Here is a 57,671-nt window from a genome sequence, read left to right on the forward strand (position 1 = left end):
GGCGCTCGCGGTAATAAAATCATATAATTCAGATAATTTTTCCATCATATCTCACAGCATACATCAAAATATCAGCAATAGAGTCTGACACAGGTAAAATGTGTGTGTTTGATTACAGGTGATATCAGGCTGTTACCGGTTATTTCCGGCGGGAAATTCAGGATTTTTCCTGCGGCTCACAGACCATATGCCCCGGTGATTCCGGATTCAGATCACGGGTGCCGAAGCGGCGGACAGAATAATCAGAGCGGATACAGTGATAAACCCGGCCTGATGCGGCAGAGGATACCGTAAAATCAATATTCCGCTTACCGGTAACGGACGGCGGATTTTCTTTAATATTGCTGATGGTGAGATCTGATATATCCCCCACCTGAAAATCGCGGTTAATCGCAGCCTGTGCATGCATTTTCAGGGAATCCGGCGTATAGAGAAGTCCTGTACCCGGTATCATCCGAAATCCGCCGGTACTACGATCGCACAATTGTGATAATCCCGCATCGCGATAAGGAATATAGTGATAATAGTTCTCATTACGATCACGGACGGATTTATCATGCTGAATACACCGCAACTCAGTCTGGCTGAAATCAATAATACCGTGCCGGTTGCCGGGGCAAAATCCGGTTTTCTGCGCAAGCTGTTTGCCTTTTCCGGCCCGGGTGCACTGGTGGCGGTGGGATATATGGATCCCGGAAACTGGATCACCTCGATTCAGGGCGGGGCGCTGTACAGTTATCTGCTGCTGTCGGTAATTTTGCTGTCCAGCCTGATTGCGATGCTGTTACAGGCAATGTGCGCAAAACTCGGGATCGTCACCGGCCAGGATCTGGCGCAGGCTACCCGGGCACGGGTCGGGCCGAAGCTGGCGGCGCTGTTGTGGATCACCACTGAACTGGCGATTATGGCGACCGAGATTGCGGAGGTGATCGGCAGTGCGGTGGCACTGAACCTGCTGTTCGGCATTCCGCTGATGGCCGGTGTGCTGCTGACAGTGCTGGATGTATTTCTGCTGCTGGTGCTGATGAAACTCGGTTTCCGCAAAATTGAAGCCTTTGTGTTTGTCCTGATCTTAACGATTTTCCTGATTTTTGCCTACGAGGTGATGCTGTCGGACCCGGACATGAGTGCAGTATTGCGCGGCTTTATTCCGTCGGAGAAAATCTTCACCGCCACACTGGCCGGGCAGGATTCCGCCCTGCTGATCGGGCTGGGGATTGTCGGGGCAACGGTGATGCCGCATAACCTCTATCTTCACTCTTCTATTGTGCAGAGCCGTCAGTATGACCGCCGCAGTGAGGCCGGGCTGCGCGAGGCGATCCGCTTTGCAACAATTGATTCCAATATCCAGCTCGGGTTTTCATTTATTATCAACTGTCTGCTGCTGGTGCTCGGTGCAGCGCTGTTTTTCGGTAACGATCCGTCTGACCTCGGACGTTTCACCCAGCTGTATGACGCGCTGCAGAATCCGGGTATCGTCGGCGGTATCGCCAGTGCCACGCTCTCCACACTGTTCGCGGTGGCGCTGCTCGCCTCCGGGCAGAACGCCACAATCACCGGTACACTGACCGGGCAGATTGTGATGGAAGGCTTTATTCATCTGCGGCTGCCGATGTGGCTGCGCCGGGTGATCACCCGTGGTCTGGCCGTGATCCCGGTGATTATCTGTATTTACCTGTGGGGGGATCGCGAGGATGTGGTGGAAAGTCTGCTGATTTATACCCAGGTGTTTCTGAGTATCGCCCTGCCGTTCTCCATGATCCCGCTGCTGCTGCTGACCTCGAGCAAAAAAATCATGGGGGTGTTTGTGAACTCGCAGCTGACGATCATACTCGGGACTGTTTCCACTGTAGCACTGGTGATCCTCAATTTACAGTTGATCCGGGAAGTGGCCGGGATGCTGTTCCGTGCCTGAATAATCCGGGTACGGTGCCGTACCCGGAAAATCCGTGATCAGCACTTCGGGGCGCTGTCCATTTTATTCAGCCGTGTCATGATGGCCTCCAGCACGCCGCCGCCGATCGCGCGGGCTTTGTCAGAAACCGAACGGAAGTCCGCCAGTGCACCGCGCGGGTCAACGTCAGCGATTTTAAACCCTTCCGGCACACACAGCCCTTCATTGAGCAGGCCGCGTACCATGCCGTCCATCGGCGAGAGAATTTCTGTGTCACCAATACGGGCAATCACATCCCCCTCGTGTACCAGGTCGCCGATATTCACATGGCGCGTCATCATGCCGCTGTGCGGTGCGCGTAACACGCGTTCGGTGGTTTTGCCGTTGATATTGCCCGGAATACCGGTATTCGGTGCCGCGCTGCCGTGGGTGATCACCCGTCCGAGGTGATGACCGCGCTGAGTTTCAATCACCGCATCACAGTCCACACCGGCCTCAAAGCCCGGTCCGAGGGCAATGGTGCAGGGAGCCATCTTGCGGTGGGTACCGGCAACATTGCGTTTGGCGATAATGGCATCCACCACCACATCCGGGTGCAGCGCCGGTAACAGTTCGCCGTTTTCGTCCGCCAGCACCGGGATAGCGCCTTCTTTCAGGTAGCGGTTTACTTCATCAATATCATGAGCATAACGGGCACAGACGCCTTCCACACAGCTTTCGCCGTCATAGAGCGCCTGGGCGAAAGAGACCGTACAGCGGATCACGGTCGGTTTGCAGACATCCAGCATCACCACTTCAAAACCGCTGTGATACAGGCGTAATGCCACGCCGGTTGCCAGGTCACCCGCGCCGCGGATCACCACACGTTTTGCTCTGCGGACTTCTGCCGGGTTCTGTTTCATTGCCCCGCCCGGGGCATCATTCATAACCTGCAGCAGCTCGGCCAGAATACTGACCGCGATTTCATGGGGCGTTTCCGCGCCGATATCATAGCCAACCGGCGCATGAAGCCGGGAGAGCTGTGCATCAGATACCCCGGATTCGCTTAATTGTTTAGTGAATGTCTGTACTTTACGGCGGCTGCCGAGTAATCCGAGGTATTTTAACGGTTTATCGATAAGGCAGTTGAGGGATTCCAGATCCTGACTGTTGGTGGCGATAATCACATAATCTTCCGGCTGCGGATCCAGCTGATTCACCGCATCGGTAAATGAAGGTACGTGCCACAGGCGGGTTGACGGCGGGAACAGATCCGGCTCAAGGCTGCCGGCATACACATCCGCCACATGAATATCGATATTCAGGAAAGCCGCCAGCTGTGCAATGGCACGGTTGACGTGACCACCGCCGAGCAGGATCAGACGCGGACGCACACCGTGTACCGCGATATACACCGACATCGCGCCGCCGCAGTCAGAGCCGACAGCATGCTGCCCGTTGCGGGCCATCCGGCCGTGGAACATGCGGGAACGCCCTTCGTGCAGCGCTTCCACCGCCTCTTCAATCACTTTGCGCTCCACCATACCACCGCCGATGGTACCGATAGTTTTTCCGTCCCCCAGCACCAGCATTTGTGCGCTGTGACGGGGAGTGCTGCCTGAACATTCAATAATTTCCGCCATGGCAAACGGGCAATTTTTCTCAACCAACTTCGCTGCTTCGGTAAAAATTTTCATAAACAGACCTCAATGGATATCCCTGCATTTATCATTGATATTATTGTCGCTGCAATATGTGTGTAATTGCGGGATCTTCCCTGACGGCACCGAACCATACTGCGTTCAGCGGTGTGCCGCGGAGCCAGTCTGCCAGTATATCCGGCGAAAAATTCTCATTTTGAGAAAAGCGGTTTATCAGCCAGATCCGTAATGCGTCCGGTGGTGCTGATTTCCACATCCCCTGCGGATGCCGGATCAGGCGGCTTATCGCCCCCAAATCCAGCGTATCACCGCTGTTTAAGCCGGTAACGGCAGAGAAATGTGACCACCGGTGAACATTGTCAGGCCCGACGGGAGCCCCCAGAAGCCGGCCATCCGTCACAGCAATAACACAATCACTGTAATCAGGTATGCAAGGTTCATGCTCAGCCGGCGCTTTTATGCCAAAACCGCGAGCTCCGTCAGCTTCGGCTAAAATAACATCAACGGCATTTTGTTCCGCCAGGGCGTTAATATCGGCGGAGGAAAAGCCGCGAACCTTGTTATTCAGCGGGTTCCAGCCGGTATAACAGGCAAATGAGCCTCTGTTTGTGACCGCATCAGGCAGGCGGACCGGGTGACAGGCGAGAATGACCGGGAACCCTTCGCGGGGCAGAAACATATGGGTGGTGGTGGTGATCATCACCTTTTTCCCTAATTGAGAAAAAGCCTGTGCCAGCCAGAACAGACAGCTGGTTTTGCCGCCTGCCCCGACAATACTGATCACCATTGCATGGCCGCCCGGATGTGTATCACATAACCGGCGCAGCGGTTCAGGTATAGTGGCGCAACTTCGGACAGGGATCTGTGTATTGAGGGCCGTTGTCATCGTCATTACCGAATCCTTTGAATATCAGTCACTTTCAATATTTATCAGCGGAGTTTATACCCATTATGCCGTCTCACCCGACCTCAGCCGATACCGCTTTATCTTATTTATCAGTCCGGGAGCCGCTTTGCCCGCAGGAAACGGACTGCATAATGACGGCGGCCGGGCTCTCCTCACGGATGGGTGAGTGGAAAATGATGCTGCCATGGGGCAGCGGCGGTGCCACTCTGCTGGATACCAGTCTGTCGAATGCACTGCGCTTTTGTCACCGGGTTCTGCTGGTGACCGGCTTTCGCGGCGCGGAACTGGCTGCGCGTTATCAGTCCGTAAAACGTATTCAGATTCTGCATAATCAGGACTATGAAACCGGGCTGCTCTCCTCGCAGCACCTGGCCGCACAGGCGGTGACCAGCGAATACTGTTTTCTTACCCACGGTGATGTACCGTTTCTCACCCCGGCTATCTGGCAGACCCTGTGGGCACAGCGCGGTGATGCCGCACTCCTTCCCTGTTACAAGCAAGTTCCGGGCCACCCCGTGCTGCTCTCCCGCGCATGTCTGCTCGCCGCACTATCACAACCGGCGGGCAATACCATGAAAAAACGGCTGCTGGCCGGTCCTCACACCTTCCTGAATATGCAGAGCGATGAGGTTATTACCGACATCGATACACCGGAGGCTTATCAGCAGCATTATCGCGGGTAATCCGGCTGTACACTATTACTTCCGTCTCATTAATAACATTAATTGTTAACGCGGTTTTCCCATTATCAATGTGATACATTTTTTCTTTTTTTGAGAATCTCATTCACATGTTAATCCCATGGTAATAAAGATCTTTTTTATTGATTCATATTCTCATTTAGCGCTGTGCGAGCTGTTTCACACTTTGACATTAAGATTAGATTTGTCTCACATTTTTTTTTTTCTCTGAATACGAAATCCGCAGCCTTAAACAATCCTGGCGTAATTGTTGCAACTGTGAGTGCATACAGTTGCATGTCCGGCACCACCGGCATGCCCCCTCATATTGCAGCAAGGAGAGTTTTATGGGAGATATAATGCGTCCCGTCCCGTTCGGCGAACTTCTGAACCGGATCTTTGAAGAATATAAGGCGAGCCGTTCCATTTTTGGTATCAATGAACGGCAGTTTTACCGCAGAGAACATCAGAATCCTCTGATGTCTGTCTTCGGTGAAACCTGCGAGACGCCGATCGGCCCGGCGGCCGGTCCCCATACTCAGCTTGCTCAGAATATTGTGGTTTCCTGGCTGACCGGCGGCCGTTTTATCGAGGTGAAAACCGTTCAGATCCTCGATGAACTTGAGCTCGAAAAGCCGTGTATCGATGCTCAGGACGAATGTTTCAACACCGAATGGTCCACCGAATTTACCCTGCCGAAAGCCCACGACGAATACCTCAAAGCCTGGTTTGCCCTTCATTTATTAGAAGCGATTTTTGACCCGCGCACCAAAGGCGAGGCGAAATCCTTCATCTTTAATATGAGTGTCGGTTATAACCTGGAAGGGATTAAACAACCGCGCATGCAGCAGTATATCCACGCCATGATGGATTCCTCACAGCTGCCGGTCTTCGCGAAATACCGCGAGGAGATGAAAGCCTTTATTTCCCGTCCGGGCTTCCTGAAAGAGCTGGGTCTGGAAGATCGCAAAGCCGATCTGCTGGCCATGACTGACCGCGTGCCGGGGGATTTATCCAAAGGTGTGACCCTCTCCACCATGCACGGCTGCCCGCCGGATGAGATTGAGGCTATCTGCCGCTACATGCTGGAAGAAAAGCACATCAATACCTATGTGAAGCTGAACCCGACACTGCTCGGCTTCCCGCGTGTCCGTGAAATCCTCGACACCTGCGGCTTTGATTACATCGGGCTGAGTGAGGAATCGTTCTCTCATGACCTGAAACTGGATCGCGCCCTGGAAATGTTACAGCGCCTGATGGATCTGGCGAAGGAAGTGGATCGCGGTTTCGGGGTCAAGCTGACCAACACCCTCGGCACCATCAATAACAAAGGGCGTCTGCCGGGCGGCGAGATGTATATGTCAGGCCGAGCCCTGTTCCCGCTCTCCATCAACGTTGCCGCGCTGCTCTCCCGTCATTTTGACGGCAAACTGCCGATTTCTTACTCCGGCGGTGCCAGTAAGTTCAATATCCGCGATATTTTTGAATCCGGTATCCGCCCTATCACCATGGCGACTGACCTGCTGAAACCGGGCGGTTATATGCGCCAGACCGAGTGCCTGCGTGAGCTGGATAAGTCCGATGCGTGGGGCATGACGCAGATTGATGTGGGTAAACTGAATGCGCTGGCAGAACGTGCCGTCAGCATGGAATATACCCAGAAACACTGGAAATCAGACCAGGAAATCGACGCCGGTGGCCCGCTGCCGCTGACCGACTGTTATGTCGCACCGTGTGTGACTGCCTGTGCCATCAAACAGGACATTCCTGAATATATCCGCCTGCTGGGCGAAGGCCGCTATGCGGATGCACTGGAACTGATTTACCAGCGTAACGCCCTGCCTGCCATCACCGGTCATATCTGTGATCACCAGTGCCAGTACAACTGTACCCGCCTGGATTACGAAAGTGCGCTGAATATCCGCGAACTGAAAAAAGTGGCGGTGGAAAAAGGCTGGAAAGAGTACAAAGCCCGCTGGCACAAACCGGCCGGTTCCGGTGATAAAAACCCGGTCGCGGTGATTGGTGCCGGCCCTGCCGGTCTGGCTGCCGGGTATTTCCTCGCCCGTGCCGGTCATCCGGTGACGGTATTTGAGAAAGAAGCCAATGCCGGTGGTGTGGTGGCGAATATCATCCCGCACTTCCGTATCCCGCGTGAAACTATTGAGCACGATATTCAGTTCGTCGCTGACCACGGCGTGAAATTTGAATACGGCTGTGACCCGCGTCTGACCGTCGATAAACTGCTGGAGCAGGGTTTCACCTATGTGCTGGTCGCGATAGGGACAGACAAAAACAGCGGCGTGAAACTCGCCGGTGACAACCGCAACGTCTATAAATCCCTGCCGTTCCTGCATGATTACAACAACAATGCGCCGCTGAAAATGGGCAAACATGTTGCCGTTATCGGTGCCGGTAACACCGCGATGGACTGCGCCCGTGCCGCCAAACGAATTGCCGGTGTGGAAGATGTGACGGTTATTTACCGCCGTTCTCAGGCAGAAATGCCAGCCTGGCCGGAAGAGTATGAAGAAGCGGTTGAAGATGATGTGAAATTCATGTTCCTGCACAATCCGGAGCAGTTCAATGCTGACGGCACCCTACTGGTCCGCACCATGAAACTGGGTGAGCCGGATGAGTCAGGCCGCCGCCGTCCGGTGGCGACAGAAGAGACTGTCACCCTGAAAATCGACAGCGTGATCACCGCTATCGGCGAACAGCAGGACTGCGAAGTGCTGTCACAAATCGGCGTGCCGATGGGTGAGGACGGCTGGCCGGCGGTGTACCGCAACAGCGGTGAAACCACCCGCGCCAATGTGTTCCTGATTGGTGATGTGCAGAGCGGCCCGTCCTCTATCGTGGCGGCTATCGGTGATGCGGGTCGTGCGACGGATGCCATTCTGGAGCGCGAAAATATCCTCTCTCACTACAGCGACAAATACTGGCTCAATGTGGATCCGCAGGATATCACTGACCGCAAAGGCGCTATCGCCGTGCAGATGGTGGACAGCAACGACCGCGAGGCGTTCGTGAAACAGGAAGCTCAGCGCTGCCTGGAATGTAATTACATCTGTGCGAAATGTGTCGATGTGTGCCCGAACCGCGCCAACATTTCAGTGGCGATTCCGGGCTTCCGTAACCGTTATCAGACCCTGCACCTGGATGCGATGTGTAACGAATGCGGCAACTGTGCCCAGTTCTGCCCGTGGCAGGGCAAGCCGTACAAAGACAAAGTCACTATCTTCAGCCTGCCGGAAGACTTCGAAAACAGCACCAACCCGGGCTTCCTGGCTGACGGCAGCACCTTTACTGTCCGCCTGGACGGCAAAGTCAGCAAATTACAGCTGGGTGCTGACGGGGAATTCAGTCAGGTTCCTCAGGAGCTGGAAGAGATGAGCCGCATCATGAGCCATGTCCATAAACACTATCGTTATCTGTTAGGCCGGGTGGAGAAATAATTATGCTGATTCTGAAAAATGCCACCATCACTGAGTTCGAACCGGCGGGGATCCGCGAAGGGGTCGATATCGCCATAGAGGGTGACAAAATTGCGGCTGTGGGTAACGGGCTTCATTCCCGTTACCCGGGCGCGGAAGTCAAAGAGATGAACGGCAAACTGGTGATGCCGGGGATCGTCTGTTCCCATAACCATTTCTATTCCGGCCTGTCACGCGGCATTATGGCGAATATCGCGCCGAGCCCTGATTTCATCTCCACCCTGAAAAACCTGTGGTGGCGGCTCGACCGCGCGCTGGATGAGGAATCCCTTTATTACAGCGGCCTTATCTGCTCTCTCGAAGCGATTAAGAGCGGCTGTACCTCGGTGATTGACCACCATGCCTCACCAAACTATATCGCCGGTTCCCTGAAAACCCTGCGCGACGGCTTCCTGAAAGCCGGTCTGCGCGGCATGACCTGCTACGAAACCACCGACCGCAACGGCGGCCTGAAAGAGCTGGAAGCCGGGGTGGAAGAGAATATCGCCTTTGCGGAGCTTATCGACAGCGAACGCAAAAGCGGTAAATCCCGCTATCTGGTGGAAGCGCACATCGGGGCACACGCGCCGTTCACCGTGGCGGATGAAGGTCTGAAAATGCTGCGCGAGGCGATTAAGAAAACCGGACGCGGCCTGCATATCCATGCGGCGGAAGACAGTTATGACGTCTCTTTCAGCCATGACAAATACGGCAAGGACCTGCTGATCCGCCTGGGTGAGTTTGATCTGATTGATGAAAAAACCCTGATCGCCCACGGCCTGTATCTTTCTTCCGCAGATATTGAGCTGCTGAATAAAAAAGATGGCTTCCTGGTCCACAACGCCCGCTCCAATATGAACAACCATGTCGGCTACAACCACCGCCTGGGTGACTACAACAACGTGGTACTCGGCACAGACGGTATCGGCTCCGATATGTTAGAAGAAATGAAGTTTGCCTTCTTCAAACACCGCGATGCAGGCGGCGCTATGTGGCCGGACAGCTTCACCCGCTTCCTGTGGAATGGTAACCGCTTACTGGCACGCAACTTCGGCAAACAATTCGGCCGCGTGGAAACCGGGTATCAGGCTGACCTGACCATTTGTGATTACACACCACCAACACCGTTTGTCGGGGATAACCTGCCGGGCCATCTGGCCTTCGGTTTAGGATCCAACAGTGTGAACAGCGTGATGGTGGATGGTGTGATGGTGTATGAAAACCGTCAGTTCCCGTTCGATATCGAACCGCTCTTTGCAGAAGCACGCAAAGCCGCGAAAAAGATGTGGGCCCGGATGGACGCACTGTAATAAAAAACCATGGCCTGCGGCACTGCCGCAGGCCGGAAGAGCAATGTAGGGGTAACCCATGATCGAACAATTTTTCCGCCCTGCCACCTTAACGCAGGCAACTGAGCTGAAACAACGCTTTCAGGAAAACGCTGTCTGGTTTGCAGGCGGCAGTAAACTGAATGCGGTACCGACCAAAACTGACCGCACTGTCGCTATCTCACTGTCACTGCTGCCGCTGAAGTCCATCGAGTGGCAGGACGGTATTCTGCGCATCGGCGCGGTTGTCACGCTGGAAACGCTGCGTGAAAGCCCGCTGATCCCGCGTGCGCTGTATGACGCGCTCGGTTTTGTCTATTCACGCCATATCCGTAACCAGGCCACCATCGGCGGGGAGATCGCCGCCTGTCAGCGCGAACATGCGCTGCTGCCGGTGCTGCTGGTACTGGATGCTCAGGTTCAGCTGGCCAGCAATGATGTGATCCCGCTGGAAAGCTATCTCGCCGCACCGGATGACCGCCTGATCACCCATCTGATTTTACAGGATCCGTTCCGCCGCTGTGCCACCCGTACTGTCCGCGAAACCGCTGACGGCTGGGCTGTGGTCACTGCCGCTGTCGCACTGACCGGTAATAATGAGCAGCGGATCGCCGTTGACGGTGTCGGTTGCGGTATCAGCCGTCTGCCGCAGGTTGAGGCGAAAAATCTCAGCGGGGAAGCGCTGGAGAAAGCCGTCAGTCAGGCCGTGAATCCGAAAGCGGATTTACTGGGCAGCGAAGAATATAAACGCTATATCACCGGAATTTTAGTTTCAGACCTGCTGACAGACTGCCGGCAAATGGGGGAGGAATAAGAAATGAACGTCCATTTTATACTTAACGGCACCCCGCATTCACCCGATTGCATTCCGGGCGAAAACGTCCGTAACATTCTGTTCAGCCTGGGTATGCACTCTGTGCGTAACAGTGATGACGGCTATGGCTTCGCAGGCTCTGACGCCATTTTGTTCAACGGCCGTATTGTCAACGCCTCACTGCTGATCGCCGCCCAGCTGGAAGGCGCAGTGATTGAAACCGCCGAATCTCTCGGCAAATGGAATGAACTGAGTGATGTTCAGCAGGCGATGGTGGATGTGGGTGTGATCCAGTCCGGTTATAACGACCCGGCGGCTGCCCTGATCCTGACTGATCTTATCAAACGTATTCCGGAGCCGGATCGCGACCAGATTGATGATGCCCTTTCCGGACTGTTCAGCCGTGACGCTGGTTATCAGCAATTCTATGAAGTCATTGATCTGCTGGTAAAACGCCGCAAAGATCCGCACTACAAAGCTGACAATGCACCGGCCTTCCGTGATGACCTGACCGTTGTCGGGAAAGTCACGCCGAAAACCGATGCTGCCGTAATGGTGCAGGCAAAACCGTGCTATGTGGAAGACCGCATTCCTGCCAATACCTGTGTCATTAAAATGCTGCGCAGCCCGCACGCTCACGCGCTGATCACCCGCCTGGATGTCAGTAAAGCGGAAGCCCTGCCGGGCGTGGTGCATGTTATCACCCACAAAAACTGTCCGGATGTGTATTACACCCCCGGCGGACAGAGTGCGCCGGAGCCGTCTCCGCTTGACCGCCGCATGTTCGGTAAAAAACTCCGTCACGTCGGTGACCGCGTGGCCGCTGTGGTGGCAGAAAACGAAGCTATCGCACTGAAAGCATTATCGTTAATCGAAGTCGAATATGACGTGCTGAAACCGGTTCTGTCTATCGATGAAGCCAAAGCTGACGGCGCACCGCTGGTGCATGATGAGCCGGTGATTTATGTTAACGGCGCGCCGGCCGACCTGGCAGAGCAGAATAAAAACGCGGCAGATCGCGGCGAGCATTTACAGATTAACTTCCCGATCGGCGCAAAACCGTGCAAAAACATTGCTGCGGGTGTTCACGGCCATATCGGGGATCTGGATAAAGGCTTTGCCGAAGCGGATACCGTTATCGAGCGCACCTATGAATCCCGCCAGGTTCAGCAGTGCCCGACCGAACCGCATATCTGCTACACCTACATGAACGGCGACCGTCTGGTGATCCACGCCTCCACTCAGGTACCGTGGCACTTACGCCGCCAGGTGGCGCGTATTCTCGGCCTGAAACAAAACAAAGTGCATGTGATTAAAGAGCGTGTCGGCGGCGGCTTTGGTTCCAAGCAGGATATCCTGCTGGAAGAAGTCTGCGCGTGGGCAACGTATGTCACCGGCCGTCCGGTCTCATTCCGCTACACCCGTGAAGAAGAGTTTATCGCGAACACCAGCCGCCATGTGGCAAAAGTGAAGATCAAACTGGGCGCGAAAAAAGACGGGAAAATCACCGCCATCAATATGGAATTCCTGGCGAACACCGGCCCTTACGGTAACCACTCACTGACGGTACCGAGTAACGGTCCGGCGCTGTCACTGCCGCTCTATCCGTGTGATAACGTCGATTTTCAGGTGACCACTTACTACTCCAACATCTGCCCGACCGGTGCATATCAGGGTTACGGGGCACCGAAAGGTAACTTCGCCCTGACCATGATCCTGGCCGAACTGGCGAAAGAACTGAATATCGACCTGCTGGATCTGATTGAAACCAACCGCGTGCATGAAGGTCAGGAACTGAAGATCCTCGGTGCTATCGGGGAAGGTAAAATGCCGACCTCGGTACCGACTGCCGCCAGCTGCGCCCTCGGCCCGATCCTGAAAAAAGGCCGCGAACTTATTAACTGGGATTCCCCGCGCAAACAGGACGGCGACTGGAAAACCGGACGCGGCGTGGCCATCATCATGCAGAAATCAGGGATCCCGGATATCGACCAGGCAAACTGTATGGTCAAACTGGAATCTGACGGCACCTTTATCGTCCACTCCGGTGGTGCGGATATCGGTACCGGCCTCGATACCGTGGTCAAAAAACTGACCGCCGAAGTGCTGTGCTGCTGCCCGGATGATGTCCATGTTATCTCAGGGGATACTGACCACGCGCTGTTCGACAAAGGAGCTTATGCCTCCTCCGGCACCTGCTTCTCCGGTAATGCGGCGAAAATGGCGGCAGAGAATCTGCGTAAAAAAATCCTGTTCCACGGTGCCGCGCAAATCGGCGAGCCGGTGGAGGATGTCACCCTGGCGGCACCGGGTGTGGTGCGCGGTAAGAAAGGCGAAATCACATTCGCGGATCTGGCGCATGCAGCCGAAGGCGGTACCGGGTTTGGTGTGCTGGTGGCAAACGCCAGTTATATCACACCGGACTTTGCCTTCCCGTACGGGGCAAACTTTGCCGAAGTGGCCGTGAACACCCGTACCGGTGAAATCCGCCTGGATAAATTCTACGCACTGCTCGACTGCGGTACGCCGGTGAACCCGGATCTGGCCTTAGGTCAGATTTACGGTGCCTCCATGCGTGCCATCGGCCACAGTATGTCAGAAGAGATCCGCTACGACGCCAAAGGTGTACCGCTGACCCGCGACCTGAAAACCTACGGCGCACCGAAGATCGGCGATATTCCGCGTGATTTCCGCGCGTTCCTGGTGCCGAGTGATGACCAGGTCGGCCCGTATGGTGCGAAATCCATCTCGGAAATCGCGGTTAACGGTGCAGCACCGGCTATCGCCACCGCAATTCATGATGCCTGCGGTGTCTGGCTGCGTGAATGGCACTTCACGCCGGAAAAAATTCTGCGCGGCCTGAGCAAAATATAATTAAATCAACCCTGCCCTCGCCGGTTCCGGTGAGGGCTTTTTGTAAGCAGAGGAGTCAGCTATGTCGTCTGAACATACCGTCAAAGCGGTACGCGGGAAGTTCCTGGATATCACCCGCGTAGTGACCTCGATGGACGATCTGCCCGATGCAGTCCGCCTGATTGATGACGGCCTGATGCTAATCCGGCGCGGAAAAATAGAGTGGTTCGGACAGTGGGAAGACGGGAAGCATCTGATCCCGGAAACCGTCCGTGTCCGTGATTACACCGGGAAACTGGTGGTGCCGGGCTTTATTGATACCCACGTTCACTATCCGCAGAGCGAGATGATCGGTGCTCACGGCGAGCAGTTACTCGAATGGCTCAACCGCCATGTGTTCCCGACCGAAAAGCTGTATCAGGATATTGATTACGCCCGTGAAATGTCAGCGTTTTTTATCAAACAACTGCTGCGTAACGGCACCACGACCGCACTGGTCTTCAGTACTGTTCACCCGGAATCGGTCAATGCCCTGTTTGATGCGGCAAGCCAGCTCAATATGCGCCTCATCACCGGTAAAGTGATGATGGACAGAAACGCGCCGGACTACCTCACCGACACACCGGAAAGCAGCTACGAAGAGTGTAAGGCACTGATCGAACGCTGGCATAAGAAAGGGCGTCTGCTCTATGCCATCACCCCGCGTTTTGCACCGACCTCCAGCCCGGAACAACTGGCGGTGTGTCAGCGGCTGCGCGAAGAGTATCCGGACACCTGGGTTCACACTCACCTTGATGAAAACAAAGCAGAAATTGAGTGGGTAAAAGAGCTCTATCCGGACAGTAAAAACTACCTGGATGTCTATCACCACTACGGACTGACCGGCGAACGCAGCGTATTTGCGCACTGTATCCACCTTGAGGAAGAAGAGTGGGACTGCCTGCACGATACCGGCTCGGCGGTGGCATTTTGTCCGACATCAAACCTTTATCTCGGCAGCGGCCTGTTTAATCTGAAAAAGGCGCTGGCGAAAAAAGTGAAAGTCGGGATTGGTACGGATGTCGGTGCCGGAACGACCTTCAATATGCTGCAGACACTGAGTGAAGCTTACAAAGTGATGCAGTTGCAGAAAACCTGTTTAACCGCCTTTGAAGCGTTTTATCTCGCCACTCTCGGCGGCGCGCATTCATTAGGACTGGATAACTGTATCGGTAACTTTGCCGCCGGCAAAGAAGCGGATTTTGTGGTACTTGAACCGACCGCGACCCCGCTCCAGCAGTTGCGTTATGACAACTCACGCACGCTGGCGGAGAAACTGTTTGTGATGATTGCGCTTGGTGATGACCGCACGATTTACCGGACTTACATCGATGGACGCCTGGTCTATGAACGGACCTGACGCACACCAATGCAGTGATTAAAACACATTTTCATTTCATTCTCGGGGTCTGCAATTATGTCTGATAATACAACACCGGATAACTCCGGGGCGGCAGCAAAAGGCGCACTGGACGCGTACTTTAAAATCTCCGCCCGCGGCAGCAGCGTCAAACGGGAGATTCTGGCGGGAGTCACCACCTTCCTCGCCATGGTCTATTCTGTCATCGTCGTCCCTTCCATGCTCGGCAAAGCCGGGTTCCCGCCGGGTGCCATCTTTGTCGCCACCTGTCTGGTCGCCAGTATCGGCTCCATCATGATGGGATTGTGGGCAAACCTGCCGATGGCTATCGGCTGTGCTATATCACTCACCGCCTTTACCGCATTCAGCCTGGTGCTCGGGCAGCAAATCAGTATTCCGGTTGCGCTCGGTGCGGTCTTTCTGATGGGTGTGATTTTTACCCTGATTTCCGTTACCGGGGTGCGAAACTGGATCCTGCGCAACCTGCCGATGGGGATAGCCCACGGCACCGGGATTGGTATCGGCCTGTTCCTGCTGCTGATTGCCGCCAACGGTGTCGGTCTGGTTATCAAGAACCCGCTGGAAGGTCTGCCGGTGGCAATGGGGGCATTTACCTCCTTCCCGGTCGCCATGTCACTGATCGGACTGGCGGTGATTGTCAGTCTGGAAAAAATGCACGTCCCGGGCGGGATCCTGCTGGTGATTATCGGGATTTCAGTTATCGGCCTGATTGTTGACCCGAACGTCACCTATCAGGGGCTGATCGCCATGCCGTCACTGAGTGGTGCGGACGGTAAATCTCTGATCTTCAGTATGGATATTATGGGTGCCCTGCAAACAGCGGTTCTGCCGAGTGTGCTGGCGCTGGTGATGACAGCGGTGTTTGATGCCACCGGCACCATCCGTGCCGTCGCCGGACAAGCCAACCTGCTGGACAAAGACAATCAGATTATCAACGGCGGCAAAGCGCTGACCGTGGACTCCGTCAGCTCCATTATCTCCGGTGCGGTGGGTGCTTCTCCGGCAGCGGTATATATTGAATCCGCTGCGGGGACAGCCGCAGGCGGTAAAACCGGGCTGACTGCCGTAACCGTCGGCGTGCTGTTCCTGCTGATCCTGTTCTTCTCACCACTCTCTTACCTGATCCCGGGGTATGCAACCGCACCAGCACTGATGTATGTCGGCCTGCTGATGCTGAGTAATGTGGCAAAACTGGATTTCGACGACTCTGTCGATGCCATGTCCGGGCTGGTGTGTGCGGTCTTTATCGTACTGACCTGTAATATCGTCACCGGTATTATGCTGGGTTATGTCACCCTGGTCATCGGCCGCCTGGTGGCAAAAGAGTGGCGTAAACTCAACACCGGCACAGTGATTATTGCGGTGGTGTTAGTCGCCTTCTATGCGGGCGGCTGGGCTATCTGATCAATAAACAAACGTGGTTTTATTCCTTACGGGGCACGCTGTGTGCCCCGTTCTGTTATCCGCCGCCCGGCGGTACACTGGTTTGTTATTCATACATCAGCCTTCCCTGTATATCCGCAATACCGATTGTGACAATACATCCTGCATTGAAATGAAGAAAATCGGACTCTATCCCGTCAGAAAAAATAACCCCGTTTTCCGGCATCTGTGATTCAAGCTGTAATGTCATCGTATTATCGACCGCCCCGAAAACCAGTGAGGTTCCGGATGTCCGCCTCGGGAAAGGCTCCCGCACACTGAACTGCAGCCGCTTTTCATCCCAGGCGATCCCGGCGCGCAGCGGATGTGAACTGCCGCCGGTCACGCCCAGCGCACCGGCCAGAACAGACTGTAACCAGCCCGTCGAACCGAGCCCTGTTGAGACAATCACCCCGGAGGAAGACTGCGCCTCCGCCTGCCCGCCGTGACTGAGAATATAGCGGGCCGATGTGTGACTTTTCGGCCCGATAAACAGATCATTGACCGCCAGCATTTTCTGTCCGTCATTGGTGACCGCCTGTGCAAAACTCAGGACTTTCGACGGCATATCCAGGTTCAGTGTCCGCATCACCACCGATGCCAGCTGCGGCAGTTCAAAAGGCAGCAGTATACCGTCCCAGCGTTCCGGATCCGGGTTAACCGCAATCACCGGCTGGCCGTTCAGGTATTTCAGGGTATTCGCCACCAGCCCGTCGCGGCCGATAATCACCACAATATCGCGGTCAGAAAACTGATACCCCGGCAGCAGCGTGCGATCCGGAATCTGTACCTGTCCCGCCTGCAGCAAAATACGTTTCGCCTCTGTCAGCTGCGCCTGGTAGCGATCATGCTCCGCGAGATAATCACTCACGGAGATGCCGTTATGCTCCAGATAAAACTTCGCCTGCGGCCAGGTATTGAAACGGGCGATCAGCTCCTGTAACCGGGTTTTCTGTGTGACCAGGACAAACCGTACCTCATCCCGGCGGCTCATGCTTTGCTCACTTTTTTCATCATCTGACTGAACATATCCGGCGCGATATTCAGCTCACTTATTTTTCCGGCATTCTGTGCCAGTGACTCAAAGGCCATCGCCATCAGCTGCTCCGGCGCCATCCGGCTCAGTGCCAGGGCTTTGAGATTCTCCACCGGCAGCTCACGGTACGCTTTCATTTTGGTTTCAATGGCATACGCATCCGCATCGGACTGAACGCGCTGATTATCGGCACTGAGAGAAACCAGTGTCTGACGCTGCTGCTCCTCACCAATCTCTGCCGCCAGCCGCTCCTGCGCCATTGCCGCCTGTTCACGCAACAGTGTGCGTTCGTTTTCCAGCCGGGATTCCTCTATCTGCTGCTCTTTTTTCTGCACAGAGAGATCGGTCTCCAGCTCAGCTTCTTTGATCGTGCGCTCCTGTTCAACGGAGGATTTACGCCGCGCATAAATCGCATCATCCGCCTCTTTCAGCAGGGATTCCCGGGCTTCCGCCTCAAGTGCGCGGGCCGTTTCAGGTGTCGGGGTAATCGCGGTGACAGAGAAATCCAGAATGGTGATCCCCAGAGCCTCAAGCGCCGCCTGCTGTGACAGACGTGACTGCACCAGTGCCACCAGCGACTGGCTGAGCAATAATGCACGGCGCAGCGGCGTGGACTGGATCTCCGCCTGGATAATGGTTTGTGCCGCGCGGACAATCCGGTCATTCAGTTTCATCGGGTCGTCGGTCGCGTAGGTTTTTCCGTCCCGGTTGAGTACAAAGTTAAGCACTCCGGCCGTTTTTTCCGGCGCACTGACCTGAAAGGAGAGTTGCCCCTGAACGCGGAGGCTCTGGAAATCCGCTGTCTGGAAATTGAAAATAAACGGGGTTTCCTGCGCACTTAAGGGTAGTGCGGCGATCGATGTGGTCGCACTGTTGTACCAGAAGCTCAGCCCTTGTCCCTGACTTTTGACATGACCGTTCACGGAACGGATAACAAATGTGGACGGGTCTGCTTTAAAGAATTTTAAATTAAACATAGTATCACCTCATTAGTGTCGTTATGACAATAACAAAATAGTGACTTATTGACACTATTGATGTCAAGCTGAATTAGTGTCTGAATGACATTTAATTTGCAATCCGGATTTCTCTCCTTACAATAGAATGACTTATCCCGATTTCAGGATGTGACGCAAATGGATGAACAAACTTACCTCGCCGGTTATCAGCGCCGTGATTTTTTGTCGCCCCTGGTGACTGTTGATGCTGTGCTTTTCACTTATCACAATGAAACCCTGCATGTGCTGCTGGCCGAACGTGCGGAACATCCGGAGAAAGGCAAATGGGGATTGCCCGGTGGTTTTGTGGATGAGGCACAGGATAAGACTCTGGAAGATACCGTACTGCGGAAACTGCGGGAAAAAACCGGTGTCACACCGCCGTACATTGAGCAGTTATGTACGGTCGGCAATGGTCAGCGGGACAAACGCGGCTGGTCAGTCACCGTCTGCTATACGGCACTGATTGCCATGCAGGCGTGTGAAAAGCAAATTAACACAGTGAATTCAGTCAGATGGATACCGCTGGATGAAGCAGAGAATATGATATTGGCGTTTGATCACCAGTTACTTATCCGTCAGGCCAGAGCGCGGCTGCGCCAGAAATCCCTCTATTCCGTCGTGCCGGGATTCGCCCTGCCGGAAACCTTTACCCTGCCGGAATTACAGCACGTTCATGAAATTCTGATTGGTCAGCCGATTCAGAAAAAATCATTCCGCCGCCGTCTCGAACAGGCCGATCTGCTGATTGATACCGGTGAAAAACGGGCTGAACGCGGTCGCCCGGCGGCACTGTACCGCCTGAAACCGGCGTCGGCTGATTACCGTTTTATCCGTAATCTGGAAACAGACGAAGAATAAAACCGTGTTCCGCCTGTATTACTTCCTGACGGCTTCTGCTATCGTCAGCAACACATCCGGGCTTTTGACGTTGGGATAAACGCCGCTGAACGGAATAACAATGTAACGTCCGTTTTTGACAGCTTCCAGGTGAGACAGCGCCGGATGATTTGCCAGCCAGGCTTTTTTCTTTTCTGCCGGTGACCAGACCGCATCGGCGAGAATAATATAGTCCGGCTGTTTATCCAGCAGTGTTTCCGGAGAGACGTGAATACCTGCCATCGGCATGTCGATAAACACATTTTCGCCCCCGGCCAGGGTGATAACTTCGGTCATAAACCCTTTCTTTCCCTGTGACATCAGGGTGTCACTCTGGCTGTCGAGGTAAAAAATCACCGGTTTCCGGGGCAGCGGCGGCAGGGATTTTACCTGCGCCAGCGTGGCATCGATACGGGCAACGGCGGCATCCGCCTCTTTTTCCCGCCCGAGGACCCGCCCCAGGCGCTGCAAATCAATTTTAATACTGTCAAATCCGCTGTATGCCTGACGTTCGCAGGAAAATGCCATCAGATAGCTGCCGATACCGGCACGTTGCAGATCATCCTGCCCGCCCATCGAAGCCATAAAGGCAGAGGAAAACCCGGCTACGACAAAATCTGCCCCGGAGGCGATCAGTTTTTCTGTCGCGGGGTATTTGGCCGAAAAAACCGGAATACCGTGATAGCGCCCTGATTTCAGTGCCTCCGCTGAATCATCAATATAACTCACGCCCAGCATCTGCGGCCCGGCATCCAGCGCCAGTACCATATCAGCGGCATGCTGATTCATGGCAATGATATGCTGCGGCGGCGCGGTTTTATCCCACAGCGGATCGCATTTATTTCCTGCCGCAGCCCCTGCAGACAGCAGCAACAGGATCACACTGACAGCATACCGGGTAATCTTCATTTTATTTATGATCCGCCAGCAACGACGGCACCACTCTTCCCTGCTCTATCTGTTCAGAAACAAACAGATGGATCTCTTCCGGCGTGGTCAGCCGGTACCATAAATTATCCGGATAGACCGTTACCAGCGGTCCCTGGTTGCAGGGATACTGACAGTGAGAGCGGGTCAGCAGCACGCCGTTTTCATTTTCAAACAGGTTCCGCACCACAAGCTGATGGCGCAGCTGCATCAGCAGGGATTTGGCTCCCCGGCAGACACAGCGCGGCCCCATACAGAAGAAAAGGTGATAGCGGTACGGCGGTGTTTTTTCCCAGTTCGGGTTGGATTCAGCTTTCGGCTCACGACTGTTTGACTGCTTTTCCAGTTCCGTCATCACGTCACCGGCCTGTTTGGCATCTGCCGCAGAATCCCCCCCCGGTAAGTACACACAAACTCCGGAACACCCGTAACTGCGGGTAATACTCTGCTATCTCCAGCTCCAGCGCCGACGTCAGAGACATCAGTTTTTCGCCGGATTGCGCCGGGTCTGTCAGCACCATCAGCAGGACACAGCGGGTCTCCGGTGTGACCGTTTCCTTCAGCTGATGCAATACCGCCCCGCTGCCCACACAGCAGGCGGTATCACCGGGAAAGCCCTTCTCACTGAGTGACAGCCAGAAATCCGCAGATAAGCACGCCTCATTCTGCAACGTGTTCAGATACAGTGTGACATTCTTTCCCATAGCTCAGTGTCCTCAGAAACGGTAGGTGTAGCGCAGTTCAGCGGTTAACGGACGACCGAGGTTGTCCACTTTTTCCAGGCCGTTGCTGGTCAGACCCGCCGGGTAATCGCGGTCAAACAGGTTTTCCACCAGCAGCGTGAGCTTATGCTGCTGCGCATGATCCACATACAGATATGCGCTGGCATCAAACACGGTGTAATGGCCGTAGGTATCATTGCCGGATTTCAGTTCACCCACATAGCGGGCAGCCAGTTCCGCACCCCACTGTTTCGCCGGGGCGTCATAACCAATGCGGCCGCGGGTAAAGAACTCCGGAATATCGTTGAGTGTCGCGCCGTTTTTGGTATCCAGCCAGTTACGGGTGATATCCCCGGAGACATACCAGGATTCATCAAAGTTCAGTTTGGTCGCCAGTACCACACCTTTGGTACGGATTTCACCATCACCGTTAACCCATTTATCGTATTTACCGACTTTCACTGTCGTGATCAGATCATTGATTTCACGGGCGTAGGCCGTTGCACCGAACTGCCATGCACCGCCGTTTTCCCACTTCGTCAGGTAGTCAAAACCGGCTTCGATGTTTTTACTGGTTTCCGCTTTCAGGTTGGCATCACCGATGGTTTGCTTACTTTCATCTTTGACATATAACTGCTCAGCGTTCGGCAGTTTAAATGCTGTTCCCACCTGGCCGCGTAAATTGAGCTTTTCATTCACCTCATATTTGGTGCTTGCCATCCAGACGGTTGCATCCTGGCCGCCTTCAAAGCGTTCATAACGCACGCCGAGACTTGGTTTCAGCTCCGGTAAGACAGGGATATCCGGCCGCACCTGTAAATACAGGGCATTGGCTTTCGCGGTATCCGTTTCGATCTTCATGACCTCATCTTTACCTTTGTACCACTGGTTATCTGTCCCGACGACAAACTCATTATCCCCGAACAGGTAAGATTTGATCTGTGCCTGAACGCCGTAGTCCCGGAATCCCCAGTAAGAATCATCATTCTGAATATCCACGGAGCCGTCCGCCAGATAGCGGCTGCGGTCATAACGGGTATTCCAGTCATTAAGATGTGCACGGATTGAGTAGCTGGTATCCTGCGTCAGGAAATGCTCAAAGGAAACTGTGGCCAGATGATGGTCACGTTTGTTCATTGCCTGGCGGTGATGGTTCGGGGAAACCATATCCAGGTCGGCCTGTGTGTACTGGTAGAATCCCTGCAATTGTGCGGTATCCGCAATAGTCTGGGTAACCTGGACACCAACAGATGTCACGTCATAGCCACGCTTTTTCTGACCGATCGTGCCGTTGTAATCACTGTCGCGATATGGCTGATAACCGTCAGATTTACTGCGGGTTACCCACGCCATCAGACCGGTTTTGCCGATATCGTTATCAAACGCTTTCTCGACGTAACCCTCTCCGTAACGGCCTTTATCCGTATCCGCGCCGACACTGAATTCACCGGACAGTACCTCTGAGGTCGGTTTTTTGGTGACAATATTAATCACACCGCTGATCGCCTGAGTACCGAAAGAGAGACTCTGCGCCCCCTGCAGCACTTCGATGCGGTCAATCGCAATCAGCGGCAGAGTATCGAGATAGATCCCGCCGAACAGGCGGTTGTTCAGACGGACGCCATCAATCAGAATTAAGGTGTCATCCGGGCGGCCGCCCATAAAGGAATATTTACCGTAGCCGTAAGCCCCTTGTCCCAGAGAGACATATAATCCCGGCACATATTGCTGTAATACCTGGTTTAAATCGGATGACGGCCCGGAACGCTGAATTTCCTCACGGGTAATAACCTGTAATTTATTCCCGTAGTCGGCCAGTTCATTAACGGTGGTGGATTCAATGGTGGAAGATCGGACAATAATCGTGTCGTCATTATTTCCCAGTGTTCCGGCCTGCGCACAGAACGATAACAGCACCATGGCGGATAACGGTGCCAATGCAAACTTAACTGATTTCATACCTTTCTCTTTTATTATTTTGTTGTGATACATGCCGTGAAGACAGAGTCGCTCTGACTCAGAAGCAGACAATATACTGAATGAATTCAATGGGTAAATATGAGAACAGTTCTTTTTCCCGCTTTGTGAATACGGACAGATTCAGCCCCTTTTTTCTTTAAATTCCTGTAGGCAGCTGTGTCTTTTTTGTTTCATTTGTTAATTATCATTAATGACAACTATCACCTTAAACTCATTTATTGTTATGTTATAACATAACAATAAATGCATGAAAACCGATCCGAGAATAAAAAACCGCAGCCCCTTATAAGAGAGACTGCGGTCTGAAAATAATTTAATTAATATTTTTCGAAGAATGACTGAATTTTCTGCGGATCAGTGGTCTGTGTCAGAGCCAGTTGCAGCAATACTCTGGCTTTTTGCGGGTTCAGTCTGCCGGAAGCCACAAAACCGTATACATCATCATCCACTTCCGCGTTACGTGTTGTATAGCCCGTTGGCACCCGGCTGGCGCGGACAACCACCACGCCCTCTTTGGCTGCGGCGGCTAATGCATCAAAAACGCCTTTATACATATTGCCGTTACCCACGCCGGCACTGACAATCCCGGCATTTCCCTCTTCCCGCAGGGCTTTTACCGGCGCATCTGAAGCATTGGCATAATTATAAACAATACCGACTTTCGGCAGTTCGCTGAGTTTACTGATATCAAACACCGCACCGGCCTGCCGTGGCAGCGCTGCCTGATAATAGGTCACTTTGCCGTTATGGATAAATCCGGTATCCCCGGCATTCACCGCTTCAAACGCCTGAACTTCCGTGGTATTCATTTTGACCACATCCCGCCCGCTAATCACCTTGTCATTCATCACCATCAGAACGCCGCGATCGGCCGCCGACTTATCCGTTGCCAAAACTACTGCATTATAGAGATTCAGCGGGCCGTCCGCGCCCAGTGCCGTGGACGGACGCATTGCCCCCACCAGCACAACCGGCTTATGGCACGATACTGTCAGGTCAAGAAAATACGCGGTCTCCTCCAGCGTATCGGTGCCGTGAGTGATGATAAATCCGTCCGTTTTATCACAGGTCCGGTTGATTTCTTTTGCCAGCGTCAGCCACACCTTGTCATTCATATCCTGTGAGCCGATATTCACAATCTGCTCACCACTGAGATCTGCCAGTGCTTTGACTTCCGGTACGGCATCAATCAGCGCATTGACGCCTACTTTTCCGGCCTGATAACCGGACGAAACCGACGATTCCCCGCCCCCGGCAATAGTGCCGCCGGTGGCCAGAACTGTCACAGAAGGAAGTGCAAACGCAGGGGTCATAAAGAGAGATATCAACGCGGACAGCAGAATCTTGTTGCGGTTTTTCATACCTGAATACTCCGTTGCTCAGTAGAATTATAAATAGCCAATTAATAAATATAGAACTAATTAGATATTTAAATTCTCCTTACAGAGAATATTCACAGCAAGATGCTGAAAATGAGATCAGAAGCGGTATTTTAAAACGGTGACTCAGAAGAAGCCATTCTGACCTGCCGGAAAGAAAACACGATGCAGGTCAGAAAGCGGAAGCAGAACAACAATCACATCAGACGGCGGCTCAGTGTCTCCGACGGTTTCTCATTAAACAGGCGCTGATAGTCAGTGGCGAACTGCCCCAGGTGCCAGAACCCCCACTGCATTGCTGCGTCTTTGACGGTAGTCTGTTTTGAATACGGGCTGACCAGCTCACGACGCACAGCATTCAGCCGGATGGTTTTCAGATAAGCATTCGGGCCAATACCCAGTACCTGCTGGAAGGCATTCTGCAGCGTGCGGCGGCTGACATACAGCTCATTACACAATTCCAGCACGGTCACCGGTTCGGTGGCATTTTCAAACAGATATTCACGGGCTTTAGAGACCAGTTTCAGGTAGTTCACACGGTTGGTGTAGTGCTCATCGGCCACGGTGCTGGCATCTTCCAGCAAGCCGAGGAATGCCGTCAGCAGGTTATGACTCAGGACACGGCTGACGGTACGGTTGCGTTCCTGCTCAATTTTGGAGTGCCAGAGGGCATGGCGGATATACTGCCAGATCGCCTCTTTTTTGAAGGGGTTCACCCCCACAGCCGGGTTTTCGCTGAGCAGATTCATCAGCCGCTCCGGGTTTTGCAGCACCACAGAGTGCTTTTTCAGGATATCGTGAGAGATCACCAGTCCCTGAATGTGATAGTCATCCGGCGTGCTCAGTTCAAATTCTTTTCCGCCCGGACGCACGGCTATTTTCTGCCGGCACAGCATCTGATTGCCGATATAGCCGGTATTCTGCTGCTCCCCCGGAATGCCGAACCAGAAGGCATTCGGCCAGACCATACAGGACTGGCGCAGAGACAGATTAGTGTATTCGTGGAATACCTGAAGCCCGTCAAACAGGGTTTCGGTCAGTTCCCCTTCAAACCGGCCCGGCGTCAGCTGATCATAAAGCTGCTGCCAGGCGGTAATAGCACACGCCTGATCATAGGCATCATGCGTATAACGCTGTGTAAAATTCTGCTCGATCACGATAGGGCTGAGATCGCGGTCATGCGGCACTTCATCATTAAGGTGATGTAAATCTGGTGTGATTTTTTTCATCATTATTTTTTCCCCAAAATGAACGGCCGCCATAAATGTTAACCAGCGACCAATTGCTGCCAGAAATCGGGATGAGGATTCGGTACGACCATGCTGTAAACCAGCGCACCTTTATCTGCGGCGACCTGTGATGCGGCTTTTTTGGCGGTTTCGACGTCTGCAACATCGCCGCTCATCACAAAGTAACATTTACCCCCGATACCATACGCCATATGAAGTCGTATTAACGTGACGCCGGCTGCTTTAACAGCAAAATCCGCCGCCTCAATGCAGGTTGCGACACTAAAGGTTTCCACTACCCCGACGGCTTCGCGGGCATTCACATCCGTCACACCACCGATAGCCGGGAGCACATCCGGGTGGATATTACTGAGCAGAAACTCATCCACTACCTGAGCACCGCCTTTTTCCACACCGCAGCGCATTGCCTGCTGTGCGGCGGCAACATCACCGCCGACCATCACCACATATTTGCCGGGACACACGGTTTTGCCCATCAGCAGGGTGACTTCCGCACTTTTGAGCATAAAATCGGTGACTTCCATCCCTTTGGCGATACTGGACAGTTCCACCATCGCAATTGCACTGTGCATAGTTATTCCTTCTCTATCGTGACAGCCGTGCTGTCAATATGGCGAACCACACCGCTGATACTGGCGTGAACCGGCGCACCCAGTGCTTTTTCCGGGACAGCGGCGATCAGCATGCCCGCCGTGACGTTATCCCCTTCGCTGACAACCGGTACCGCCGGGGCACCGATATGCTGACGTAACGGGATAATCACCTGCTGCGGCGCGTAGATCTCATCAGTCATCGGCGCTTTGTGCATGTATTCCGTCAGTTCCAGACGGCGGACAAGGCGTTTGACCGGCAGCATGCGGTGCTGAGCCATCGGATCTTCCGGGCGCAGTTCACCTTCGTAGCGGATCCCTTCTTCGCGCAGCTTCACTTTCAGCATCTGATTCAGGCGCATCGGTGAGATCTCCACCGGGCAGGACCAGGCTTCACAAATCGCACATTCCGAGCAGGTCAGTGCCGCAACAACGGCTGACGGTGCGGAGATCTGCTCATACCCCACCGCGCGGACAATCAGGTGCGGCGGCAGTTCGTGGCCGATCATATGACGCGGGCAGAGCTCGGTACACATGCCGCACTGTTCACATACGGTACGCGCCTGGTTGATCACCGTGCGCTCCGAACGGGTCCGGCGCTGAATTAAAATATGGTCATCCGGCAGGACTAATAAGCCGCCGGTGGTTTTGGTCACAGCATCATCAAGGGATGTCTGTAATTTGCCCATCATCGGCCCGCCGTTGATATACGCCGGGTTGCTGATGGTGGATCCGCCTGCCAGTGCCAGCACTTCACGCAGTGTGGTGCCGACCGGAACGGAAACGGTAACAGGATGATGAACCGCGCCGTTCACCGTCAGGACACGGTGTATCACGGCCTGTTCCTGTTCAACGGCATACGCGACATTGATCAGCGTCTGCACATTACTGACCACCACGCCGACAGACAGCGGCAGTGCCGCAGGCGGGACCCGGCGGCCGGTCGCCAGCCAGATGGTGATCACTTCATCACCGGCCGGATAAACATCCGGCAGGATATGCAGACGGACAGAATCCGGCACGCGGGCATTCAGGATATCAATGGCCGCCTGATGCTTGCCTTTGATGGCAATAATGCCCTCTTTCGCGCCGGTGGCCCGCATCGCATACAGCAAACCGCGGATCATCGCATCCGCCTCAAGGACAGCCAGCTGCTGATCCACCTGCAAAAGCGGCTCACATTCAGCCGCATTCACCAGATAGATTTCCGCCTGTGCCGCCAGTTTGACGTGGGTCGGGAACCCCGCCCCGCCCGCACCGACAACCCCTGCATCCTGCACACGCTGACGAATGATTTCGGGCCCGCACTCATGCAGACCCGGCATCAGATTACTCATCGCGGTTTCCCTCCTGTTTTACCCGGTAGCGGCTGCCGCGTTTGCGCAGTTTGCCCTGTTTAAACAGGTCTTCCAGCACATCACGGCTGTCCTCTATCAGGCAACTGAAATGCATGGCCGCTTCTCCGGCGGTCACGCCGTGGCGGTGTTTGGCTGCAGCGGCAAAGATCATCATAGCATCCGCATCCGGTGCAGCGGCAGAAACAGCTGCCGCCGGAGCCGGTTCAGATACCGGAACCGGTGCCGGAGACTGCGGTTTTACCTTCACCGGTACACCGCTGAAACCGGTGACCAGCCACTCGGTATCACCATCCGGACGGCCGATGACCTTATGGCCGATCACTTTACCGGTACGGTTTGCGGCCGCAATGCCCGCATCCACCGCCGCACGGCACGCCGCCAGATCGCCCTCAACAACAAGCGTCACCATCCCCGGGATCACCATTTCATAGTTAAGGATGCGGACATTGGCCGACTTCAGCATCGCATCCGCCGCATCAATGCCGGACACCAGGCCGTATACCTCAAGTAATCCCAGTGAATCGATCATGACCTTTCTCCTGTGTTAATGACTGAACTGACTATACCCTTATTCATTCAGACCGCAGGTTCGTTGGCTGCATCCTGAATGACATCGGGTATCCCCGGACTCAGGCGCGCTGAATCGGATTGCGCGCGATATCCAGAACGGCTTCGGTAAAGGCATCACATGCTGCTTTACATGCTGCCTGGCTGCCGGTCAGGAAGGCTGCTGAGTAGTTGGTTTCTGACGGAGGCGGCACGTAAGTGGCCAGTTGCACGTCAGCGGCTTTCAGTGCGGCATCGATCCCGAAGGTCGCTTCCAGCGGCGGTGCCACCAGATAGGCAATCGGATCACCGTGTCTGATTTTGTCACCGTCAGACAGGTAAGAACCGGTACGGGAAATCAGATGCGCCAGGAATGCGGTATCTTCTTTGTCGTTCGCCCACTGAAAAGCAGGGCCTGACTCAATCGTTGCCATCATGGAATCCAGACCCGCGCGGACTTCCGCCGGGTTCGGGCCACCGAGGATAATCATCACTTCACCGGAGGTAGGTGATGGTGAATTTGACGCCCCTGCATACAGGGAACGTCCGTAAACCACTTCCACCAGAGCTTGTTTGGTGGCTTCGTCAGCGGCAATGTAAGCAACATCATCGGAGTCTGCGGTGATAAGGCCGAGGCTGCGGATGTGTTTCGGTAATTTCAGTTCACGGCAGAAATCTTCGTGTGCATTAGCGATAAGACGCATCGCTGTCACGCTCGGCCGGATAAGATCTAATGCAGGCATATTCAGTTCCCCGTTAACGGTTCATGTTGATACCGGACGCTTTCTGCTCCAGCATGCGTTTGGCTAAATCGACGATAACAGCGGCGGCTTCCACCGGCGGTGTCCCTGCGCGGTGAATATTCGAGATACAGGTACGGTCTGCTTCCACTGTGCCCGCCACTGTCGGTGAGTACACCGCGTAGCAGGAGAGGCTTTCAGACTGACCCAGCCCCGGACGTTCGCCCACCAGCAGGATAACCACTTTCGCGCCGAGCACTTCACCGGCCTGGTCTTCAATTTTCACGCGGCCGTAACGGACGAAGAACGGCGTACCCACTTTCAGACCGGACTGCTCCAGACCTTTCATCAGCGGCGGCAGAATTTCGTCGTAGTTTGCGGTGATAGCATCGGTGGACAGACCATCAGAGATAATGACCTGCACATCCGGCGCCTGCACACACTTGGTTTTCAGCAGTTCGATGGATTCTTTATTCAAAATACGGCCCATATCCGGACGGGTCAGATACTGGTTTTTGTCTGTTATTTCAGACTGTAACTCCAGCAGGTTCTGTTTTTTCACCCATTCCGCCGGGACTTCTTTCAGTACGGTATCTTTGGAGCGCGAGTGGTCAGCCAGGAAGCGCAGCAGGCTCTGGGTGCGCGGACGCACACCGGCACGGCCGGAGCAGACACGGGAACCGGTGCTGTTACGCAGTTCCTGTAACACTTCTGCACGGTGCGGGTTCTGCACGCCGATCCACTGTTTTGCTTCCGGTGAACCGAGATCCCACTCAACGGACTCAACAGACGTATTACCCTGATTCAGCACAGCCTGCGTTGCCGCAGCAACCGCCTGTACGTTTTCGCCCGTGTGTCCCATCTGAGCCATCACGCTGCGTACGATGTCATTAATTTGTTTTTGATCCATGGTGATTTACCCCGAAAATCAGAAGAACAGTGACGGATCGCCGGCACGATTGGTAAGACGCCCGTTTTCCATCAGACCCATTTTTTCCAGCCAGGCTTCGAATTCCGGCGCAGGGCGCAGGCCGAGTAACTGACGGATAGTTGCGATGTCATGGAACGCAGTGGTCTGGTAGTTGAGCATGATGTCATCACCCAGCGGCATACCGATGATGAAGTTACAGCCCGCAGAGGCCAGCAGGATCATCAGGTTTTCGTTGAGGTTCTGATCCGCATCCGCATGGTTGGTGTAACAGCAGTCACAGCCCATGGAGATACCGCTCAGTTTGCCCATGAAGTGATCTTCAAGACCGGCGCGGATAATCTGGCGGTCGTTATAGAGATATTCAGGTCCGATAAAACCGACAACGGTGTTCACCATGAACGGATCATAGTGACGCGCCAGGCCGTAGTTACGGGCTTCCATAGTCACCTGGTCAGCACCGTAGTGAGCGCCCGCTGACAGTGCAGAGCCCTGTCCTGTTTCAAAGTACAGGCAGTTAGGACCGGCGATACGGTTGTACTGCGCACCGACGTGGCGGGCTTCGTCCAGCATTTCCAGCTCAACACCGAACTCACGCAGACCTTTTTCACTGCCGCAGATGCTCTGGAAAATCAGGCCGCCCGGCGCACCGCGTTTGATGGCTTCCATCTGTGTGGTGACGTGCGCCAGTACACAACCCTGAGTCGGGATATCGTATTTATCGATGATGCCGTAGACAGCATCCAGCACGCGGCTGAGGTTATCCACATCGTCCGTTACCGGGTTGACACCGATAACCGCATCACCGCAGCCGTAAGAGAGACCTTCATAAATCTGTGCCACGATACTCTGCACTTCGTCACGGGTATCGTTCGGCTGTAAACGGCCGCTGAAGTGGCCCGGCAGACCCATGGTGTTATTCGCACGTTTCACGACAGGAATTTTCTTCGCGCCGTAAATCAGGTCTGCGTTGGAGCAGATTTTTGCCACCCCGGCGATGACTTCTGAGGTCAGGCCTTTGCGCAGCAGATTGATGTTATCGAGAGAGGTCGTGTCGCTCAGGACATGCTCACGCAGCTCACCGATAGTCCAGTTTTTGACCCGGTTGTATTCGGTTTCATTGATATCGTCCTGGATCAGACGGGTTACGCAGTCTTCTTCATACGGAACGACAGGGTTGTTGCGGACATCCGCAATCGTCAGTTCAGACAGCACTTGTTTTGCTGCCACACGTTCCTGGGCGTTACTGGCCGCGACACCCGCCAGGATGTCCCCGGAGCGGAGTTCGTTAGCTTTCGCGAGAACGTCTTTCACGTCCCGGAACTGGTAGGTCTGACCAAACAGCGTGGTTTTCAATTTCATATTACGTTCCCTCAGGAAGGAAATGCGAGTGATTTAACAGTAACAGGGACGACAGAGCCGCTGAATAACGGCGTGCCGATGTCGATATAGTCGCCTGTGTGCGTGATAACTTCGTCGATAACAGCCAGTTCGCGGCCGTTCATCAGCGGACGCAGCAGCATGCCCAGTGCCTTACCGAAATCCTGTCCCGCGATCACCAGCAGCGGCATGGTGTTCGGGTATGTTTTGGTAAAGCGTTCCAGAGCATCGATACAGCTTTGTACCGAGGCGTAGTTAGTCGGCAGTGATTCCGGTAAGGCCAGCGCGTACAGATCCTGCTGCGGATTAAGATCCATCTGCGTCAGGGCGCGGCTCCAGGTATTCACCAGATCTTCATCATCCGCGCGGCCCAGCGCCGGATGTACCACCGGAATATTGCGGACCGGCAGCGTGATGCTGTCCAGCCAGATGGTGCTGCCGGACAGGGACAGCGTATGCGCACCGGCGCCGATCACCGTGGCACGGACAGTCTGTGCCGGAGTCTGCATCGGTAAAGCACTGAAATCCGCATTGCGGTGTATCGCCTGTGCCAGCAGCGGCCCGATATCACCGAAACGGAAATCATTACCGCTTTCCGGATTGCTGTAACACTCCCCGACACCGCCGGACAGTGTGACCGCATAAAAAGAACTTTCCGCAGGCAGGCCGTCCGTCATCAGCAGCTCACGCCCGAGCGGGGTGAGATTGCCGCTGATCACTTCATACAGCAGCTCACTCATGCGGTCGGCAATGGTATTCAGCTGTGCCGGTGTCAGGGACATCGGATCGGTCTGCTCACCAAAGCAGTCACGGGCGATAAGACGGCCCGGCGCGTGCACATAAGTGACGCGTCCGCTACTGTCTGTTTCGAACAGACGGCCACCGACGTTCAGGCAGGCGGAACTGATCACATGACCGGCTTCGAACAGCACGTAGTTTGCTGTGCCGCCGCCGATATCGATGTTCAGTACCCGCGCCATCTTCTGCTCAGAAAGTGTCTGGGCACCGGATCCGAAACCGGCAATCACCGATTCCAGATGTGGCCCGGCGGTGGCGACCACGAAATCCCCGAGTTTCTGGGATAACGCCACCACAGCCGGACGCGCATTGCGGGTTTTAGCGGTTTCACCGGTAATGATGATGGCACCGGAGTCAATCGTCGCCGGGTCCATCCCGGCGGCGGCGTACTGATCCAGCACCAGCGCCAGCAGCTCTTCCTCACGCAGGTGGCCGTCTTTATCCACCGGCGTGAACAGAACCGGGCTCTGCCAGATAATTTTGCGATCCACAAACTCATAACGCGGCACCTGTGACACCGCCGCGCGGTTTACCAGAGCGAGACGGGAGAAAATCACCTGTGTAGTGGTGGTGCCCACGTCAATACCGACACTTAAGAGTTCGAGGGTTTTCATGCTTATTTCTCCTCCGCGACGCTTTCAGCAGCAGCTTCAGCGGCCGCAGCGGCATCTTCCTGCTCAATATTTTTCGGCATCATCATGATGGCAACGAAAATCGCAGTGATACCGCCGATAATTTTCCCTGCAATCATCGGGAAGATCATCGGAGCCATGTTAGCGGCCACAAAGCCCAGGTGGTCACCCAGTGCGAAGGCAGCGGACACGGAGAACGCACAGTTGATGATTTTGCCACGGGTATCCATTTTCTTCATCATGCCGAACATCGGGATGTTGTTCGCGAGAGTCGCGATCATACCGCCTGCGGCCATGTTGTTGATTTTCAGCAGGCTGCCGATCTTCATAAAGGATTTTTCAAACCAGCGGGTCAGCAGCAGCACCATCGGGTACGCCCCTAACAGCACCGCAGAGATAGAACCGATAACTTCGATGGCGCGCATCACTTTGCCCGGCACATCACCTTCTGCCATGAAAATCGGATCCAGGCCCGGAATCAGGTTCCAGCCCACAGTGAACTGCGCCACAGCTGCGGCCAGGCCGATAGTAATGATGGCAACAAGGATTTTGGCGAAGATCTGGAAGCCGTTGATCATTTTCTCAGGAATGAATTTCAGACCGAGGCACACCAGCGCCGCCACGATGATCACCGGGATCATATTGACCAGCAGCATGGTCATGCTGAAATCCACGACCTGACCGTCAATTTCCACACCGGAAAATTTCGCCACCAGACCACCGGCAATACAGCCGACCGGAATGGTCACGATACCGGCCAGCACACCGAGTGCCAGGAAACGGCGATCTTTCTTCTCGATAATGCCCAGCGCAACAGGGATAGAGAACACCATGGTCGCACCCATCATGGATGCCAGCAGTACGCCGGAATATAACCACGCTGCCACATCACCGCCGGACAGCTCTTTTGCGAGGAAGAAGCCGCCCATATCGATGGCCAGAATACTGCCCGCAAACACTGACGGGTTCGCACCCAGCATTTCATAGACAGGAATAATCACCGGCCCGAGCAGCATGGCGATCACCGGTGCCAGCGCGGTCATACCGACCATTGCCAGACCCAGTGCACCCATTGCCATAAAGCCTTCTTCAAACTGTTCACCGGAACCGGCAATGCCTTTCCCGACTTTACCCAGGCCGATTTTACCGAGGATTGCCTCTGAGCCACCGAACTGGCTGAAGATACGATCCACGGCTGCTATCAGCATAAAACTCATCATGATGTACATGATGATTTCATTAATGCCCATACCCTTCTCCTTCCGTGCCTGTCGCGCAGGCTGTTCTTATTGATTGACTCAGGCTGACTCGTAAATCGCCGTTATCTGAGCCGCTGTGACCGCGCGCGGATTGGTTTTGATGCAGATATCCTGCAATGCCGCTTTGGCAAAACCATCGAAATCCTCACGTTTTCCGCCCAGGGATGGCAGCGTCTGCGCGAGTTCCACGTCACTGATCAGTTGTTCCACGGCCTCAATGGCCTCCATGTCGGTCATCGGCCGCTGAGTCAGCGCATGACCAATTTCGCTGTACGCCTGTTTGCAGACCAGGCGGTTAAAACGCATTACCTGCGGCAGCATGACGGCGTTCGCCTTGCCGTGCGGAATGTTGTATGCCGCGCCAATCTGATGCGCCATCGCATGGCACAGCCCCAGACCGGCATTGGAGAACGCCATCCCGGCCATATAAGAAGCCAGCATCATGTCCTCACGGGCTTTGATATCATGCCCCTGACCGACAGCGATCGGCAGCGCGTGGCTGATCATGGAGATCGCCCGCAGTGCCAGCGCCTGTGTCAGCGGCGTGACGTTGCTCGCCACATACGCTTCAATCGCATGTGTTAAGGCATCGATACCGGTCATTGCTGTCACATGCGGCGGAACACCGAGTGTCAGACAGGCATCAATAATGGCGAGATCAGGCAGTAACTGGCTGTGTGCCAGCACCAGTTTGATATGATTTTCCGCAGTAATAATCACGGAAACATTGGTCGCTTCAGAGCCGGTACCGGCAGTGGTCGGGATAGCGATAAACGGCAGACGCGGATTGAGCGCCGCACCCGGCATCATATCCGCCAGCGGCAGATCCGGATTGGCAGCCAGCACCGCCACGGCTTTCGCCGCATCCAGCACCGACCCGCCGCCGAGGGCGATAATGCCGTCGCACTGCACGCTCAGCAGATGCTCAACGGTACGGAACACATCTTTATCCATCGGCTCGCCCGGCGGGCACGGCCAGATTTCATATGCAATGCCGCTGCGGCTCAGATTACGCTCCAGCACATCGGTAAGACCGGCCTGTAACAGCATGCCGTCCACCATAATAAAAACGTGCTTAATTCCGCGCTCCGCAAGAACATCCCCGCTGCGGCCGACGGCGCCCGGGCCGATTAATGTGGTCGGCGGGACAGAAAACTCACGCACCTGACGGGCATTCACCAAATCAAGCGCCTGATAGATAGCGGACTGAACCCCAGCCGCGGGTAAACGATTATCCGGCATGACGGTTTTCTCCCTGAGATACACCGCAGACAGCAATCGCCAGCGGCGTCATAAAAATAGAATGCTGTGGCAGTACCACGGTAAGATGCGGGAAACGCGCCTGAAACAGCGGCTGCACACCGGGCTGCATACAGGAGCCGCCCGCCAGCCACAGTTCAGTCACATCCTCACCGCGAATATGATCGTCGACGATATCCGTCATTTTTTCGTATACCGGACGAATAACCGGCCAGATGCTTTCACCGCGCTCACGCTTCATCTGCTCGGCATCTTCCAGTTCAATGCGCTGGTTGCCCGCCAAGGTCAGGGAAATATGATGACCGCCGGTGGCTTCGTCGCCGGAGCGGGTCACTTCGCCCTTCTGCACAATCGCGATCCCGGTGGTACCGCCGCCGATATCCACAACAGCGGCTTTATCCAGCCCCATCATGTCAGCGACCGCAGACGGCTCATCCAGCACTCTGGCGACCACCAGACCGGCAGATTCCAGCACATTCACGGAGATACGCGGATCTGTTCCCGGCGGGAATGACGTTGTCGCCACCTCAAACCGGAAACCGAACTGTTTTTCCAGCGCATCCAGATGTTTATTAACGATTTTTACCGCACCGAAGAAATCCCAGACCACACCGTCGCGCACCACATCTGCCCAGTCCAGGCACACCGCGACCGGCTGACCTTCCGCATTCACCACCATGGACACCACATCACAGGTACCGAGATCGATCCCCAGCCACAACGGCGCATCTTTGTGATCACCCGCCTGCGGCTGATTACAGATTTCCGCTGCCCGCTGTAAGCGCGATGCCAGCCATTCCTGATTGCGTTGAACCATCGGTTCCTCCGGTTTAAAACATAACGTCAGGGTTAACGTGAGTAACTCACACTAACCGGGAAAAAAGCGGTGAAGCCCGCAGGCCCCACCGCAGCGGCTTACACGATGCGGAATGAATCCACCATGGTGCAGCGGCGCAGACGAACGAACGTCCGCGCACAGGTCACACCTTCACCGGTCGGTGTGGTGATCGTCATGGTTGTCCAGCCTTCGCCGCCCAGTCCCAGACCGGCAATACACGGTCCGTTTTTCACGAAAATACTGGTATCGATGGCATTCGCCATGCGGTTCAGGTTGCTGATGTTATTGGAGTGCATCGCTGCGGTATGATGGCAGCCGCCTTCCAGTTTCACCGCCAGGTCAATCGCCTGATCCACATCTTTCACGCGGATGATCGGCAGAACCGGCATCATCAGTTCAGTGACGGCAAACGGATGTTTGCAGTCGGTTTCCGCGATCAGCAGACGGGTATCTGCCGGCACAGTCATACCGATAGCCGCAGCAATTTTCGCTGCATCACGGCCTACCCAGTCGCGGCTGACAGTGCCGTGGCCGGTTTCATCAACATTCTTCAGCAGAACCGGGATCAGCTTCTCGCTCTGTTCGCGGGTCAGTAATACCGCGTGATTACGCTGCATTTCGGTGATCAGTTTGTCTGCAATGCAGTCAACCGCGATCAGCACTTTTTCATCCGCACAAATGATGTTGTTATCGAATGATGCACCGTGAACAATGGCTTTCGCCGCACGTTCGATATCGGCAGTTTCATCCACCACGACCGGCGGGTTACCGGCACCGGCCGCGATCAGACGTTTGTTGGTGTGTTTGCGGGCGGATTCCACCACCGCATCACCCCCGGTCACGACCAGCAGGCCGATCCCCGGATATTTGAATAAACGTTGTGCGGTTTCGATATCCGGTTTGGCGACAGTCACCAGCAGGTTGTTCGGGCCGCCTGCGGCAACAATGGCTTCGTTCAGAATCGTGATGGTGCGCTGTGAGACTTTTTTCGCTGCCGGATGCGGCGCGAAAATCACACTGTTACCCCCGGCGATCATACTGATGGCATTGTTGATTGCCGTCGCCGCCGGGTTAGTGGATGGTGTGACAGAGGCGATAACACCCCATGCCGCATTTTCGATTAAGGTTAAACCGTGGTCGCCGGTTAACACTTCAGGACGCAGACACTCAACACCCGGGGTGCCGTTTGCCTGTGCTAAGTTCTTCGCGAGTTTATCTTCCACGCGGCCCATGCCGGTCTCTTCAACAGCCAGAACCGCCAGTTCGCGGGCATGTTCTGTTGCCGCACGGCGGATTGCGCCGATGCAGAGATTACGCATTTCAACAGTTTTTAATGATTTCTGTGCTTCTTTGGCGGCAAGAACGGCATCATCCAGGGATTCAAACACCCCGAAACCGTTATTCTGTGAGGCTGCCGCCTGCTGTGGTGCCGCTGATGCAGCCGCCGGTTGTGTGCCCGCACTCATGCTGGCCAGAACCGCTTTTACCACATTCTCAATTTCTTTCTGATCCATATTCACCCACGCCTCTTTCTGTGACTCGTTGCGGCGATTTATTTATGAAAAATCACCTGACTTTCCATAACGGCCTCATCCACAATGCCGATGATGCTGAGATCGACCGGTGACGCTTCTTTGCTCTGAGCACGCCGCGCCGAACTTCCGCTGACGATCAGCACCCATTCACCATTACCCGCACCGATACTGTCGGTTGCGACGGCCACCTCACCGTTAGGACGCCCCTGGCGGTCAATCATTTCCACCAGCAGTAACTTGTCGGATTCCAGTCCGGGATGACGCACGGTGCACACGATTTGTCCGATAACGACAGCCAGTTTCATGTTCACCTCTCTTTATATTTCAGCAGCCTGAATACAGCCGGCTACGGATTTCAGGTAAAAAAATCCCCTGCCGTCTGAGTGACAGCAAAAAAACCGGGAGATTAAAATCGCGTGGCGTCAGAAGCACGCCACGCTAACAACGATTAATCGATTGATTTATCGCCGGACATTTTGATAGGAAACACTTCTTCCAGATCGCCATGCGGACGAGGAATAACGTGTACAGAGACCAGTTCACCGATACGCTGAGCTGCTGCCGCACCTGCGTCAGTCGCTGCTTTACATGCTGCAACATCACCGCGCACCATGGCTGTTACCAGACCACCGCCGATTTGTTTAACACCGACTAATTTAACGCGTGCTGCTTTGACCATCGCATCGGATGCTTCGATTAATGCAACCAGACCCTTAGTTTCGATCAGTCCTAATGCTTCCATGATATTTTCCTCTCATTGAGATCCCATCAGGGACCGGTTTAAATAACGCTTTCTGCTTCAGTGCGGCGGACAGGTTGTCCGGCCTGAGCTAACTGTGTTTGTGCTACCAGCACCAGTTCAATAATGTCGCGGGCATTACAGCCGCGTGACAAATCATGCACCGGTGCATTTAATCCCTGAATCAGCGGGCCGAGTGCCCGGTAACCGCCGAGACGCTGGGCAATCTTGTAACCGATATTGCCTGCTTCCAGTGACGGAAAGACCATGACATTTGCCCGCCCCTTTAACTCACTGTTCGGGGCTTTTTGCGCAGCGACACTTGGCACAAATGCCGCGTCGAACTGCAGTTCACCATCCGCCTGTAACTGCGGGGCGCGTGCATGAATAATTTCCACCGCCTGCTGCACCATCGCCACATTAGGATGTTTCGCGCTGCCTGCTGTTGAAAAAGACAACATCGCCACACGCGCGGTTTCACCGGTGATTGCCGTGAAGGTTTCCGCACTGCTCAGCGCAATATCCGCCAGCTGTGCAGAAGTGGGTTGAGGTACGACACTGCAATCAGCGAAACCCAGCACATTGCCTTCCGTTCCCGGCGGCAACATGATGAAAATAGATGATAATGTTTTAACGCCCGGCTTCAGGCCGATCACTTTCAGCCCGGCCCGCAGAACAGCGGCGGTTGACGAGATATTCCCCGCCACACATAAATCCGCTTTTCCGGCGGCAACCATGGCGGCACCGAACCACAGCGGCTGGCGCATGGCCTCATCCGCATCTTCTGGGGCTTTTTCGCCGAGGCGCGCGGTGATGGTATCCGCAAACTCTGCACGCCACTCATCCGCACTGTCCGGATCAATGGTGCTCAGGCCGTCCATAATGACACCGGTACGCAGCGAGAAATCACGCAGCGCAAACGGGTTTGCCAGCAGAACAGGCTCCGCCAGACCATTTTGTTTCAGATAACGGGCGGCGTGGATCACGCGCTCATCCAGCGCATCCGGCAGAACCACCCGCGGCGGGTTCAGTTTTGCCTGCTGACGGCATCGTTCAATGAGCATGTGTTCCCCCTTGCATCAGAGCCTGTTTCAGAGCCTGTGTGGTCATTACGCCGCCTTCGCGCACCACCATCACCATCAGGACATACACCGCACTGGAGAGGCGGTTAAGCGCCTGCATAATGTCAGGGCGGATGACCTGAAAATAACAATCGATATAAATACGTGCCGCACTGACTTCCGTTTCACGGACTTTGGTCCGCAGCAGGTTCAGCGCCGCCGCATCACGGCCGTGACTCACATCCGGAACGATATGGTCATGACCCAGGTATTTCAGCGGATTATGAGACAGCTTGTGCAGCTCATCCGCGTTCAGATCCGCAATACTCTGCTCACCGAGCGGTTCATTGAGCGCATCGGCACGCATAATATTGCCGAGCACAGAGCGGATATCCGCCAGCCAGCCTTTCAGCGGCGTCTGTGCAAATTCAGTCTGTAACCAGACGGCTTCGGCAATGGTGGCATCCAGCGCGGCGCGGAAGGCCAGACGCGGATCATTTTTCGCCACCATGGTGTGACCGTTAAGGTGTGTCAGCGTGTCCGGCTTTTTCGCCACCGGCTGATGGCATAATTCGCAGGCCGCGACATCCGCTTTATCCTTACTGGTTAACCCGTGTACCGCTTTCAGGTCAGGGACAGCCGTTTCGGTTTTACCGGATTCATCCGGCGTTTCCACAAACAGACGACCTTGTTTATCCTGAAATTTCACCTGTAAACGGCGGCTTTCGATCAGCTCACGGGCGGATGGTGTCATCCGGCTGTCAGCAGGCAGATGAATTTCACTGCCTTCGCTCAGCGTAAAGTTATCCCGCAACCAGTCTTCAGTGATAAAGGTCATGGCGATACCCCTCAGCAATCCTGCCAGTTAGCCGGCCAGGCCACATACAGGAAGCGGACAGTGGATGGTGTGCCGAACTCAATCGCGGAGCCTTTCGGAATAAACATCACATCCCCGGCTTTCGCGATCATGGTTTCGCCCTGATGGCGCACATGCAGCTCGCCTTCCAGAACCAGATCCACTTCGTCGTAATTCAGTGTCCACGGGAAGAATGCGTTTTCCCACTGCATAAACCCGGCAGCCATGCTGCTGTTGTCCTGCGCGGTGATCAGATCCGCAATCCCGACACGGTGCGGACCCGCACCATCGAAATTACCGAACTTAACCGAGCTGCTGTCGACCACTTTAATGCCGCCTTTGCCGGTGACACTGCGGTAGCTCTGGGTATTCGGGGTATCAGTGTTCTCTTCCGCCGGTTTGAATGCCGCCACTTTCGCTTTAATCTGCGCGATACGCTCCTGCACCACTTTATCGACCAATTGTGCAATCAGGGTTTCGGTGACATTGCCGTCAGGCAGCTGCGCGATAATGCACTCGCGGATTTTCTGACGCTCTGCGGATGAAATATTGGGTTCTGTTCCGGCGGTTGCGGCCAGCGGTGCGGCGGCCGGTGCGCTGTTCTGTGCGGCATCCACCTCACAAATCACAAAGCCCAATTGTTCAGCCACAACATGGGCTTCCGGCGTGACAATGCTCTCTTTCAGCACCACATCCAGACGGGTTTTGCCCGCTGCGTGTGCTTCCCGGATGTCATTGGCCGTTATTAGTTTCTTCATCGGATATTCCTCTTATTGGCTGTCGGCTGTGGCCAAAAACTGTTTCACTTTCAGGACGTCATCAGGATCAAGGCTGTTGATGGCAAGTAACGGTTCCTCAAACCCCCGCGTGGAGAGCAGCTCGCGCACGGCGGGCACATCCGCATCCGGTGCATCGGCTTTGCTGATAACCGCAAAGCGGCGCATACGGGGATAGATATCGAGTAATCCGGCAGGGATCCGGCACTCCGGGTTATTTGCCGCGTGGACATAAACCAGCACATCACAATCTGCCAGCGTATTAATCAGCGCGTGGTAGAGACGGGGATGGCTGAAATATTCACCCGGAGTATCAACACTGCCTTCATCATTGAACTCAATCGCCTGTGTTTTACGCGCAAGATCAAAATCTCCCTGCAACGCATTGAATAATGTCGTTTTTCCTGCACCCACATCACCCACAAACACAATTCGTTTCATTCAGACGGCATCCTTAACTGCACCCGCTCAGCTGCGGGTGATATCACAAACGGCATAATTGAGGAGCTGGCTTAACCCGCGTACAGTCTGGATCAATGCTTCTTCCACTGCGCCGACAGAGCCGTAAATCACGAGAGCACCGGTGAAACGGTCAAGAAAGCCGATATCCACACCAGCGGCCTTTGTGGCAAGATCACCCGCAATCATTGCGGTTTCGCCGGGTGTCAGCGTCATAATGCCGATGGCTTCAGCACCGGGAACCCCAATTTTTTTCGCCAGATCACTGCCCGGATGCGCAATCAGATGCGCCAGCGTGACCTGTTTGCCGGGAACAAATTCCTGGATGATACGTTCCTTTTCCATCGTGCTTACCTCGTCACTCTCCTCATAAGAATTGATTCAATCCTAGTCACACTCTTAAAAAGGGGATAACAAAAATCGGCAATCACGATTAAATGTTGAAACAGATCACTAATTGGCAGAATTGTTAATTTGGTAACAAACAGCGATCACCCGGGGAAAAGGCACGGAAATTGAATCTGTTATTTGTCACAGGATTGTTTCAGATGCGGTAATAAGCAAAATACGTAGTACTGAAATGCGTAAAATACAGCAATTGCCTTACCCGCGATATTCCGGTAAGGCAATAAGAGAGAAAGCGGGTTCGCGGTGTGATTATTTCTGTGTGTCACGAATAAAGTTTTTATCCGGCGACTGCTTGAGCAGACTGATAAACAGGTCCTCTTCTTCCGGGATGATATCCTCGATAAGACATCCTATCCCTATTGTGTAACTGTTTGTATTTGATAATATATTATTCATCGATCCTCGGTCATGGGTATAGATAACCCGGTCCGGGTCCTCAATCACAATCGCCTCTTCCATAAAAAACATTTCACTGAGAAAATCACTGTTATTCTGTACGTACATCACGGCCGGGTAATTTGCCAGCTCGCGGATATTAATCTTTTTTATACTGTACCAGCGGGTGTGTCCGGCAAATAAAATCAAATAGCCTTTTTTATCAGGATATAGATTTTTCTTATGATACGAACGGGGAAATAAAATAGTTATAAGAACCAGTGAGATAAATATTCATTTTCTGTTATTTTCCCGTCTGATAAAAAATAAAGCAGACAGCCTGCTATTTTTATCAATCCGGAATGAGAAACCGGTCACAACGGGGATTTTCGCCGGATCACCGGCAGAGTGTGAAGTATCCCGCAAATTGACATTTATTTATCACTTCCTCACTTGTACGTACAATAGCACTCACGTAACGCATAAACCAATCTGGTTTAAACCAAAAAAAAGGTCATCCGATGAAAACAACACAAACTGCAGCTGATCTTGCCAGAGAGAAACTCGATGCCATGCTGACCGCCGGCGTTATCGCGCCCGGAGACAAGCTGCCCGCAGAACGTCCGCTGACAGAACAACTCGGTGTCAACCGGATGTCACTGCGCCAGGCACTGCTCAGCCTGGAAAATGACGGAAAGATCTTCCGCAAAAACCGCAGCGGGTGGTTCGCAGCCCTGCCGGTCTTCAATTACAACCCGAAATCCCCGGCAAGTTTTAATCAGGCGGCAAAAGCACAGGGACGGGTACCGTCATGGGAATACACAGACAAACTGACGGTCACTGATGCCCCTGCGGAGATTACCGGTAAATTCGGTCTTGCGGCCGGTGATGCGGTGTATCTCATTACCGGATGGGGGGCACTGGACGGGCATAAAGTGTTCTGGCACCAGACCTATATTAACCCGGCTGCCGGTCCGGACTTTACCGCAAAACTGGATAACCACTCTTTCGCGGCAATCTGGGAAGAAAAATACAATATCACCACCACGACTGCCGGACTGGCATTCAAACCGGCCCGGATGCCGGAAACCGCCAGTAAGGCTATCGGCTGTACAGCGAATTCCCCCGGCATCCGGGTGGAAAAATACCGCTGTGATGCGGAACATAATATCGTTCAAATCGACATTGAGTACTGGCGGTTTGAATCTGTTTATTTTTTTGTTGAGCTTTAGACACAGGAATCTGAATCATGAATACTGATGATGCCCGCCGGATTATTGAACGTGCAGATAAATTACCGTTATATCTGCATGCCTACGCCTATCATCTGAATATGCGTTTTGAAAAAATATTGCCGGGTGACTTACTGGATATCGCAAACGAACATCATTTGCCGGGCGTCAAAATACATGTGCTGGATGGTGAAACACAATCTCTTTCAACCATGACAGACGAACAGCTTGAGGCTTTTGCAGAGAAGGCAAAACGCTATCATCTGGATATTAATATTGAAACCAGCGCCTCCGATAATAAAACCCTGGATGATGCGGTCAGAATCGCACTGAAAACCGGGGCAAGCTCTGTCCGTTTTTATCCGCGCTATGAAGGTGCGCTGTCTGACGTGCTCCGCCGTATTTCCGCAGATATCGGTTATTTAAAAACACACTATCAGCACTCCGGTCTGACATTTGTTCTGGAACAGCATGAAGATTTAAAAAGCCACGAGCTGGTTAAGCTGATAAAAGAAGCTGATTTCCCGGAACTGACGCTGTTATTTGACTTCGGCAATATGATCAATGCCTGTGAATTACCAATGGAAGCCCTGGCAGTCATGCAGGATCATATTACTCAGGTGCATATCAAGGATGCGGTGATTCTGGAAGAAGGTGATGGTTTCGGCCATACCGCCTGCCGTTCCGGGGAAGGTAATCTGCCGTTTAAAGAGATGCTGCGGGCATTAATATGTCTGGGTGAAGAGAAACCACAGGTTATTTCCTACGGGCTGGAAGAAGAAGTGGATTATTACGCACCGGCCTTCCGTTTTAAAAATGAAGGGAATGATCCGTGGATCCCGTGGCGTCAGCTGAGTGAAACACCGTTACCTGAAAATGAAATTGAAGAACGTCTCGCCCGTGAAAAAGAAGATGCCGTCAATCAGCTGATTTATGTCCGTAACGTCATTGATGAAATAAAGACAGAGGCACTCGCCGTTATTCATAAATAAAAAAATATCAGCACTACACACCATTAATTTAAAAACAACACTCAATACTGGCTGAAAATTATTTTTCAGTCGGGAGGCACACTATGCTTGATAAAAAAAGATGGGCTATATTCAGCCTGTTAGTTCTGTGTGGCGGTACTATCTATAAATTACCGTCACTGAAAGACGCCTTTTATGTTCCGATGCAGGAATATTTCCATCTGACAAATGGTCAGATTGGTAATGCCATGTCAGTAAACTCAATTGTGACGACCATTGGTTTCTTTTTATCTATTTATTTTTCTGACAAATTACCGCGCCGTCTGACAATTTCATTCTCATTAATTGCAACCGGCCTGCTGGGTGTGTATTTATCCACAATGCCGGGCTACTGGGGCATTTTATTTGTCTGGGCATTATTTGGTGTCACCTGCGATATGCTTAACTGGCCGGTATTATTAAAATCTGTCAGCCTGCTGGGCAACAGCTCACAGCATGGCCGGATATTCGGCTTCTTTGAAACCGGCCGCGGTGTGGTCGATACCGTGGTGGCCTTCTCCGCTCTTGCGGTCTTTGCCTGGTTCGGCAGTGGTTATCTCGGTTTTAAAATGGGGATCTTATTTTATTCCGGCGTGGCTATTCTGGTCGGTGGTATTATCTTCCTGTTCCTGAAAGATGATAAACACGCCGTCACCGAACCGGTGAATGAATCCGGTGAAAATAAAGAGAAAAAACCCGGCGTCAGCGCGGTATTAAAAGACGGCACTGCCTGTCGCACTGGCCGGTATTTACGGTATTCTGAATCAGTATTGCCTGAAAATGGTCGGCGGCCCTATCGGCGGATTAATCGCGGATAAGATTTTAAAATCACCGACCAAATACCTGTTTTATACCTTTATTATCAGTGTGATTGTCCTGGTCACCTTTATTTTCCTGCCGCACGAAAGTATGCCGGTGTATTTGGGTATGGTCTGCACACTGGGCTTCGGTACTATTGTTTTCACTCAGCGCGCGATTTTCTTTGCGCCGATTGGTGAAGCCAATATCAAAGAGTCCAGTACCGGGGCTGCAATGGCACTGGGCAGCTTTATCGGTTATGCCCCGGCCATGTTCTGCTTCAGCCTCTACGGCCATATTCTCGACAGCTATCCGGGCATGACCGGTTACAAAATCGTGTTCGGCCTGATGGCATTGTTTGCCTGCTGCGGCGCTTTCGCTTCCGGTATTCTGATTATCAGTATTAAAAACCGCAAAGCTCGCGCTGATATGATGGCATCTTCCCGCTAATCATACCGTACGGATAACATCCCCCTGATATACGGTGGTGTTATCCGTTTCTGTTTTCCGGATGACTATTTCAGATATTTACCTTTAGTTAAATATATTTCTTTTAATCCGGAAATTGTGTCATATGTCGTGAAATATATATTTGCCATTAAATGAGTAAAAATAACCGGTTGAAAAACCAATACATCACTACCCCTTAAGGAGTATTGACAAAAATTATTTAAAGCAATGAATTACATAAGCTGAATTGATTAAGCTGCATTTGATATACATCAATGAGAAAAACCGGGATCGCCGTATTTTTAGCCTTAATCCACACAAAATCTGAGGCTGAAATGAGCAACGTCAAGTTAGCAATCATCGGTAACGGTATGGTCGGCCACCGCTTTGCCGAAGAGCTTACCGATAAAGCGGACGCCGGACAGTTCGATATCACCGTATTCTGCGAAGAGCCGCGTGTCGCTTATGACCGCGTGCATCTCTCCTCCTATTTTTCTCATCATACGGCGGAAGAATTATCCCTGGTTAAACCCGGTTTCTATGAAAAACACAATATTTCGGTATTAATCAATGAGCGGGTGATTACCGTTAACCGTCAGGAAAAGGTGCTGCATACCAATACCGGCCGCACTGTGCATTATGACAAACTGGTGATTGCGACCGGCTCTTATCCGTGGATCCCGCCGATCAAAGGCAGTGATACCCGCGACTGTTTTGTTTACCGGACGATTGAAGATCTCAATGCCATTGAAGCCTGCGCCCGCCGCAGCCGCAAAGGTGTGGTGATCGGCGGTGGTCTGCTGGGGCTGGAAGCCGCCGGGGCCCTGAAAAACCTGGGTATTGAAACCCATGTTATTGAATTTTCGCCAGTCCTGATGGCGGAACAGCTCGATGCGCTCGGCGGTGAACAGCTGAAGCAGAAAATTGAACGGATGGGTGTAACGGTACATACCGGCAAAAACACCACGGAAATTACCGCATCCGGCAGCGGAGAGAGCCGCAAAGTGCTGCATTTTGCCGATGGTTCATCGCTGGAGACCGATTTTGTCGTCTTTTCCACCGGGATCCGCCCGCGTGACCGGCTTGCCCGTCAGTGCGGACTGGCCGTGGCGGAGCGCGGCGGTCTGGTGATTAATGACCAGTGTCAGACATCTGACCCGGATGTGTATGCTATCGGGGAATGCGCGTCATGGCACGGCAGAACTTACGGACTGGTGGCACCGGGCTACAAAATGGCACAGGTGGCGGCTGATCATCTGCTGGGGAAGGAGAATCAGTTTACCGGTGCGGATATGAGCGCAAAACTGAAACTGCTGGGTGTGGATGTCGGTGGTATCGGCAATACACATGCGACAGACGACGGCTGCCACAGTTATATTTATCTCGATGAAGCCAATGAGGTTTATAAGCGGCTGATTGTCAGCGACGATAATAAATATCTGCTGGGTGCGGTGCTGGTCGGGGATACCGAAGATTACGGTAATCTGCTGCAACTGGCACTGAACCGTATCGAACTGCCGGAAAATCCGGATGTTCTGATCCTCCCGGCACACGCCGGCAGCAAACCGGCGATCGGCGTGGAATCCCTGCCGGACAGTGCACAAATCTGTTCCTGTTTTGATGTCACCAAAGGAGACATTATTCAGGCCATTCATAACGGTTGCCAGACGGTTGCGGATATCAAAGCGGAAACCAAAGCCGGTACCGGCTGCGGCGGGTGTGTTCCGCTGATCACTCAGGTGCTGAATGCAGAACTGACTAATCTGGGTATTGAGGTGAATCATCACCTCTGCGAGCATTTTGCCTACTCCCGCCAGGAGCTGTATCACCTGATCCGCGTGGAAAAAATCACTACCTTTGATGAGCTGCTGGGCCGCTACGGCGAAGGTTACGGCTGTGAAGTATGTAAACCGACCATCGGCTCCCTGCTCGCGTCCTGCCGGAATGACTATATTCTGCGCGACGACCTGGTACCGTTACAGGATACCAACGATAATTTCCTCGCTAATATGCAGAAGGACGGCACCTACTCGGTGATCCCGCGTTCACCGGGCGGCGAAATTACCCCGGAAGGTCTGCTGGCTATCGGTACAGTTGCACAGGAATACAATCTGTATACCAAAATTACCGGCTCACAGCGCATTGCCATGTTCGGGGCGCAAAAGCAGGATTTACCGGCTATCTGGGAAAAACTGATCGCCGCCGGATTTGAAACCGGGCACGCCTATGCCAAAGCACTGCGGATGGCGAAAACCTGTGTCGGCACGGCATGGTGCCGGTTCGGGGTCGGTGACAGCACCGCGCTGGGCGTTGAGCTGGAACACCGTTATAAAGGTATCCGCACCCCGCATAAAATGAAATTCGGCATCTCGGGCTGCACCCGCGAGTGCTCGGAGGCGCAGGGGAAAGATATCGGGATTATCGCCACCGACAAGGGCTGGAACCTGTATGTCTGCGGAAACGGCGGCATGAAACCGCGCCACGGCGATCTGCTGATGGCTGACCTTGATAAAGAGACCCTGATACGCTACATCGACCGCTTTATGATGTTTTACATCCGCACCGCCGACAAACTCAGCCGGACATCCACCTGGCTGGAAAGCCTGGAGGGCGGGATTGATTACCTGCGGGATGTGATTGTCAGCGATAAACTGGGGCTCAATGCACAGCTGGAGCAGGAACTGGCGCAGCTGCGCGAAAAAGTGACCTGCGAGTGGCAGGAAACGGTGAACAACCCGCATGCCCGCAAACGCTTCAGTCACTTTGTTAACAGCCCGCTGCCGGATCCGAATGTGCAAATGGTAAGTGAGCGCTCACAACATCGTCCGGCCCGCCCGGAAGAGCGGATTGCTGTCACTCTGATCGGGGAGGAATAATCATGAGTCAATGGATTACGGTTTGTCAGGTCAGTGATATCACCCCGGGAACCGGTGTGTGTGCGCTGGTAAAGGGTGAACAGGTGGCGCTGTTCCGTCCTTATCCGGACGAGCGCATTTTTGCCCTGAGTAATATCGATCCTTTTGCGCAGGCCAGTGTGCTGTCGCGCGGATTAATTGCAGAGCATGACGGCTCGCTGTGGATTGTCAGTCCGCTGAAAAAACAGCGTTTCCGGCTGACGGACGGGTTGTGTGCGGAAGACGCCGCATATTCCGTCGCCGCCTTTGCCGTTAAGGTGACGGATGGCACTGTGAGTGTTTCCGCCGTGCCGCAGTAACCCCATACAAAAAAAAGCGCAAAATGACTGAGGGCATTTTGCGCTTAATACTTAGTATATAACACATAAAACTGATTTTTTATTGTTGCGCGGTATCTGTATCCCTTGTACCGCGCCTGTCTTGTTTATTCTGAACGACCGGTCAGGCTGACGTTGTGGCCTGTGCTACCGGAGGTTCAATAACTGCCTTTGGTTTTCCGCGGCAGCCTTCACCGTAGTGCTCACCTTCCCAGCGGCCGACGATAGCGGCACCGATGGCGTTACTCATTACGTTAGTGGCAGAGCGGCCCATGTCGAGGAACGGATCCACACCCATCAGCAGAATCAGACCCGCTTCCGGAATGTTGAACTGGTTCAGTGTCGCCGCGATAACCACCAGAGACGCACGCGGTACACCGGCCATCCCTTTCGATGTCAGCATCAGAATCAGCAGCATGGTAACCTGCTCACCCATAGACAGGGTGATGTTACATGCCTGAGCGATAAAGATAACCGCGAATGAACAGTAAGCCATTGAACCGACGAGGTTAAAGGAGTAACCGATTGGCAGTACGAAGCTGGCGATCTTGTTGGAAACACCGAACTCTTCCAGTTTTTCCAGAGTACCCGGGAATGCAGCTTCAGAACTTGATGTGGTGAATGCCAGCAGTGCAGGTTCAGTGATACCTTTGGTCAGACGGAAGATACAGCGGCCGACAACCACCGCAGCCAGACCAATCAGAATCACCCACAGCATCGCCAGTGTGAAATAGAACTCACCCATAAAGATACCGGCGCTGACCAGAACACCCAGACCACGCTCTGCAATCATACCTGAGATAGCGGCAAACACTGTCAGTGGTGCGAACAGCATGACGTAACCGGTTAATTTCAGCATCAGGCTGACGAGGGATTCCAGCACATTCACAATCGGCAGGCCTTTCTCACCGATAGCGGAGAGGCTGATACCCATAAAGATTGAGAATACAACGATCTGCAGAATTTCGTTACGCGCCATTGCATCAACGATACTGGTCGGAATCGCATGAGCAATAAAGGTTTTGAAGGAGAAAGGAACAGGTTCCACAATACCCTGAACCGCACCGGCAGTATCCGCAACGAAGTTAATACCTGCGCCCGGCTGGAACAGGTTAACAATAACCAGACCTAACAGGATTGAGATAAAGGATGCGCAGATAAATAAGAACAGTGTTTTGGAGAAAACACGACCTAACGTTTTCGCATCACCCATTTTCGCGATACCAACAACCAGTGTTGATATAATCAATGGGGCGATAATCATTTTAATCAGACGTAAGAAGATATCGGTAATAATGGAGATATCTTTTGCATAGACCTTATTAAATTCAGCAGATGCCATTTCATTAAAGCTGAAGCCGACAATCACACCGACAATAAGACCAATGACTATCCAAGTGGTTAAACTCTTCGATTTCATAATAATTCCATTCTGTGTTGGGTCGCATTTATTCTCAACTTACTTAATATCCTCTGAAATTTTATTTCAGTTATTTTTACCCAGCCTTCCGTGGCTTTAAATATTAAATAATTTTATACATCACACTGAGAAAAATGACGATTTCTGTTTCTGAAATCGATGTGGAGCGCGGGGGAACCCCGTACGCCACACCGAGTTGTCGTACTAATGAGATATTGAATGACTGATATTGTTAAATATCAAATTCCATTTTTAATAAAGGCGCATGTTGCTGGGCACCATAAACATCGGTATCTCCGACAGCACCAGAAACAATATGTCTCGGCATTACAATTTTCACAGCATTCGCCGGGTCAAACCAGACAATATTATCGATAAAGTCAGGTTTCACACAATACAGACCAGCGACTAAGTCTTTATTAAATTGTTTTGAATTTTTTACCGCGGTATAAGTTTCTTTATCCTTGAATAAAATATCCATCACAATTTCATACGGACCGGAGTTTTTAGAACGCACAACTTTGGCTAATTCTAAAATTGACTTTTTCATTTCGCCACTCCTTCAGGTGTTACATTCTCCATACGGAATGTGAATTTAATATCCGGGGTGTATTCCATCAGATGATAGATGGAGAACTCATACACTTTACCGGCACGGATATCCGACGGAGAGAACGGGAAGGCTAAGTTGCCCGCGGTGGCGATACGGCCATCATACCCGTAGTGCAGCATAGTGGAACGTGCCAGGGAACAGATACTGTCTGCCTGCTCCTGGGTAGGAGCAACAACATCCAGTAAAATACCCAGCTCATAACTCTTGGTCACAGTTTCAGGTTCTGCGTCACCCATCACACCGTTTTTACCGTACAGATGGAAATTCATTTTCACGGTATCAGGGTCGATGCTGAGGTTTTTCTCAACACTTTTACGCACTTCCACCAGAATCTTATCCATACCGGCGATCATGATAGGGTCATGCGTACCGGCGATAGTGATGGTGCGGTAACCGACCGGACGTGCAGCTTCCAGTTTAACGGTATACGGTGTTGATACATGGCGTGAACCGGTTACACGAACCTGCCCGTTACCCAGATCTTCAAACTTACACTCTTTCAGATCCAGCACACCGCCCGGTCCCGGTAATACGTACGGGTTGGATTTCTCATACAGGGTGTGAGCCGCTGCTGAGGTGTCCGTAAACTTACGGATCGGGTTGAATGCTTTCAGGGTGAAACCGGTTTCGTCGATAATACCCATTGCACAGTCAGAGCCGGAACCCGGGGTGGCTGCGATTGCCGCACACTCCAGAATCTTACCGCAGTGCAGTGCCAGACCTTCGTCAAACCCTTTCATAATCGGCAGAGCCGCGAAGCAGCAAGGGTCATAAGAACGGCCGGCCAGAACAACCTGAGCACCGGCTGCCAGTGCTTCCTGGAACGGCTCGACACCCATCTGAGCAACGATATAGGTACTTTCGTCGATCACTTCATGCGTCAGTTCAGGCACGAACGCCAGCGGCGTGATTTTGCCTGCATCCAGCGCTTCGTGAACGGTTTTCTTCTCAACATCCGCAGGGATCAGGGCCATCTTGAATGACAGACCTTCTTCCTTTGCCAGTTCCAGAATGATTTCACGGCACCATTCCAGATGAGGCTGTGCACCTGAACCACCGGCAGTACCGATGACAACCGGAATATTGTTTTTCACACCGGCTTTCAGCATATAACGCAGGTCGCGTTTTACCCCGGCACGGTCGGTAAAAGCTTTACCGGAACCGAGGTAGTGAGGACCCGGGTCAGAAGACCCGGCGTCGACGGCGATAAGATCCGGCGATTCTTCCATCGCCTTCATAAAACTCTCTTCCGGAAATCCGTACCCCAGGATGGCAGTAGGGGACAGGATTTTAAATGTCCTGGACATAATGCTTCCTTATGCTTTTGCTTTCAGTACAGCCAGTGTGCGGTTCATTTCGTTATGAACAATGTTCATACCTTCATCGAAGCCCATACCCGGCTTGATCAGCATACGCATCGGACGTGTCGCAATCGCGATATGCACACAGGTACGCGCACTGACGTCGGTTTCGTTACAGGTACCGCCCTGGTATGCTTCCATACCGTGTTTCTGGCAGTACAGCACCGCGTCAGCGATGTTGTGAACAGAACCCAGGTCAGGGGTTTTGATCTGAACCATGTCACAGCAGCCGGCATCCGTGAAGTCGATGATGTCCTGACAGGTGTTACACCATTCGTCAGCAACGATTTTGACTTTGGAACCCAGTTTTTTCAGGTGATCCATAATGCCTTTCATCAGGCGGATCTGGTCTGGTTTGTTACCTGCGTCAACCGGACCTTCGATGTACAGTTCCAGATCACCGGCCTGCTCCTGCAGACTTGCGATGTACTCTGCGCAACGAATCGGATCTTTGTCGAAAATTAAACCGATGGTGCCGTAAACGTCGATGTGCAGAGACGGTTTGTAAGTGTCTTCTGTACGTAATTCAACGATACGTTTGGCCAGCCACTCAACATAAGCGCGCAGTTTTTCACCCTGACGGCCCAGTTTTTCATCCACGTTGTTGATGAGGCCGTGCGGCAGAACGTCAACGTGTTTGAGGATCATTTTGTCCACAGCGTTGTAGCGGTCATCACCACTCTGACCGAACAGAGGGATTGGCTCAGCCACAACCGGCAGATGCCACTCGTCGCACACAACTTCAGCTTTCAGACGGTTGCTTGCCAGTGCTGTAGCGTCCAGCAGAGCCTGGGACAGACCATAACGGATAGCGGTATGCAGTTGTTTGCCTTCCACTTTCAGTTCATCGAAGAACTTAGCGTTGTTGCGGAACTCACTGACATCACGGCCTTCCAGCAGCGGTTTGATGTGTTTTTCCAGGAACGGAATGAAGTTTTCCGCCAGGAATAACGGGTCACGACCACCCGCACCGGAGTATTGAACCGCGGCACAGTCACCCATTGCCACAGAACCGTTTTCCAGGATTAACTGGACTGACACACACTCACCTGCCTGACGCACTGCGGTAAAGCCCGGAGTGACCGGCTTACCGGTGTAGACGAAACCGTCGTGACCTGCGCCGTCTTTGATAGCCTGCTGGTCGTCAAAATAGAAGGATGAGTTACCCGCCGTGAACAATGCCTGTTTAATTTTCATTATGGTCTTCCTACTAATTTACTGTGAGATACTGCGTTAATATCATCAATAATCATCTGGAATGAAGCTTCACGACCCTCTTCGCGGGCACGCTCAGCAACGAAATCATGGTGCATGGACAGAACGTCATCCGGCAGCGGAACCGCGCCTGCGTCGAACACACGGATTGCACCGTTGTTGTCGCGGATAGGCATCATCTTGCCGGAGTTACACATCGCAGGAGCGAACGGAATATCCAGAACACCGGCTTCGAATGCGCGGACAGTACCGACTGCAATGTCGCCGTTACCTAGTTCAAGGACTTTCTTCATCACTGCGCGGACTTCGCGTTTAATCAGTTCCACTTCCAGATCCACGTCTTTGCACGGCGGGAATTTCTGGTCGCGGACCATGTTCAGCATCTGGTTGGAGGCACGCAGACCCTGGCAGTTCGCTTCCGCAGTCGGGATACCGAATGCTTCATGCGGAGACTTGGTGATTACTTTGGTTGCACCGGACATACCGGCAACCGCCGCACCCCAGGAGATAACTGCCGCCGCACGGGATTCATCTTCAGGGAAACCGCCCATCCACTGGTGGAATACGGTACTCAGCTCATAATCTTCGTAGCCGTAAGCGCGGAAATATTCATGAGACAGTTCACGCAGGGAGCGGATTGCCGCGATATCCTGCACTAAGTTACCGACCTGGCCGTAACCGACGGTGATGGATTTAACGCCCTGCTCCAGCGCCACCAGACCTTCGATGATTGCCACAGTGTGGGAAATGAATGGCGGGATCAGCGTACCGGTTAACGGACCGAATGGTTCGCGGTTGATACGGATACCGTTTTCTTCATATAAACCGATTACGCGGTCGCAGTACTGCCAGTCACGGATGGATTTTTCCAGGGTGACGCGTTTTGCGTAAGGGATGTTATAGGAGATACCGCCGCCTTCGTAACTGGTGAAACCACTCGCCATGGAGATTTCACATAGCAGACGTGCATCCGGGGTTCCGTGACGGATCTGCAGTGGTTTATCCAGGGATTCAGTGATGTGACGGCAGGCTGCAACACCGTGGTTAACCACCGGCAGGCCGTTCAGTTTAGAGGTACCGGCTTCAACAGATTTCTGGATACCGACTGCCGCTTCTTCATAACGGTTCAGACGGGTATACGCATCGATAGTGGTCGGCAGCAGGTCACACTCTTTCTGCAGTTTTTTCAGCAGCTCGATGTGCTCTTCGATTAAGGCAACACCTGCACGCGGCTGGCTTAATGTGATGCCGTCGCGGTCAGCTTCGAATAATTTTTTGGCAAAGTTTTTATCTTCAGAGATAGTCGCCTGATATTTGACACCATCTTCAAAGTTTTCCACGTCTTTCCCTGTCACCCAGGTCTTTAATACGTCTTTGCGCTCGGCCATGAAGTCGTCGATTGCAATTTTTTTATTCTTCAGTTCCATTTAATGGCTCCAATAATCTTGCTATCTGGTCAAAATCTGCACGCCGGTCTGAGCTGCTGCTTTCGGATACCGGCAGGCGACGTTGGCTAACAGAGGAAATAACCCTTGTGAATCCCGGTAGTACTCAAATTCGTCCGGCAGCAGAATCTGACGGCCTTTGTTATCGAATTTGCGGTACCGCATATACTGTTTAATGTCAAAATCAGCTGTCCGCGACAACCAGCCGCCGGTACCGATGATTTTGCTGACCCGTGATAAATCACGGCCAATCTGTAAATCCACCGTACCTGCACAGGTGGTCACCTGCTGTTTTGTGCCCGCATGGCGTTCAGTCCCCAGTGCGACACAAATACCGGCTAACAGATGGTCATAAACACGTTCTTCGTCCGTCTGAGGCAGATAATCAGGGTGCTCATTGACATAACGGGTGTAGCGGTAAAAGGCATCCAGCTGCTCCGGATGATTCACAAACTGCGCTTCGGCTAATTCGCGGCCTGCCTCACCGGCGATTACCGCCGATACACGCATGCCAAGGTCACCTTCCACAGTCCGTTTCACTTTCGGCTCCGGAATCCCGTGTAAAATGGTATCCGGCAGTAAGCTGTTGTTGCAGGACGAATAAATATCCGTCGTTGCGCCACCCATATCCATCAGCACAAACTCTTCCCAGCCGGGAACGTTGTCACGGATTTGCTGTACTAACTCAAAGACAGAGAATGGTGTCGGACGCGGCTCTTCGCCGGTCTGTTCAACAATGACGTCCAGTCCCTTGCCCTTCACAATCTTTTTCAGAAAAATGTCACAGATAGCTTTACGCGCATCAAACGGGTTCGGACTATCCAGACTCGGTAAAATGTTGTTAACGACAGTCAGTTCTTTATGGCCGAGGATCTCAGCAATATCGTCCTGAATATCACGGTTACCCGCATAAATGATGGAACAGTTCAGATCGGATTCCGCCAGCATTTTTGCGTTTTGTAATCCGTATCCGACATCGCCGCCATCCGTCCCGCCGGTGAACAGGAAAATATCCGGGGGTGTCTGTTCGAGTTTGCGGATATCAGTCCGGTTGAGCTTGTACGCAAAGTGCTGAGACACTTTTGCGCCCGCTGAGTGAGCAGTGACTTTTGCTGACTCAAGGGTAATTGTCGGAACCAGACCCAGTGCCGCTACCGCTAACCCGCCTTTGGCGGAAGAGGAATAGTTAATGTTAACTTTCCCGGCTTCCAGTAAAGGACGCGCATCGGACACATTGAGGATTTTATTCAGTACAGTGAAAAATCCGTCTGCCAGATGGTCAATCGTCGTGGGGGTCAGGGCATAATTCTTTAATTCAATATGATCATCACTTCCCACGTCGAACACGGCACCTTTTGTCCAGGTTGAACCGATATCTATCGAGACGTTGATCATTACGCGGTCATTCCTTCTTTGCGGGCCGGGCTTTTTTCAATGTCTTTTTTCATGACATCGCAGACGTATTCCAGGTCAGTGCTCGGGAAGAACACGCGGTTAAAGCCCATGTCGCTGAATTTTTTCTCGATTTCAGCCGGTTCCTGTTTACCGATAACCAGGTTACCGCCGACATACAGCAGAATTTCGCCCAGACCACGTTCGATGCAGCGCTCACGCATACCTAAACAGTCCACTTCGCCGTGACCGTAAATAGAGGAAACAACGATTGCCTGCGCGCCGGTTTCAATAGCGGCGTCGATATATTCGTCCTGGCTGACCATGACACCCAGGTTAATCACATTAAAATTGTGCTGGGAAAACACGCGATCTAAAACTTTGTTACCGACGGCATGGCAATCGGCACCAATTACACCAATAACAATGGTAGGCTTCTGCATGATATACCTCTAAATAAACTGAATGTTCGGAATTAAAGTTAAAACAAAATCTGTTAAATCCGTTTGGTATTAATTAAGAAAGTATCTAAGTACAAATCAGGTGTTCATCCCTATTTAATTCCTTAACTTTCCACTGATGATAATGTGCAATTCAGGGGATTTAAAAACAATTGATATAAAGTAAGGATATCTTGCAAAAACGGAATGGTTTTCGGTGGGGTATAAAACACGATGCAGATCACACTTAAATTCCATTTAAAATCATATAGATACCATCAAAAACAACAAACAAAAACTTTAATTAACAATTATTTAAACCTAATGACAAATAAATCAATCCTGATTTTGTGATCATTGTTATATTATTAAATTCACCATAAATAGCAATTAATTTTTAATGTTTAAACTATATTTTATAGTATATTCAACATGAATATATTTTGATAAAAAATGACGAAATAGTGTGACGAACATCTTATTAAAGTATGCAACGGAATGCCACAGAGAAATAAAAAAATAAATGATACAAAAAAGTAAATGACTTATTATTAATATGATAATGATGCTGTCTTGTTTTTGTTATTCCAATGACTGAAATAAGCCATTCAGCTCACATAATTACCCCGGAACCGCTATTACGGTGCCGAGGTTTTATTTTTTCAGCGGATTCCGTGCTCTTCGGTAAACTGAGCCAGCAGGTAATTAAGGTAGTCAGTCAGCAGTTCCTCATCTTCCAGCGGCAGGAGTTGTTCCAGGGCGGTGTCGGTAAAGAACTTCTGCCAGAACAGCCGTTTGGCATCGCGGGAAGCATTGGTGGCTTTAACCTGCTCGCGCAGCCGTGCGGCGGCACGCAGCTTCACCGGGGCATCCGCCGGAATCGCCTGCATAACACGGTGTTTCAGAAACTGTGTATAGAC

At 52.9% G+C, this 57,671-nt stretch carries 51 protein-coding genes and 1 pseudogene (2 of these 52 cut by a window edge); 14 read left to right on the plus strand and 38 right to left on the minus strand.

Annotated elements, in window-relative coordinates:
• Positions 1 to 45: the start of a mechanosensitive ion channel family protein gene (locus JL661_RS14635; protein WP_015422476.1), read on the minus strand. The gene continues 1,167 nt to the left of window position 1, outside the view; 45 of the gene's 1,212 nt are visible here — the first part of the coding sequence; its start codon is at positions 43 to 45; its stop codon lies beyond the left edge, outside the window.
• A 112-nt stretch (positions 46 to 157) separates the two neighbouring features.
• Positions 158 to 454 (minus strand): hypothetical protein, encoded by a 297-nt coding sequence (locus tag JL661_RS14640; protein WP_004236060.1) that lies wholly within the window; start codon positions 452 to 454, stop codon positions 158 to 160.
• A 102-nt stretch (positions 455 to 556) separates the two neighbouring features.
• Here JL661_RS14640 and JL661_RS14645 point away from each other — a divergent pair, with 102 nt between their 5' ends.
• Positions 557 to 1,915 (plus strand): Nramp family divalent metal transporter, encoded by a 1,359-nt coding sequence (locus JL661_RS14645; protein WP_036418853.1) that lies wholly within the window; start codon positions 557 to 559, stop codon positions 1,913 to 1,915.
• A gap of 38 nt (positions 1,916 to 1,953) precedes the next feature.
• Here the strand turns inward: JL661_RS14645 and yqeB are convergent, their stop codons facing one another.
• Together yqeB and yqeC are read right to left on the minus strand one after the other, a co-directional pair.
• Positions 1,954 to 3,570, minus strand: a complete 1,617-nt coding sequence (gene yqeB / locus JL661_RS14650; RefSeq protein WP_062773439.1) for a selenium-dependent molybdenum cofactor biosynthesis protein YqeB — start codon at positions 3,568 to 3,570, stop codon at positions 1,954 to 1,956.
• Positions 3,571 to 3,610: 40 nt separating this feature from the next.
• The gene (gene yqeC / locus JL661_RS14655; RefSeq protein WP_004236063.1) at positions 3,611 to 4,426 is read right to left on the minus strand and encodes a selenium cofactor biosynthesis protein YqeC; all 816 of its coding nucleotides are present in this window, start codon (positions 4,424 to 4,426) and stop codon (positions 3,611 to 3,613) included.
• A gap of 146 nt (positions 4,427 to 4,572) precedes the next feature.
• Between yqeC and JL661_RS14660 the strand changes: the two genes are divergently transcribed.
• The 7 genes from JL661_RS14660 to JL661_RS14690 all read left to right on the plus strand — a co-directional run bounded on the left by JL661_RS14660 (position 4,573) and on the right by JL661_RS14690 (position 16,416).
• A complete protein-coding gene (locus JL661_RS14660) occupies positions 4,573 to 5,124 on the plus strand; it encodes an NTP transferase domain-containing protein (RefSeq protein ID WP_046024913.1) in 552 nt (183 codons plus the stop codon).
• A 344-nt stretch (positions 5,125 to 5,468) separates the two neighbouring features.
• Positions 5,469 to 8,579, plus strand: a complete 3,111-nt coding sequence (ygfK, locus tag JL661_RS14665) for a putative selenate reductase subunit YgfK (RefSeq protein ID WP_062773436.1) — start codon at positions 5,469 to 5,471, stop codon at positions 8,577 to 8,579.
• 2 nt (positions 8,580 to 8,581) lie between these two features.
• The gene (ssnA, locus tag JL661_RS14670; protein ID WP_004236066.1) at positions 8,582 to 9,907 is read left to right on the plus strand and encodes a putative aminohydrolase SsnA; all 1,326 of its coding nucleotides are present in this window, start codon (positions 8,582 to 8,584) and stop codon (positions 9,905 to 9,907) included.
• 58 nt (positions 9,908 to 9,965) lie between these two features.
• Positions 9,966 to 10,739, plus strand: coding sequence for a molybdopterin-dependent oxidoreductase FAD-binding subunit (ygfM, locus tag JL661_RS14675; RefSeq protein ID WP_004236068.1), 774 nt, complete (start codon positions 9,966 to 9,968; stop codon positions 10,737 to 10,739).
• A gap of 3 nt (positions 10,740 to 10,742) precedes the next feature.
• Positions 10,743 to 13,613: a molybdopterin-dependent oxidoreductase Mo/Fe-S-binding subunit gene (locus JL661_RS14680; RefSeq protein WP_004236070.1), complete on the plus strand. Its 2,871-nt coding sequence runs from the start codon at positions 10,743 to 10,745 to the stop codon at positions 13,611 to 13,613.
• Between the two features lie 61 nt (positions 13,614 to 13,674).
• Positions 13,675 to 14,991 (plus strand): guanine deaminase, encoded by a 1,317-nt coding sequence (gene guaD / locus JL661_RS14685; RefSeq protein ID WP_062773433.1) that lies wholly within the window; start codon positions 13,675 to 13,677, stop codon positions 14,989 to 14,991.
• Between the two features lie 57 nt (positions 14,992 to 15,048).
• Positions 15,049 to 16,416, plus strand: a complete 1,368-nt coding sequence (locus tag JL661_RS14690) for an NCS2 family permease (RefSeq protein WP_004236072.1) — start codon at positions 15,049 to 15,051, stop codon at positions 16,414 to 16,416.
• Positions 16,417 to 16,501: 85 nt separating this feature from the next.
• Here the strand turns inward: JL661_RS14690 and JL661_RS14695 are convergent, their stop codons facing one another.
• Positions 16,502 to 17,428: a diacylglycerol kinase catalytic domain-containing protein gene (locus JL661_RS14695; RefSeq protein ID WP_062773430.1), complete on the minus strand. Its 927-nt coding sequence runs from the start codon at positions 17,426 to 17,428 to the stop codon at positions 16,502 to 16,504.
• The gene (locus JL661_RS14700; RefSeq protein WP_049246441.1) at positions 17,425 to 18,447 is read right to left on the minus strand and encodes an SPFH domain-containing protein; all 1,023 of its coding nucleotides are present in this window, start codon (positions 18,445 to 18,447) and stop codon (positions 17,425 to 17,427) included. The genes JL661_RS14695 and JL661_RS14700 overlap by 4 nt, the downstream gene beginning before the upstream one ends.
• 159 nt (positions 18,448 to 18,606) lie before the next feature.
• Between JL661_RS14700 and JL661_RS14705 the strand changes: the two genes are divergently transcribed.
• Positions 18,607 to 19,329 (plus strand): NUDIX hydrolase, encoded by a 723-nt coding sequence (locus JL661_RS14705; protein ID WP_004236075.1) that lies wholly within the window; start codon positions 18,607 to 18,609, stop codon positions 19,327 to 19,329.
• An 18-nt stretch (positions 19,330 to 19,347) separates the two neighbouring features.
• On the opposite strand, the gene JL661_RS14710 is transcribed toward JL661_RS14705, so the two are convergent.
• The 24 genes from JL661_RS14710 to eutS all read right to left on the minus strand — a co-directional run bounded on the left by JL661_RS14710 (position 19,348) and on the right by eutS (position 41,705).
• The gene (locus JL661_RS14710) at positions 19,348 to 20,256 is read right to left on the minus strand and encodes an ABC transporter substrate-binding protein (protein ID WP_004236076.1); all 909 of its coding nucleotides are present in this window, start codon (positions 20,254 to 20,256) and stop codon (positions 19,348 to 19,350) included.
• A 1-nt stretch (position 20,257) separates the two neighbouring features.
• Positions 20,258 to 20,683, minus strand: a complete 426-nt coding sequence (locus JL661_RS18480) for a (2Fe-2S) ferredoxin domain-containing protein (RefSeq protein ID WP_247718670.1) — start codon at positions 20,681 to 20,683, stop codon at positions 20,258 to 20,260.
• The gene (locus tag JL661_RS18485; protein WP_247718671.1) at positions 20,634 to 20,978 is read right to left on the minus strand and encodes a hypothetical protein; all 345 of its coding nucleotides are present in this window, start codon (positions 20,976 to 20,978) and stop codon (positions 20,634 to 20,636) included. The genes JL661_RS18480 and JL661_RS18485 overlap by 50 nt, the downstream gene beginning before the upstream one ends.
• 12 nt (positions 20,979 to 20,990) lie before the next feature.
• Positions 20,991 to 22,955 (minus strand): TonB-dependent receptor plug domain-containing protein, encoded by a 1,965-nt coding sequence (locus tag JL661_RS14720; protein WP_225310095.1) that lies wholly within the window; start codon positions 22,953 to 22,955, stop codon positions 20,991 to 20,993.
• A 338-nt stretch (positions 22,956 to 23,293) separates the two neighbouring features.
• On the minus strand, positions 23,294 to 24,337 hold the full coding sequence (ansB, locus tag JL661_RS14725) for an L-asparaginase 2 (protein WP_004236080.1): 1,044 nt from the start codon (positions 24,335 to 24,337) through the stop codon (positions 23,294 to 23,296).
• A gap of 215 nt (positions 24,338 to 24,552) precedes the next feature.
• Positions 24,553 to 25,587: an HTH-type transcriptional regulator EutR gene (eutR, locus tag JL661_RS14730; protein ID WP_015422472.1), complete on the minus strand. Its 1,035-nt coding sequence runs from the start codon at positions 25,585 to 25,587 to the stop codon at positions 24,553 to 24,555.
• Between the two features lie 35 nt (positions 25,588 to 25,622).
• Positions 25,623 to 26,177 carry a BMC domain-containing protein gene (locus JL661_RS14735; RefSeq protein ID WP_004236084.1) on the minus strand — a complete coding sequence of 185 codons (555 nt, stop codon included), beginning with the start codon at positions 26,175 to 26,177 and terminating at the stop codon, positions 25,623 to 25,625.
• A gap of 2 nt (positions 26,178 to 26,179) precedes the next feature.
• Complete coding sequence (locus tag JL661_RS14740; RefSeq protein WP_046024909.1) at positions 26,180 to 27,532, minus strand: 4Fe-4S dicluster domain-containing protein; 1,353 nt, start codon at positions 27,530 to 27,532, stop codon at positions 26,180 to 26,182.
• The gene (locus tag JL661_RS14745; protein ID WP_062773427.1) at positions 27,525 to 28,082 is read right to left on the minus strand and encodes a BMC domain-containing protein; all 558 of its coding nucleotides are present in this window, start codon (positions 28,080 to 28,082) and stop codon (positions 27,525 to 27,527) included. Before JL661_RS14745 ends, JL661_RS14740 begins: the two co-directional genes overlap by 8 nt.
• A 100-nt stretch (positions 28,083 to 28,182) precedes the next feature.
• Complete coding sequence (gene eutL, locus JL661_RS14750) at positions 28,183 to 28,842, minus strand: ethanolamine utilization microcompartment protein EutL (RefSeq protein ID WP_049246442.1); 660 nt, start codon at positions 28,840 to 28,842, stop codon at positions 28,183 to 28,185.
• Between the two features lie 13 nt (positions 28,843 to 28,855).
• The gene (gene eutC / locus JL661_RS14755) at positions 28,856 to 29,749 is read right to left on the minus strand and encodes an ethanolamine ammonia-lyase subunit EutC (RefSeq protein ID WP_004236091.1); all 894 of its coding nucleotides are present in this window, start codon (positions 29,747 to 29,749) and stop codon (positions 28,856 to 28,858) included.
• Between the two features lie 18 nt (positions 29,750 to 29,767).
• Positions 29,768 to 31,129 (minus strand): ethanolamine ammonia-lyase subunit EutB, encoded by a 1,362-nt coding sequence (locus JL661_RS14760; protein ID WP_004236092.1) that lies wholly within the window; start codon positions 31,127 to 31,129, stop codon positions 29,768 to 29,770.
• Between the two features lie 11 nt (positions 31,130 to 31,140).
• Positions 31,141 to 32,559, minus strand: a complete 1,419-nt coding sequence (gene eutA, locus JL661_RS14765) for an ethanolamine ammonia-lyase reactivating factor EutA (protein WP_004238997.1) — start codon at positions 32,557 to 32,559, stop codon at positions 31,141 to 31,143.
• A gap of 2 nt (positions 32,560 to 32,561) precedes the next feature.
• Complete coding sequence (gene eutH / locus JL661_RS14770) at positions 32,562 to 33,827, minus strand: ethanolamine utilization protein EutH (RefSeq protein WP_036413848.1); 1,266 nt, start codon at positions 33,825 to 33,827, stop codon at positions 32,562 to 32,564.
• Between the two features lie 48 nt (positions 33,828 to 33,875).
• On the minus strand, positions 33,876 to 35,078 hold the full coding sequence (locus tag JL661_RS14775; protein WP_062773425.1) for an iron-containing alcohol dehydrogenase: 1,203 nt from the start codon (positions 35,076 to 35,078) through the stop codon (positions 33,876 to 33,878).
• Complete coding sequence (gene eutJ, locus JL661_RS14780) at positions 35,068 to 35,913, minus strand: ethanolamine utilization protein EutJ (RefSeq protein ID WP_004236098.1); 846 nt, start codon at positions 35,911 to 35,913, stop codon at positions 35,068 to 35,070. The genes JL661_RS14775 and eutJ overlap by 11 nt, the downstream gene beginning before the upstream one ends.
• Before the next feature lie 98 nt (positions 35,914 to 36,011).
• The gene (locus JL661_RS14785; RefSeq protein ID WP_004236100.1) at positions 36,012 to 37,448 is read right to left on the minus strand and encodes an aldehyde dehydrogenase family protein; all 1,437 of its coding nucleotides are present in this window, start codon (positions 37,446 to 37,448) and stop codon (positions 36,012 to 36,014) included.
• Positions 37,449 to 37,486: 38 nt separating this feature from the next.
• The gene (gene eutN / locus JL661_RS14790) at positions 37,487 to 37,774 is read right to left on the minus strand and encodes an ethanolamine utilization microcompartment protein EutN (RefSeq protein WP_004236102.1); all 288 of its coding nucleotides are present in this window, start codon (positions 37,772 to 37,774) and stop codon (positions 37,487 to 37,489) included.
• Between the two features lie 143 nt (positions 37,775 to 37,917).
• Positions 37,918 to 38,211, minus strand: coding sequence for an ethanolamine utilization microcompartment protein EutM (gene eutM / locus JL661_RS14795; RefSeq protein ID WP_004236103.1), 294 nt, complete (start codon positions 38,209 to 38,211; stop codon positions 37,918 to 37,920).
• A 38-nt stretch (positions 38,212 to 38,249) separates the two neighbouring features.
• On the minus strand, positions 38,250 to 39,272 hold the full coding sequence (pta, locus tag JL661_RS14800; RefSeq protein ID WP_004236104.1) for a phosphate acetyltransferase: 1,023 nt from the start codon (positions 39,270 to 39,272) through the stop codon (positions 38,250 to 38,252).
• Positions 39,262 to 40,107 carry an ethanolamine utilization cob(I)yrinic acid a,c-diamide adenosyltransferase EutT gene (gene eutT / locus JL661_RS14805; RefSeq protein ID WP_004239002.1) on the minus strand — a complete coding sequence of 282 codons (846 nt, stop codon included), beginning with the start codon at positions 40,105 to 40,107 and terminating at the stop codon, positions 39,262 to 39,264. The genes pta and eutT overlap by 11 nt, the downstream gene beginning before the upstream one ends.
• An 11-nt stretch (positions 40,108 to 40,118) precedes the next feature.
• Positions 40,119 to 40,883, minus strand: a complete 765-nt coding sequence (eutQ, locus tag JL661_RS14810) for an ethanolamine utilization acetate kinase EutQ (protein ID WP_004236107.1) — start codon at positions 40,881 to 40,883, stop codon at positions 40,119 to 40,121.
• Positions 40,884 to 40,895: 12 nt separating this feature from the next.
• The gene (eutP, locus tag JL661_RS14815) at positions 40,896 to 41,342 is read right to left on the minus strand and encodes a EutP/PduV family microcompartment system protein (RefSeq protein ID WP_036418865.1); all 447 of its coding nucleotides are present in this window, start codon (positions 41,340 to 41,342) and stop codon (positions 40,896 to 40,898) included.
• 27 nt (positions 41,343 to 41,369) lie between these two features.
• On the minus strand, positions 41,370 to 41,705 hold the full coding sequence (eutS, locus tag JL661_RS14820) for an ethanolamine utilization microcompartment protein EutS (RefSeq protein ID WP_004236109.1): 336 nt from the start codon (positions 41,703 to 41,705) through the stop codon (positions 41,370 to 41,372).
• A 959-nt stretch (positions 41,706 to 42,664) separates the two neighbouring features.
• On the opposite strand from eutS, the gene JL661_RS14825 reads away from it, so the two are divergent.
• The 5 genes and pseudogenes from JL661_RS14825 (at position 42,665) to nirD (ending at position 48,847) form a co-directional block, all read left to right on the plus strand.
• Positions 42,665 to 43,375, plus strand: coding sequence for a UTRA domain-containing protein (locus tag JL661_RS14825; RefSeq protein WP_004236111.1), 711 nt, complete (start codon positions 42,665 to 42,667; stop codon positions 43,373 to 43,375).
• A 17-nt stretch (positions 43,376 to 43,392) separates the two neighbouring features.
• Complete coding sequence (locus tag JL661_RS14830; protein ID WP_036413845.1) at positions 43,393 to 44,367, plus strand: sugar phosphate isomerase/epimerase family protein; 975 nt, start codon at positions 43,393 to 43,395, stop codon at positions 44,365 to 44,367.
• An 83-nt stretch (positions 44,368 to 44,450) separates the two neighbouring features.
• Positions 44,451 to 45,633 (plus strand): annotated as a pseudogene (locus JL661_RS14835) (MFS transporter).
• A gap of 335 nt (positions 45,634 to 45,968) precedes the next feature.
• Positions 45,969 to 48,509 carry a nitrite reductase large subunit NirB gene (gene nirB / locus JL661_RS14840; RefSeq protein WP_062773451.1) on the plus strand — a complete coding sequence of 847 codons (2,541 nt, stop codon included), beginning with the start codon at positions 45,969 to 45,971 and terminating at the stop codon, positions 48,507 to 48,509.
• Positions 48,510 to 48,511: 2 nt separating this feature from the next.
• A complete protein-coding gene (nirD, locus tag JL661_RS14845; RefSeq protein ID WP_004236118.1) occupies positions 48,512 to 48,847 on the plus strand; it encodes a nitrite reductase small subunit NirD in 336 nt (111 codons plus the stop codon).
• A gap of 142 nt (positions 48,848 to 48,989) precedes the next feature.
• On the opposite strand, the gene JL661_RS14850 is transcribed toward nirD, so the two are convergent.
• The 8 genes from JL661_RS14850 to JL661_RS14885 form a co-directional block, all read right to left on the minus strand.
• Positions 48,990 to 50,285, minus strand: a complete 1,296-nt coding sequence (locus JL661_RS14850) for a dicarboxylate/amino acid:cation symporter (protein ID WP_004236120.1) — start codon at positions 50,283 to 50,285, stop codon at positions 48,990 to 48,992.
• Between the two features lie 232 nt (positions 50,286 to 50,517).
• Positions 50,518 to 50,835, minus strand: a complete 318-nt coding sequence (locus tag JL661_RS14855; protein WP_004236121.1) for a DUF4387 domain-containing protein — start codon at positions 50,833 to 50,835, stop codon at positions 50,518 to 50,520.
• Positions 50,832 to 52,205, minus strand: coding sequence for an acyclic terpene utilization AtuA family protein (locus JL661_RS14860; protein ID WP_004239011.1), 1,374 nt, complete (start codon positions 52,203 to 52,205; stop codon positions 50,832 to 50,834). Before JL661_RS14860 ends, JL661_RS14855 begins: the two co-directional genes overlap by 4 nt.
• 9 nt (positions 52,206 to 52,214) lie before the next feature.
• Positions 52,215 to 53,456: a methylaspartate ammonia-lyase gene (locus tag JL661_RS14865; protein ID WP_004236123.1), complete on the minus strand. Its 1,242-nt coding sequence runs from the start codon at positions 53,454 to 53,456 to the stop codon at positions 52,215 to 52,217.
• Positions 53,456 to 54,901 (minus strand): methylaspartate mutase subunit E, encoded by a 1,446-nt coding sequence (locus JL661_RS14870; RefSeq protein WP_004236125.1) that lies wholly within the window; start codon positions 54,899 to 54,901, stop codon positions 53,456 to 53,458. The genes JL661_RS14865 and JL661_RS14870 overlap by 1 nt, the downstream gene beginning before the upstream one ends.
• A 21-nt stretch (positions 54,902 to 54,922) precedes the next feature.
• On the minus strand, positions 54,923 to 56,314 hold the full coding sequence (glmL, locus tag JL661_RS14875; protein WP_004236127.1) for a methylaspartate mutase accessory protein GlmL: 1,392 nt from the start codon (positions 56,312 to 56,314) through the stop codon (positions 54,923 to 54,925).
• Positions 56,314 to 56,754 carry a methylaspartate mutase subunit S gene (gene glmS, locus JL661_RS14880; protein WP_004236129.1) on the minus strand — a complete coding sequence of 147 codons (441 nt, stop codon included), beginning with the start codon at positions 56,752 to 56,754 and terminating at the stop codon, positions 56,314 to 56,316. Before glmS ends, glmL begins: the two co-directional genes overlap by 1 nt.
• A gap of 659 nt (positions 56,755 to 57,413) precedes the next feature.
• Positions 57,414 to 57,671, minus strand: partial view of a precorrin-2 dehydrogenase/sirohydrochlorin ferrochelatase family protein gene (locus JL661_RS14885; protein WP_225310093.1) — the end only. It continues 444 nt past the right edge of the window; only the last 258 of its 702 coding nucleotides appear in the window; its start codon lies off the right edge, out of view; it ends in the stop codon at positions 57,414 to 57,416.

The organism is Morganella morganii (genome assembly GCF_019243775.1).
In the GTDB taxonomy this organism is placed as follows: Bacteria; Pseudomonadota; Gammaproteobacteria; order Enterobacterales; family Enterobacteriaceae; genus Morganella; species Morganella morganii.

Bases quoted from the DNA above. Each gene is read 5' to 3' on its own strand.
- yqeC (WP_004236063.1), bottom strand. From the start codon at position 4,426: ATGACGATGACAACGGCCCTCAATACACAGATCCCTGTCCGAAGTTGC.
- JL661_RS14850 (WP_004236120.1), bottom strand. From the start codon at position 50,285: ATGAAATCGAAGAGTTTAACCACTTGGATAGTCATTGGTCTTATTGTC.
- JL661_RS14865 (WP_004236123.1), bottom strand. From the start codon at position 53,456: ATGAAAATTAAACAGGCATTGTTCACGGCGGGTAACTCATCCTTCTAT.
- eutR (WP_015422472.1), bottom strand. From the start codon at position 25,587: ATGATGAAAAAAATCACACCAGATTTACATCACCTTAATGATGAAGTG.
- JL661_RS14695 (WP_062773430.1), bottom strand. From the start codon at position 17,428: ATGAGCCGCCGGGATGAGGTACGGTTTGTCCTGGTCACACAGAAAACC.
- JL661_RS14870 (WP_004236125.1), bottom strand. From the start codon at position 54,901: ATGGAACTGAAGAATAAAAAAATTGCAATCGACGACTTCATGGCCGAG.
- yqeB (WP_062773439.1), bottom strand. From the start codon at position 3,570: ATGAAAATTTTTACCGAAGCAGCGAAGTTGGTTGAGAAAAATTGCCCG.
- glmL (WP_004236127.1), bottom strand. From the start codon at position 56,314: ATGATCAACGTCTCGATAGATATCGGTTCAACCTGGACAAAAGGTGCC.
- ansB (WP_004236080.1), bottom strand. From the start codon at position 24,337: ATGAAAAACCGCAACAAGATTCTGCTGTCCGCGTTGATATCTCTCTTT.
- JL661_RS14680 (WP_004236070.1), top strand. From the start codon at position 10,743: ATGAACGTCCATTTTATACTTAACGGCACCCCGCATTCACCCGATTGC.
- eutL (WP_049246442.1), bottom strand. From the start codon at position 28,842: ATGCCTGCATTAGATCTTATCCGGCCGAGCGTGACAGCGATGCGTCTT.
- eutN (WP_004236102.1), bottom strand. From the start codon at position 37,774: ATGAAACTGGCTGTCGTTATCGGACAAATCGTGTGCACCGTGCGTCAT.
- JL661_RS14740 (WP_046024909.1), bottom strand. From the start codon at position 27,532: ATGAGTAATCTGATGCCGGGTCTGCATGAGTGCGGGCCCGAAATCATT.
- eutT (WP_004239002.1), bottom strand. From the start codon at position 40,107: ATGACCTTTATCACTGAAGACTGGTTGCGGGATAACTTTACGCTGAGC.
- JL661_RS14705 (WP_004236075.1), top strand. From the start codon at position 18,607: ATGGATGAACAAACTTACCTCGCCGGTTATCAGCGCCGTGATTTTTTG.
- JL661_RS14785 (WP_004236100.1), bottom strand. From the start codon at position 37,448: ATGGATCAGAAAGAAATTGAGAATGTGGTAAAAGCGGTTCTGGCCAGC.
- JL661_RS18485 (WP_247718671.1), bottom strand. From the start codon at position 20,978: ATGGGAAAGAATGTCACACTGTATCTGAACACGTTGCAGAATGAGGCG.
- glmS (WP_004236129.1), bottom strand. From the start codon at position 56,754: ATGCAGAAGCCTACCATTGTTATTGGTGTAATTGGTGCCGATTGCCAT.
- JL661_RS14645 (WP_036418853.1), top strand. From the start codon at position 557: ATGCTGAATACACCGCAACTCAGTCTGGCTGAAATCAATAATACCGTG.
- eutC (WP_004236091.1), bottom strand. From the start codon at position 29,749: ATGGATCAAAAACAAATTAATGACATCGTACGCAGCGTGATGGCTCAG.
- eutJ (WP_004236098.1), bottom strand. From the start codon at position 35,913: ATGGTTCAACGCAATCAGGAATGGCTGGCATCGCGCTTACAGCGGGCA.
- eutA (WP_004238997.1), bottom strand. From the start codon at position 32,559: ATGAAAACCCTCGAACTCTTAAGTGTCGGTATTGACGTGGGCACCACC.
- JL661_RS14775 (WP_062773425.1), bottom strand. From the start codon at position 35,078: ATGCCGGATAATCGTTTACCCGCGGCTGGGGTTCAGTCCGCTATCTAT.
- eutP (WP_036418865.1), bottom strand. From the start codon at position 41,342: ATGAAACGAATTGTGTTTGTGGGTGATGTGGGTGCAGGAAAAACGACA.
- JL661_RS14710 (WP_004236076.1), bottom strand. From the start codon at position 20,256: ATGAAGATTACCCGGTATGCTGTCAGTGTGATCCTGTTGCTGCTGTCT.
- JL661_RS14735 (WP_004236084.1), bottom strand. From the start codon at position 26,177: ATGCACAGTGCAATTGCGATGGTGGAACTGTCCAGTATCGCCAAAGGG.
- JL661_RS14855 (WP_004236121.1), bottom strand. From the start codon at position 50,835: ATGAAAAAGTCAATTTTAGAATTAGCCAAAGTTGTGCGTTCTAAAAAC.
- eutM (WP_004236103.1), bottom strand. From the start codon at position 38,211: ATGGAAGCATTAGGACTGATCGAAACTAAGGGTCTGGTTGCATTAATC.
- JL661_RS14700 (WP_049246441.1), bottom strand. From the start codon at position 18,447: ATGTTTAATTTAAAATTCTTTAAAGCAGACCCGTCCACATTTGTTATC.
- JL661_RS14825 (WP_004236111.1), top strand. From the start codon at position 42,665: ATGAAAACAACACAAACTGCAGCTGATCTTGCCAGAGAGAAACTCGAT.
- nirB (WP_062773451.1), top strand. From the start codon at position 45,969: ATGAGCAACGTCAAGTTAGCAATCATCGGTAACGGTATGGTCGGCCAC.
- ssnA (WP_004236066.1), top strand. From the start codon at position 8,582: ATGCTGATTCTGAAAAATGCCACCATCACTGAGTTCGAACCGGCGGGG.
- JL661_RS14860 (WP_004239011.1), bottom strand. From the start codon at position 52,205: ATGTCCAGGACATTTAAAATCCTGTCCCCTACTGCCATCCTGGGGTAC.
- nirD (WP_004236118.1), top strand. From the start codon at position 48,512: ATGAGTCAATGGATTACGGTTTGTCAGGTCAGTGATATCACCCCGGGA.
- ygfK (WP_062773436.1), top strand. From the start codon at position 5,469: ATGGGAGATATAATGCGTCCCGTCCCGTTCGGCGAACTTCTGAACCGG.
- eutS (WP_004236109.1), bottom strand. From the start codon at position 41,705: ATGGAAAAGGAACGTATCATCCAGGAATTTGTTCCCGGCAAACAGGTC.
- JL661_RS14720 (WP_225310095.1), bottom strand. From the start codon at position 22,955: ATGAAATCAGTTAAGTTTGCATTGGCACCGTTATCCGCCATGGTGCTG.
- ygfM (WP_004236068.1), top strand. From the start codon at position 9,966: ATGATCGAACAATTTTTCCGCCCTGCCACCTTAACGCAGGCAACTGAG.
- JL661_RS14760 (WP_004236092.1), bottom strand. From the start codon at position 31,129: ATGAAATTGAAAACCACGCTGTTTGGTCAGACCTACCAGTTCCGGGAC.
- JL661_RS14830 (WP_036413845.1), top strand. From the start codon at position 43,393: ATGAATACTGATGATGCCCGCCGGATTATTGAACGTGCAGATAAATTA.
- JL661_RS14660 (WP_046024913.1), top strand. From the start codon at position 4,573: ATGACGGCGGCCGGGCTCTCCTCACGGATGGGTGAGTGGAAAATGATG.
- eutH (WP_036413848.1), bottom strand. From the start codon at position 33,827: ATGGGCATTAATGAAATCATCATGTACATCATGATGAGTTTTATGCTG.
- JL661_RS14640 (WP_004236060.1), bottom strand. From the start codon at position 454: ATGATACCGGGTACAGGACTTCTCTATACGCCGGATTCCCTGAAAATG.
- JL661_RS14745 (WP_062773427.1), bottom strand. From the start codon at position 28,082: ATGATCGATTCACTGGGATTACTTGAGGTATACGGCCTGGTGTCCGGC.
- guaD (WP_062773433.1), top strand. From the start codon at position 13,675: ATGTCGTCTGAACATACCGTCAAAGCGGTACGCGGGAAGTTCCTGGAT.
- pta (WP_004236104.1), bottom strand. From the start codon at position 39,272: ATGCTCATTGAACGATGCCGTCAGCAGGCAAAACTGAACCCGCCGCGG.
- JL661_RS14690 (WP_004236072.1), top strand. From the start codon at position 15,049: ATGTCTGATAATACAACACCGGATAACTCCGGGGCGGCAGCAAAAGGC.
- eutQ (WP_004236107.1), bottom strand. From the start codon at position 40,883: ATGAAGAAACTAATAACGGCCAATGACATCCGGGAAGCACACGCAGCG.